Here is a 55,966-nt window from a genome sequence, read left to right as displayed (position 1 = left end):
TGGCCGTCTCGCTGTACAAGATCGCCAACGACATCCGCCTCATGGGCTCCGGCCCGCTCGTCGGCCTCGCCGAGATCCACCTGCAGGATCTGCAGCCGGGCTCCTCGATCATGCCGGGCAAGGTCAACCCCGTCCTGTGTGAGACCGCCACCCAGGTCTCCGCCCAGGTCATCGGCAACGACGCCGCCGTGGCTTTCGGTGGCACCCAGGGCCAGTTCGAGCTCAACGTCTTCATCCCGATGATGGCACGCAACGTGCTCGAGTCCTCCCGCCTGCTGGCCAACACCTCGCGTGTCTTCGCCGAAAAGTGCGTGGACAGTATCGAGGCCAACCGCGAGCGCATGAAGAAGTTCGCGGAGTCCTCCACCTCCATCGTCACTCCGCTGAACTCGGCGATCGGCTACGAGAACGCCGCAAAGGCCGCGAAGCACGCCCTCAACGAGAAGATGACCGTCCGCGAGGCCGTCATCGACCTGGGCTTCGTCGACGGTGAGAAGCTCACCGAGGAGGAGCTGGACAAGCGTCTCGACGTGCTCGCCATGGCGAACACCGACCGCAACTAGGCTCCCCGCACCAAGCCGCTGCCTCCGGGCGGCGGTTTTTTGTGTGCCGCTTATCGACGCCCGCCCGTCACCCTTCCTGCCGGTCAAGCAGGAACCTGCTCGGTTCGATGAGAAAACCCTCCTCCGTGACCGAGGAGACGGCCTCGATGCGGCCCTCGTACCAGTGATACACCCGCGGGGACAGTGCCTCCGGTGCCCCGGAATGTTCGATGAACCCCAGTGAGCCGGCCGCCAGCATGTGCAGGGTGTCCGACAGCCGCTCCCCCTGCGTGACCTCGCCGAGCAGGAGGAAATTGGGCAGCGGAACGGAGAAAAGCACCCCGTGTTCCCGGGGCAGCTGCGGGAGGTGGCGCAGGAGAAAGTCCTCCATGAGCAGCGGGGCGGCGCTGAGATAGGGCCCGTCCGAGCGTTGCACCCAGCAGCCCGCGGCGGACCCGTCGACGCCTTGGTAGCCGGACTCGATCCGCAGGCCGCGCAGTTCGGCGGCGAGGTTGCCCCGCGCGGCACGTTCGATCGTGGCCAGGTCGTCGATCCGGGTCACGGACTCCACGGCCACGGGCAGGATGGCCTCCCCGGAGTCGAAGACGAGGCTCGCCGCCAGGCCATCCACCACCTCGTAGAGCACGGAGCTGTCCACCTCGCCGCCCTCGTGGCCGACGAGGACCAGGCGGACGGCCTCGTACAGCTTCCTGGTGTCCGGGTTCACCGCGGACTGGATGGCCACGGCCGCCTTGATGTAGTTCTGGGTCCACGCGGCGACCGCGTGCGGGGAGTCGTCCCGGGCGACGGCCGCGACGAGTTTAGAGACATCGAGCGACAGCTCTTCGCCCGTCTCCCGGCGCACCAGGTCGACGGAGTCGCCGGTGATGGTCGAGTCGAAACCTCGGGCATCGAATCCCTCGCTGATCTCCCGGCTCAGCTGCTCGGCGCGGTTGTCGTCCAGCTGCGGAAACAGCGGGCTGGGCCGGGGGCGCTTTCTGCTGAACAGTCCCACGCTTCTCCCTCTCCTCGGACCGGCGGTTGCCGTGGTCTCCGACAATAGCGTCACGCGGCGTTCAACTCTTGCAACACAGTGAACTTTTGCACTCGGTGCAGAATTGTTCTAGAGTATCGCTCCGTGACACAACCCCACGGACTGCGCGAACGAAAGCGACGGCAGACAAGAAGCCGGATCGTCGATTCGGCGACCTCGCTCGTCGAAAAGCACGGTTTCGACAACGTGACCATCGAGGAGATCTGCGCTGACGCCGAGATCAGCAAACGAACGTTCTTCAACTACATGGAGTCCAAGGACGAAGCCGTCCTGGGCACTCTGCCTGTGGCGTTTGATGAGGATCGGTTGGCACACTTCGTCGATACGCCCTCGGACAATCTGGTTCATTCCGCTCTGGGTGAGCTGGCGACGCTGATGTCCGAGCTCCACGAGGGCGACAACGACGAGTTTCGGGCCCGCATCAACCAGCGTCGGAGGAACATCATCGCCAAGGAACCCTCCCTGGCGCTGATCTCCTTCACCCGTTACCGCGAACTGGCCGCCCACCTGCACGACGCCATTTCCCGGCACCTCGAGAAACACCCCGGGGACCGGCGCCTGCAGGGGCTTAGCGACGGCGAGGAAGCCACGGCGCTGGTCTCACTCATCCGCGAATCGCTCTTCTTCTCCAACGCACGATCCACCGACTCCTGCCCGTCCACCGACGACCTGCTCGAATTGTGGACCGACTCCGCACTGCAACTGACCACCCTGAGTAAAGGACTTCACTGGTGAGCAATCCCACAACCGATCCGGCGACCGGCACCGCCTCGACCGCCGTCGACGTACCCAAGAACCCCACCGTCGAGAGCAAGCCGACCAACGTCACGCTCGTCTTCGTCGCCCTCATGACCACCATGCTCATGAGCTCGCTCGGACAGATGATCTTCGGCGCCGCGCTGCCCACCATCGTGGGCGAGCTCGGCGGCGTCGAGCACATGAGCTGGGTCATCACCGCCTTCCTAGTCACCATGACCATCGCCATGCCCATCTCGGGCAAGATCGGCGACCTCGTGGGCCGTAAGTGGCTGTACGTCGCGTCCATCGCCATCTTCGTCATCGGCTCCGCCGTCGGCGGTTTCGCCGACTCGATCACCGTGCTCATCCTCGGCCGCGCCATCCAGGGCCTCGGCGCCGGCTCCATGATGATCAACTCACAGGCCATCATGGCCGAGGTCACCACCGCCCGCGAGCGTGGCAAGTACATGGGCTACATGGGCGCCGTCTTCGGCGTCAGCTCCGTCCTCGGCCCCGTGCTCGGCGGCTGGTTCACCGACGGCCCCGGTTGGCGTTGGGGTCTATGGATGAACATCCCGCTAGGCCTGCTCGCCATCACCGTGGCCACCCTCGTGCTCAACCTCCGCACCGGCCAGGCGCAGTGGCGCCACTTCGACTGGATCGGCACGCTGCTGCTCGCCGTGTCCACGGCCAGCCTCATCCTGCTCACCACCTGGGGTGGCACGCAGTACGAGTGGGGATCGACGATGATCATCTCGCTCGCCGTGCTCACCGTCGTCACCGCCGTCGCCTTCGTGTTGGCCGAGCTGCACTCCACGGACCCGCTCATCCGCATGGGCCTGTTCCGAAACCGCAACATGGTGCTCACCACCATCGCCGGCACCATCCTCGGCGTGGCCATGATGGGCGCGCTCGCCTACCTGCCCACCTACCTGCAGATGGTGCACACCATGACCCCGACCTCGGCCGGGCTCATGATGATCCCGATGATGATCGGCATGCTGGGCACTTCCACCATCATCGGCAACGTCATCGCCCGCACCGGAATCTACAAGCCCTACCCCATCATCGGCATGTTCACGACGGCCGTGGCACTGTACCTCTTCTCGACGCTGGAGGCCACCACCTCACTCACCGTCATCGGCATCTACTTCTTCATCTTCGGCTTCGGCCTGGGCATGGTCATGCAGGTACTCGTCCTCATCGTGCAGAACTCCTTCCCCATCACCATGGTGGGTACCGCCACCGCCTCGAACAACTTCTTCCGCCAGGTCGGTTCCGCACTCGGCGCCTCGATCGTCGGCTCGGTGTTCGTGCACAACCTCCAGGACAAGATGGCGCTCAACCTGCCCGCCGCCTTCGCCCAGATGGGCGAGCAGGGCAAGGCGTTCGCGCAGAAGTTCGCCGAGCCCGACGGCTCCAACCGCCTCACCCCGCAGGCCGTGGCAGAGCTGCCCGGGCCGATCCGCGACGCGGTCCTCGTGTCCTACAACGACGGACTGGTGCCGATCTTCCTCTACATGGTTCCCCTCGCCGTCATCGCCGGCCTGGTCCTCTTCGGCGTGCGCCGCGAGAAGCTCAAGGAGACCATCGACTAGTCGCCAGCCGCCTCGAGCTTGCGGTCCAGCCGATCCTCCGGGGTGGGCAGCAGCAGCTCGTAGACGGCGGTGTCGCGCCACTGCCCGGCCAACTCGCCGTAGGTCATCTTGGCCAGGTGGCGGTAGACACCCACCTTTTCGAACCCGCGGGACTCGTGCAGTTTCACCGAGCCCATGTTCTCCGGGAAGATCCACGAGTGGATTGCCCATTTGTGCAGGTCCATGCACGTTTCAACGAGTCTGTCCAGCAGTGCCCCGGAAACGCCCCGTCCGCGGGCGTCGGGGTGAGTGTAGATTGAATCCTCCACCACCCCGTGAAAGACGGAGCGCGAGGACGCCTTGGCGGCGGAGACCCAGCCGAGGATCTTCTCCGGCTCGTCCTTCTCCACCGCGACGAAGACCGTCTCCATGATCTTGCTGGAGGTGAACTGCGCCCAGGTGGGCGCAGCCTTCTCATAGGTGGCGTGCCCGCTGTTGAGGCCCATCTCGTAGATGGCCCGCACCTGCGGGTAGTCCTCGGGTGTGATCGGTCGCAGCTCAAAAGTCGTGGGAGACATGCCGCCGATTGTCCGAGATCTACCGCGCCGATGCAACCGCGCCCCGTTCCTAGTGGCTGTCCTCCAACAGATCGGTCACCAGCTCGGCGATCGCCGAGCGCTCGGAGCGCTGCAGCGTGACGTGGGCGAAGAGGCTGTTGTTCTTGAGCTTCTCGATCACGGCCTGAACGCCGTCGTGGCGCCCGACGCGGAGGTTGTCGCGCTGTGCGACGTCGTGGGTGAGCACGACCCGCGAGCCGCGACCCAGGCGGGAGAGCACCGTCAGCAGGACGTTGCGCTCCAGGGACTGCGCCTCGTCGACGATGACGAAGGTGTCGTGCAGGCTGCGCCCGCGGATGTGGGTCAGCGGCAGCACCTCGATGAGACCGCGCGCGTGGATCTCCTCCATGACGTTCTCGGAGACCAGCCCGTCGAGGGTGTCGTAGACGGCCTGCGCCCAGGGGTTCATCTTGTCCGTCTCACTGCCCGGGAGGTATCCCAGGTTCTGGCCACCCACGGCGTAGAGCGGGCGGAACACCACGATGCGCCGGTGCTCCCCGCGCTCCAAGACGGCCTCGAGCCCGGCGCACAGCGCCAGGGCCGACTTGCCCGTACCGGCACGGCCACCGAGGGAGACGATACCGATGTCGCTGTCGAGCAGCAGATCCAGCGCGATGCGCTGCTCCGCCGAACGCCCACCCAGGCCGAAGGCCTGCTGGTCACCCCGGACGAGCGCGACTTCCCCGTCGCGTCCGACCCGGGCCAGTGCAGATTCGTTGGCGGAACCCGTGAGGGTGAGGCCGCAGTGCAGCGGCAGATCAGCCACCTGGTCACCCAGGTTCACGGTGCCCTCCCGGTAGAGCTGGGAGATGGTGGCGCTGTCCACGGAGAGGGACTGCATCCCCGTGTAGCCGGTGAGGACCACGTCCTGGGCGCGGTACTCGTCCGCCTCCAGCCCGACCGAGCCGGCCTTGACCCGCAGGGGGACGTCCTTGGTGACCAGGACGGTGTGCAGGCCGTCGCGGCGCAGGTTGAGCGCGCAGGCGAGGATGCGGTGGTCACCCTCGGTTCCACGGAAAGCGGCGGGAAGGACACTCTGATCCTGGTGGTTGAGCTCCACCCGGAGCGTTCCCCCTTCGAGGCTCGCCGGCACCGGCTGGTCCAGGCGGCCGTAGGTGGCCCGCAGATCCTCGAGCAGGCGGAGGGCCTGGCGGGCGAACCAGCCCAGCTCGGGGTGGTGTCGTTTGCCTTCCAGCTCGGAGATGACCACGAGCGGAAGGACCACGTCGTGCTCGGCGAACTTGGTCAGCGCCCACGGGTCGGAGAGCAGGACCGAGGTGTCCAGAACATAGGTGGTGGTGCGCGTGGTGGAGATCGGGCGAGTGGTGTCGGCGGTCTGGGTCAGGTGGTGGGCCATGGCGCGCGGTGTCCTCTTCTGCCAGCAGCAACTGGAGTCATGTCCGGGGTGGGCTGATTCCCGTCCCCGGTACCGCTCACGATAAGAGCCCGACATGGAAATTACATCGATGTGAGATGAATTTCCGGTGACCTCGCCTCCGGCGGCCCCGCACAGCAAAGATCGCCCACGGAGCACGGGGCCCCGGGGCGATCCTTCAGGTGAGCGAGGAGGCGTTAGGCCTGCTCAACCTCGGCGGCGAAGTCGCCGGCCTCACCCTTGAGCCACGAGATGGTGCCGTTCTGGAACTCCTGGGTCCAGCCACCGTCGACCTCGGACTCGGTATCGGTGGGCAGGCCGATCGGGTTGGCCAGGGCACCGTCGGCGACCCAGGTGTTGCCGATCTCGCCGATGAGCTTAACCGCGCCAGTCTCCTCGGAGTAGGTGATGTGGTTGCCGTTGTCGAAGGCGGCGAGGAACGAGCCGTTCTCACCCTCCTCGATGGTGGCGGGGGTGCCGAAGTCACCGTCGCCTGCGGCGTCATCCAGTGCCTCGGCGAAAGCGGCCGGGACGAGGACGGACTTGCCGTCGGCGGTCTTAAACTCCGTGGTCTCGGAGTCGGAGCCCTCGGTGGACTCGGAAGACTCAGCGGACTCCGAAGCGGAGGCGGTGGCGGACTCGTTAGCCTCGCCAGCGGCGGAGGTGGCGGAACCGGCGGCGTCGCCGGCCTGGCTAGCGGCGTCCTCAGCCTCGGAGCAGGCGGTAACGCCGAGCGCGAGGGTGGTGGCGGCGACACCGGCGAGGATACGGCGGGAGATGGTGTTCGACATAATGTCAACCTTTCTTAATGGATAATCAGTTCGTCGCCCATTATGACGGCACCCCGGTGGGCGCACCAAAAGATTTGGCGCTCTGTCACCAAATCTTTATTTTCCCTTTCGGGTCCTCCGGCCGCGTCTCGGGGCCGGCGGTTTCTTCGGAGCCGCGCCCCGGCGCTCCTGTTTGGCCAGGGTCTTCTCCCGGGCGCTGCGTTTCGGAGCGGCCTGTCGGGAGGAGTTCGCACCGCGGCCCTTGGCCACGCCAACGAAGTCCTGCACCGCGTCGCTGTCGGAGTCACGGAGAAACGCCAACGCGATGCGGGTCGGCGGCACCGTGGGGTCGTCGTACCCCAGGTGCACGACCTGTTTCTTGCTCAGCACCTTCAGCGCAGGGCGTGGGGCGACGGCGACTCCGACGTTGGCGGCCACCACCTGCAGCGCCGCGCGCAGCTCGGCGAGATCGACGGAGCCGTCGTCCGCGGTGCGGTAGTTGACGATCTCCCCCTCGACGTCCCGCGGGACCAGGGTCTCCCCCGCCTCCTCGAACAGGCTGTCCTTCGGGACGGCGATGCCGAGGGATTCGTCGTAGAGCTCGATGACGTGGAGAGAGTCGTCGATACGCGAATCCGGGAGCCGGATCAGTGCCAGGTCGAGTTCCCCGGCGAGCACTGGGTCCAGGGGGTCGTCGAGTCCGCGGGCGTCGACGCCGCCGTGGGTCGTGTTCTCCCGGAAGCGGCGCAGCCACTTGTCCGGTTCCACACCGGTGACGAAACCCAAGCTCAGCATGCGGGCAATGCTACCGTTGCGGGCGTGACTGATAACAACACCCTTGAACCGTCCGGCCGCGCGATGAAGCCGGAGACCGCCGCCAAGAAGCTCGGTCTCTACCTGCCGGCCACCCCGCAGGAATTCCAGGACAACGCCGTCACCCACGGCGAGCTCCGCGACCTGCAGAACAACCCGCCCGAGTGGCTGGAGAAGCTCCGCCTCGAGGGGCCGCACCCGCGCCCCGTCGTCGCGCAGAAGCTGGGCATCACCATCGCGGCGCTGAAGCGCTCCGAGCTGGAACAGCCCATGACCACGGCCCAGATCAAGGATCTGCTGGCCGATCAGCCCGAGTGGCTGCGCACCGCGCGCACCCAGCTGGCGGAGCAACGCAAGGCTGAAGAGTCTGCGGAGACCTCAGCCGAGGAGTCCTAGAAGCTCAGGCTCTCGCCGTCGTCCGCGACCATCTCCACGGAGCCGTCGACCCGGGCGGTGACGTTGAGCCAGTGCTCACCGGAGCTCACCCGGTAGGAGATCTCCTCGTTGGCCACGCTGGTCACCTCGACCCGGCCGGAGACCAGCCACGCGTGCCGGCGGCGGAATCCGATGAGCCGCTGGTAGCGGTCGTGCAGCCAGGTCCCCTCCCCCGCCAGCTCAGCTGGCGACGCAGGCAGCTCGGGCCGCACCGCGTCGTCCGCACCGAAGCCCTCGCCGCGTAGGCCTCGAAACGCCTGCTCGTCGCCGTAGTAGATGCTGGGCACGCCGGGAAGCGTGAGCAGCAGCGTGGCCGCGAGCCCCGCGCCGGCGTCCCCCACAACGCTGGCGATCCGGTCGGTGTCGTGGTTACCCACGAAGGTCTGCATCGGGCCGGCCTCGAGGAAGGTATTGTGCCTGTTCAGAGCGTGCTCCAGCTCGAAGAAGTTGCCGTCCTTAATGGAGCTCCACAGCGCCTTCCACAGCTCGTACTGCGTGACGGTGTCGAGGTGGCCCGCGGTGAGCTCGTGGCCGTAGTCGCCGTGGATGACCTCGCCGAGGAAAACGGCATCCGGGAACCTGGTGCGCACGCGGTCGGTGACCTCGGCCCAGAACTCGTCGGGCACGGCGTAGGCGACGTCGAGGCGCCAGCCGGAGATGCCCTTGTCCAGCCAGTGCTCCATCACGGCGACGACCTCGTCGGCGACCTGCGGGTTGGCGTGGTCCAGCTCGAGCAGGTCGTCGTGGCCCTCCCAGCCCCGCCCGGTGGTCAGTCCCTGCGAGACCCAGGGGTGGCCGGCGGCGACGTGGTTGAAGACGCCGTCGAGAAGCACCCTAAGGCCGCGGGCGCGGCAGGCCTCCATGAAGGTGTCGAACTCCGCGTCGCCGCCGAGGCGGTCGTCGATGCGGTAGTGGTCGAGGGTGTCGTAACCGTGGCTGACGGAGTCGAAAACCGGGGCGAGCAGGATGGTGTCGCAGCCGAGTTCCACGGCGTAGTCGAGCCAGGGGGTGAGGCTCGACAGGCCCCGGCCCGCTGCGTGGGTGTCGCGGATGTCCGCTCCGGTCGCACCGAGGGGGTAGAGGTGCCACATGATGGCGTGCTCGAGCATGTCCGTGCTCCTAATTAAGTCCGGGTCAGTAATTCGTTACTGACTTTAACTCAGTAACGGCTATCCTGGCAATCATGTCACGCAGACGCCTGAGCACCCACGAGCGCCGCGCCGCCATCCTCGCCGCCGCCGAGACGCATTTCACCGGCCAGTCCTACCCGGACGTGTCCGTCGCCGCCATCGCCGCCGACTCCGGCAGCTCGCAGGCGCTCGTCTTCCACTACTTCGCCACCAAATCCGGCCTGTTCACGGCGCTTATCGACGCCCACCTCACGCACCTGCGAGAAACACACCTCGCCGCCCTCGCAGCATTGACCCCCGGCCAACCGGTACGCCAACGTGTCGAGGCGATCCTGCTCGCTCACCTCAACGCCGTGGCCGCCACTCCCCTGCTCATCGCCGGACCCGGCGAACCGGAGCCGGCCCGCGACGCCCGCCTGCGCGCGGACAATGAGCTGGCCGAGCTCCTCGCCGCGGAGACCGGTATCCACGACTTTGCCCGCCACCGCTGGGCGGTGACGGGCATTGTTGGTTTCCTGGGGCGCGCCGCCGCCGAGTGGGCGACGGCGGGCTGCCCCGCGGAGGAGCGCCACCCCCTCGTCGAGGCGACGCTCGGCGCGCTCGAGGGCGCGCTGGGCGACTGGCAGGTCTAGATCAGCTTCTGATCCTCGAGGCCCTCGTACAGCGGGAAGTCCACGGCCAGCTTGTCCACGCGGGCACGCAGCGCCGCGACATCCCCACCGGAGCCCTGCGCGAGGGCGGTGCCGATGATGTCGGCGGTCTCCGTGAACGCGGCGGCGTCGAAGCCACGGGTGGCCAGCGCGGCGGTGCCGATGCGCAGGCCCGAGGAGACTGCCGGCGGGCGGGGGTCGAAGGGCACGGCGTTGCGGTTGACGGTGATGCCCACCTCGTGGAGGAGGTCCTCGGCCTGCTGGCCGTCGAGCTGCGAGTTACGCAGGTCAGCGAGGACCAGGTGCACGTCGGTTCCGCCGGTGAGCACGTCCACGCCCGCGGCCTTGGTGTCCTGCGCGGTGAGGCGCTCGGCCACGATGCGGGCGCCCTCGAGCACCCGCTCCTGACGCTCGCGGAACTCCTCGGAGCCGGCGATCTTCAGCGCCACGGCCTTGGCGGCGATGACATGCATGAGCGGGCCACCCTGCTGACCCGGGAAGACGGCGGAGTTGAGTTTCTTGGCGTACTCGTCGCGGGCGAGGATCATGCCGGAACGCGGGCCGCCCAGGGTCTTGTGGATGGTGGTGGAGACGACGTCGGAATGCGGGACCGGAGAGGGGTGCAGGTCCGCGGCGACCAGGCCGGCGAAGTGGGCCATGTCGGTCCACAGGTAGGCGCCGACCTCGTCGGCGATGGCGCGGAACGCCGCGAAGTCCAGCGTGCGCGGGTATGCGGACCAGCCGGCGATGATGACCTGCGGGCGCTCGCGGAGCGCGATTTCGCGGACCTTATCCATGTCGATACGCATGGTCTCCGGGTCGACCTCGTAGGCCACGACGTCGTAGAGGCGGCCGGAGAAGTTGATCTTCATGCCGTGGGTGAGGTGGCCACCGTGGGCCAGGGACAGACCCATGATCTTGTCGCCCGGCTTGATGAGCGCATGCAGCACCGCCGCGTTCGCCTGCGCGCCGGAGTGCGGCTGGACGTTGGCGTACTCGGCACCGAACAGCGACTTCGCGCGGTCGCGGGCGAGGTCCTCGATGACGTCGACGTGCTCGCAGCCGCCGTAGTAACGACGCCCCGGGTAACCCTCCGCGTACTTGTTGGTGAGCACGGAGCCCTGCGCCTGGAGCACCGCGCGGGGAACGAAGTTCTCCGAGGCAATCATCTCCAGGGTGTCGCGCTGGCGGGACAGCTCGGCGGACATCGCCGCGGCGACATCCGGATCAAATTCCGCGAGGGGCTGGTTGAAGGAGGAAGTCATCGATCCCTTTCATCATCTTTCTCGGCTCGAACAAAGCACTTATGTGGAGGATTCTACCCACAGGAGGGTCCCCCTCGGGGCGACTGTCCCCCGCGTGGAACAATATGGTCCATGGCCCGCTCCAGCGACTCCACGCCTTACATCAGTTTCTCCCGCGACGAGTGGCGCCACCTGCGTAACTCCATGCCCCAGGTGCTCACCGAGGACGAGGTGATCACGCTGCGCGGCATCGGGGAGAACATCGACCTCGACGAGGTCGCGGACGTCTACCTGCCGCTCTCGCGCCTCATCCACCTCCAGGTCCAGGCCCGCCAGCAGCTCACCAAGGCAACGGAAACCTTCCTCGGGGGCAACCCGGGACACGTGCCGTTTGTCATCGGCGTGGCCGGGTCCGTGGCGGTGGGAAAGTCCACCACCGCACGTCTGCTCCAGGTCCTCCTCCAGCGCTGGGACACCCACCCCCGGGTAGACCTGGTGACCACCGACGGTTTCCTCTACTCCAGCGCGGAGCTGAAGAAACGCCAGCTCATGCCCCGCAAGGGTTTCCCCGAGTCCTACGACCGCCGCTCGCTGCTGCGTTTTGTCACCGACGTGAAGTCGGGCCGACCCTCGGTGGAGGCGCCGGTGTACTCGCACTTCTCCTACGACATCGTGCCGGGCGAGTACCAGAAGGTCGAGCACCCGGACATCCTCATCATCGAGGGTCTCAACGTCCTGCAGACGGGTCCGACGCTGGTGGTGTCGGATCTCTTCGACTTCTCCATCTACGTCGACGCGGCGACCCCGGTGATTGAGAACTGGTACATCGAAAGGTTCCTCAAGCTGCGTAAGACCGCTTTTCGACGCCCCGGCGCCCACTTCGCCCGCTTCGCCGAGATCGACGACCAGGAGGCGACGCGTATCGCCAGGGAGATCTGGCAGTCCATCAACCTGCCCAACCTGGTGGAGAACATCGCACCCACGAAGGTGCGGGCGTCACTGGTGCTGCGCAAGGGCGCCGATCACCTCGTTGAGCGTGTGCAGATGCGCAAGATCTGAGCGAGCTACTTCCCGAACCGCCGGGTGCGCTGCGAGTAGTCGCGGATCGCACGCAGGAGGTCGATCTTGCGGAAGGCCGGCCAGTACGTCTCCGTGAACCAGATCTCCGAGTACGCCGCCTGCCACAGCAGGAACCCGGACAGCCGCTGCTCGCCGGAGGTGCGGATCACCAGGTCAGGGTCGGGCTGGCCGCGGGTGTAGAGGTGGTGCGAGAGCGAGTCGACCGTGATCTTCTCGGCCAGCTCCTCCGGCGCGGTCCCCGCGGCGATCTCCCCGCGCACGACGGCCCGGGCCGCGTCGACGATCTCCTGCCGGCCGCCGTAGCCGACGGCGATGTTCACCTCGACGCCGCCGTTGCCCGACGTCTTCTCCGCTGCCTCGCTCATCTTCCGGGCGATGTCCGGCGGCAGCAGCTCCAGGCTTCCCACCAGCCGGATCCGGCAGTCGCTGTCCCCCTCGGACAGCTCGGAGACGACGCCGGAGATGATGTCGAAGAGCAGGCCGATCTCATCGGAGGAACGTGAGAGGTTCTCCGTGGACAGCAGGTAGACGGTGACGACCTCGACCTCGGTGTCCTCGCACCAGGACACCAGCTCGGCGACCTTTTGCGCCCCGATGCGGTGGCCGTGGCTGATGTTGGTGAAGCCCGCCTCCTTGGCCCACCGCCGGTTGCCGTCGACGATGACGGCGATGTGCTTCGGCTGCGTGGCCCCGACGATCTCCCGCTTGAGGCGCGCCTCATAGAGCGGGTACAGCAGTCGCGGAAATACTTTCACACCGCTCACCTTACCTGGCGCTTATCGACGCCCATTTCCAGCGCTCCGCCAAGGTCAGATCAGGCGGTCTTTGCGCTGGTCGTAGACCCCGGCCTCTTTCATTGCCTCGTCCACGGCCTCCTTGTCGAAGGGGTCGATGCCGAACTGCTCGGCGAAGACACGTCGGCGGCGGAAGCGGGAGTTGCGCCGGTGGAAGGACCAGCCGAGCATGATCACGGCCACGCCCAGGGCCACGAGGATGAGCAGGCCGATGGGCGAGGCCTTGCCGAACTCCGGGCCGACGGGCCCCTGCGGGGCGCCCTGCGCGAGCACGGTGAAGGCGACATCGGTGAAGGTCATCTGTTACTTCTCTTCCAGTGTGTCGAGTCCGGCAAACAGGTCGGTTTCCGGCATGGAGGTGGAGACCCGGGTCTTGGCCAGCTCGAACTCCTCGGTGGGCCACAGGCGCTGCTGCGTCTCCACGGAGCTGGCCAGGAACGCGCCGGCGGGGTCGATCTGCGTGGCGTGTGCGCGCAACGCGGCTTCGCGCTGGGCGAAGTAGTCGGCGGCGTCGATCTGCGTGGTCACCCGGGCCATGATGTCCGCCGGGTTCTTACGCCAGCGCTCGAGCATCGGGGCATAGGGGCTGGTCAGCCCCGCGGCGACGAGGTCCTCGTGCAGCAGCTCCATGCGCTGGAAGACAAAGCCGTGCGAGTAGTAGAGCTTCAGCGGCTCCCAGGGCTCCCCGAGCTCCGGCGCGTAGTCGGCGTCGCCGGCGCGCTCCCAGGCGAGCATGGACACCTCGTGCACCTTGAGGTGATCCGGGTGCGGGTAGCCGCCGTTCTCGTCGTAGGTGATGATCACGTGCGGGCGCTGCTGGCGGATGAGCTTGACCAGGTTGCGGGTGATCTCCTCGGTGTCGGCGAGCGCGAAGCAGCCCTCGGGAAGCGGCGGCAGCGGGTCACCCTCCGGCAGGCCGGAATCAACGTAACCCAGCCAGACGTGGTCCACGCCCAGGGCCTCGATCGCCCGGGCCATCTCCTCCTGGCGCACGGCGTTCATGTTCTCCAGGATGCCGGGGCGGTCCATCGCCGGGTTGAGGATCGAACCCCGCTCGCCGCCGGTGCAGGTGACCACGAGGACCTCGTGGCCCTCGGCGGCGTACTTCGCCATCGTCGCCGCTCCCTTGGACGACTCATCGTCCGGGTGGGCGTGGATGGCCATCAGACGGTAACCGGTTTCCGGCACTGGAAATCCTCTTTCCTCACACGATTTGTTCTCTCCGGGCCAATCCTAACGGCGAGGCGGAGGAATCCGGCATTCCCTGCCTCAGACACTAGGGTGGGAGGAGCACCCCGGATCTTCACGTCTTATCGACCAGAGGTATACCCCACCATCATGCCCTCCCCCAGCACCTCCCGCCCCGCCTCCCGCTACGGCTCCCCCGACGACGGGCAGGCGGGCAACGGGATCACCGCCAAGGTCATCGCCGTGATCATGGTCCTGGCGCTGATCGTGGGCGTGGTCTTCCTGGTCCGGTACGTGCAGAACCGCTCCACCGTTCCGGTGGAGATCTCCATGGTCAGCTATGAGCGGCAGTCCGACGACGTCATGCGAGTGTGGGTGGACATCACCCGCGCCGAGGTGGAGGAGCCCTCCTACTGCATCGTCACCGCGTTGAATTACGAGATGGCTGAAGTCGGCCGTCGAGAAGTGATTCTTCCCCCCGGAGGGGACTCCATCAGCCGCATCGCCGTGGACGTCCCCACCCGGGAGTACTCGGTATCGGGCGGAGTGTACGGCTGCTCGGAGAAAATTCCGCCGTACATGGACGTGGACAACCCCGTCTACACGTTCTGATAAAATCCGTTCCGACTATGAATTACAGGTCCGCCCGCGACGCGCGGGCGGCTAACGCACGTTATTTGAGAGGGTATTACCCACATGGCTGACATCAAGAAGCAGTACATCACCCCGGAAATGAAGGCCAAGCTCGAGAACGAGCTGCAGGAGCTCATCGACCACCGCCCCGCCGTCGCCGCCGAGATCAACGAGCGACGCGAGGAGGGCGACCTCAAGGAGAACGCCGGCTACGACGCCGCGCGCGAGCAGCAGGACCAGGAGGAGGCGCGCATCAAGCAGATCTCCGAGGTGCTGGCCAACTCCACGACCGAGCGCACCGGTGTCGTCGAGGGTGTCGCCAACGTCGGCTCCGTCGTCCACGTGTACTACAACGGCGACAAGTCCCAGAAGGAGACCTTCCTCATCGGCACCCGCGCCGCCGCGACGGACAACGCCGACCTGGAGACCTACTCCGAGCAGTCCCCGCTCGGTGCCGCGGTGCTCGGCGCGTCCGAGGGCGAGACCCGCTCCTACGACGCTCCCAGCGGAAAGAGCATTTCCGTCACGATCGTCTCCGCCGCCCCGTACGATTCCCAGAAAGCCGCCACCCCGCGGGCATAACGCACCCCCAGGAGTAAAACCGATGACTTCCCGTATCCCCAGCGCCCTCGCTCTCGTCGCCGCGGCCGGCCTCACGCTCTCCGCCTGCCACCCGCCCCACCAGAACGACTCGGCGGAGAAGGTCGACACCGCCACCTCGCAGAACCCGGATTCGCTCGGCGTCCACTCCTCCGAGGACGAGGCCAACTCCTCGCACGAGACCTCCAGCGCGACCACGACCACCACCACCGCGCGCGCTGCCGCCGAGGACGAGGTCATGTTCATCAACTGCTTCGGCGAGCCCTCCACGGAGCCCACCGCCGTCTCGACGGACTGCACCAACCCTGCTGCCCAGATCACCGGGGTAACCTGGGACGAGTGGACCGAGGAGTCCGCCACCGGCCACGGCACCGCCCCCAACGGTTCGACCTCCGAGATCGAGCTCTCCGAGCCGACCGACACCGGCACCAACACGGTCTTCACCGTCGTCACCGTTGAAGACGTCGTGGTCGCCAACTAGGCAGCTCTCTCCCGCTCCCGCCCCATGTCGGGGCGGGAGTTTTTTGCGCCCACCAGCCGGGGGATCACCCGCACGAACGCCACCATGAGCAGCAGCTCGGTGAGCGTCTGGGTGACCACCACGAGCGGGGCCAGCTCGTATCCGGCCGGGAGGGTCAGCGCGAGGGGCAGCACGACGAGTGAGTTGCGGGTCGCCCCGCTGAACGTCACCGCGCGACGACCGGGGACGTCGATCCCCGCCGCGCGTGAGACCACCGCGCCGACGGCGGCCATGACCACGGCGAACACCGCAGCCACCGGGACGACGGCAGCCACCCTCCCCCACTGGGCGCCGACTCCCCCGATCTGGGAGGCGACCACGGTGGCGAGCGTGAGCATCATCAGCGGGACCATGAGCGCGTCCGCCGCGGCCATGATCCGGTGGGCGCGAAGCAGCTGCGTGAGCACCGCGGCGCCCAGCGGCAGAAGGATCAGCCACACCAGCGCGTCCACGAAGGGCCCCGGCGCAACGATGTCCCCCGCCCCAGCGAAGAGGTGGAGGTAGAGCGGCAGGGCGATCATCTGGCCCAGCAGCAGCAACGGGGCCGCCGCCAGCAGGCGGGTCGCCGCTCCCCCGGCCAGGCGGGTGAACACGATGACGTAGTCCACACACGGGGCCAGCAGGACCAGCAGCAGGCCGACGAGCAGCACCCCGTCCGCCTCGACGGGGCGGGTCACCAGCCACGCCACCGCGGGGGCAAGGAGGAAGTTCACCCCGGCGAGCGTGGCCAGGAACTTCAGGTCGGCGAGTGACCTCGCCGCCTCGACGAGCGGGACGGCGAGGAACGTGACGTAGAGCAGCGCCGTCAGCACCGGGGTAATGGCGGCTTCGGCGGGAGCGCCGACGGCGGGGACGGTGAGGCCCAGGGCACCGCCGACGACCAACGCCACCAGGTAGAGGACTACCTGGTGGCGTTCGAGGAGAGCGGGCACTGCTTAGTTGCGGAAGTAGCTCAGCAGACGCAGGATCTCGGTGTAGAGCCAGACGAGGGTGACGGCGAGGCCGAGGGCGACGGTCCAGGCCATCTTCGAGGGTGCGTTGGCGCGGATCATCTTGTCCGCCATGTCGAAGTCCTGCAGGAAGCTCAGGGCTGCGAGGCCGATGCAGACGATGGAGAAGACGATGGCGAGCGGGCCGCCGTCGCGAAGCGGGTTCATGCCGAAGACCAGGGCCATGACGAGGTTACCCAGCGCGAGGACCACGACGCCGATGATGGCGGCGGTGAGGAAGCGCGTGAACTTCGGGGTGACGCGGATGGCACCGGTCTTGTAGACGAAGAGCATGCCCAGGAAGACGCCGATGGTGCCGAGGACAGCCTGACCGATCATGGAGCCGGCGTCGGCGCCGCCGACGAGGGCGCCGGAGAAGATCAGCGAGATGCCGCCGACGAACAGGCCCTCGAACACGGCGTAGATCAGGGTGATCACCGGGCCGCGGGAGCGGGCGCTGAAGGCGTGCACGAGGACGGTGAGGAAGCCGGCGATACCGCCGACGAGGGTGAGCAGCATGGCGAGGCCGGGGTTGACCTGCGCGAGCGCAAAGTTGGCGATGGCGAACACGACGATGACGGCCAGCGTGATGCCGGTCTTGGTGACCACGTCGTCGACGGTCATCGGGCGGTCGGTGCGCTGCTGCGGCGCCTCCGGCTGGGCCGGGGCACCGTAAGGGTTGTTGAGATTCTGCTGCTCGTAGGTGTTGGCGCCCTGGGAGGCGGCCGGCAGGTTATTCAGTACCGGGTTGTTGGTTCTCATGTTTCGTCAGGCCTTTCTTCACGGTCTTCTGAGATGTTCCGGATTCTTCTACACCTTTCTAACGGAACGGGCGGCCCGTTTGTTCCCCCACGCCAGAATCAGCTCGATGAGAACGGCCAGCGCGATGACAAGAATGGCCGCCGAGAGGGTGAGCACGTAGTTGTTGGACTTCAGTCCGGTGAAGAGAATCCGCCCCAGACCGACGTCCGCGGTGTAGGCCGCCAGCGTCGTGGTGGAGACCACCTGCAGCACCGCCGAGCGCAGCCCGCCGATGATGACCGGGGCCGCGAGCGGCAGCTCCACCTTGGTGACGATCTGCCGCTCCGTCATGCCCACGGCACGCGCGGCGTCGACCGTCGCCGGGTCCACCGCCTCGATTCCGGCGTAGGTGCCGGCCAGCAACGAGGGGATGGCGAGCAGGACAAGCGCGATGACCGGGGCCACGAGCCCGATGCCGATGAGCAGGCCGAACAGCGTGATGATGCCGATCGACGGGATGGCGCGCATCGCCCCCACGGAGCCGGCGACCACGCCGGCCCCGCGCCGCGAATGGCCGACGATCACGCCGACGGGGAACGCGAGGAGGAAGGCGATGGCCACGGCCATCGCGCTCACCCCGAGGTGCTCGACGAGGCGGTCCCCGATGCCGCCGCCACCGGTCCAGTTCTCCGGGTCGGTGAGCCACCGGCCCACTTCTGTCAGGGTGTTCATCGCCTGGCCTCCCACGGGGTGAGCATGCGCCCGACGGCGACGATGATGAGGTCGACGACCACGGCGAGCACCACGGTCATGACGATGCCGGCCAGCACCTCGATGACGATGGCGCGGGTGAACCCGTCCGTGATGAGTGATCCCAGCGAGGAGATGCCCACCAGGGCGCCGATGGTGGCCAGCGAGATGGTGGACACGGCGACGACCCGCACGCCGGAGACGATGACGGGGATGGCCAGCGGCAGGTCCACCTTGGTGAACATCTGTCGACGGTTGAATCCGACCGCCCGGGCACTGAGCCGGGTGTCGGCGTCGACGGCCGCGAACGCGTCACTGGCGGAGCGCACCAGGAGCGCGATCCCGTACGCGGTCAGGGCGATGACGATGGTCGCGTTGGAGCGCAGCCCCGTGCCGAAGATCGCGGGGATGACCACGATCAGCGGCAGCGACGGCACGGCGTAGAGCAGCGTCAGCACCGACAGGACAGGCTGTCCACCGCGGGGCTGGCGCACGGCGAGGTACGCCACCGGCACGGCGATGAGCACGGCGGCCAGGACCGCGGGGATGACCAGCCACAGGTGCGCCCAGGTCAGCTCGGCGACGAGGCCGAGGTTGTTGCGCAGCCACGTCATGAGGAGAGTTTTCCGACGACCCTCCCGGAGTCGTCGTAGACCACGGAGCCGTCGAGGCGGAGATTGCCGCGGGAGCCGATGAACCCGGCAACGAAGTCGTCGGCGGGCTTATCGACGAGCTGTGCAGGCGTTCCCCGCTGGGCGATACGCGCGCCCGGTCGCAGGACGATGACCTCGTCGCCAAGCATGAGCGCCTCGTCGACGTCGTGGGTGACAAAGAGGATGGTCTTGTTCAGCTCCCGCTGGATGCGCAGCAGCTCGTCCTGCAGCAGGCGACGCTGGATGGGGTCGACGGCGCCGAAAGGCTCGTCCATGAGCAGGATGTTGGGATCGGGCGCGAGCGCGCGGGCCACACCGACACGCTGGCGCTGGCCGCCGGAGAGTTCCGCCGGGTAGCGCGAGGCCATGGCGGCGTCGAGGCCGACGATCTCCAAAAGCTCTGCCGCCCGGGCCCGGGCGGTGGCCTTGTCGGCGCCCTGCAGCCGGTCGACGGTCGCGATGTTGTCGGCGACCGTCCAGTGCGGCATCAGGCCGCCGGACTGCATGACGTAACCGATGCTCCGCCGAAGTTCCACCGGATCCTTGTCGGCCACGTTGAGATCGTCGATAAGCACCCGTCCGCTGGTGGGATCGACCATGCGGTTGACCATGCGCATGAGGGTGGTCTTGCCGCAGCCGGAGGAACCCAGCAGGACCGCGGTGGTGCGCGAGGGGATCTCGAAGGAGACCGCGGAGACGGCCTCGGTGTCGCCGAAGCGTTTGGTGACGTTGTCGAAGGTGATGGACATCAGAGGTTCCTTAGGCGTTGTCCGCCAGCCAGCGGGACGCGATGGTGGCGGCGTTCTGCTGCTCGTTCACCGAGGCGGAGTTCATGGACAGCATGTCCTCCTGGGAGAGCTTGGCCGAGATGTCGTTGATGATCTCGGCGGCCTCCGGGTCGAGCTCGGCGGACGCGAGCGGCACGACGTGGGAGGCGACGAAGATGTGCTCGGGATCGTCGAGCACCTTGAGGTCCTCGCCCGCCAGCGCCGGGGAGCCGGTGTAGATGTTGGCCACGTCGATGTCCCCGCCACGCAGGGCGTTGACCGTCAGCGGCCCGCCGGAATCCTCGATCGGGGTGAAGGCGACACTCACGCCGTAGACACGCTCGAGGGCGTCGGGGCCGAAGGGGCGCTCGGTGATCTCGGAGTTGGCGCCGAGGACCAGGCCCTCGCGGTCGGCGAGATCGGCGATGGAGTTGGCGGGGTCGTCCCCGCGCACGACGTAGGCGTCCTGGTCATTGGCCTCCGCCCGGTCCAGGACCTGGAGGTTCTCGGGGGTCTTCTCGACGAGCGCGTCGTAGACGTCGTCGGCGCTGCGGGCGTCGGTCTCGGGGTCGAAGTACTGCAGCAGCGCGCCGCTGTACTCGGGCATGAGGTCGATCGTGCCGGATTCGACGTCCGGGAGGTAGACCTCGCGCTGGCCAATGCGAAACTCACGCTCCACCTCGAAACCGGCTTCCTCGAGGGCCTGGGCGTAGATCTCGGCGACGATCTCGTTGGAGTAGTAGTCCTGGGATCCGATGGAGATGGTGGAGGAATCCGAGGAATCGTTCTGGACGCTGTCCGCGGCGCACGCGGTGGCGAACAGGGCGGGAATGAGGGCGACGGCAGCTAGGCGGCGTTTCATCGGCCCGAGTTTAGTGCACGACAAATTCATGCGCTGGATTTTATGTGCCCCCACAGGGACTCGAACCCTGACTGAATCGATTTTAAGTCGACTGCCTCTGCCATTGGGCTATGGGGGCTCTGGCACCGCTGACCGGCTACAGACCTGCGACGATACCGTCGAGAATGTCCTTTTCGGAAATGACGAAGGTGTCCGCGTCGCTGCTGCGCTCGATCATGTCGATGATGCCCTCGATGACGACGCTGCCACCCCCGATGACGTCGGCGCGCCCGGGATGCATGACCGGGTTGAGCGCGCGGGTCGCGGCGGATTCCGAGATCAGCTGACGGGTCACCAGGCGCAGGGCATCGAAACGCAGTTCCGAGCCGTGGATCTCCGCGGGGTCGTAGGTCTCCAGCCCCTGAGCCAGCGCCGAGACCGTGGTGAAGGTTCCGGCGACGCCGACAAACGTCCTCGCCCGGCCGATGGGGACGACCTTCTCCACCTCGTCGAGGCGAGCGGCAACATAATCGGCGGCGATCTCTACCTCGGTGGCGGTCGGCGGGTCGGTGCGCAGGATGCGTTCGGTCAGCCGCACGCAGCCCATCTGCGTGGAGTGCGCCCCCGCGATCTCACCGTCGGCGGTGCCGACGATGAACTCCGTCGACCCGCCGCCGAGGTCGATGACACAGAACGGCCCGCGCTCCGGGTCGAGGTCGGCGACGGCGCCGGTGAACGACAGCGCGGCCTCCTCCTGGCCGGAGATGACCTCGGCGCGCACCCCGAGCAGCTCCTCGGTCATGGCGAAGAACTCCTCGCGGTTGGCGGCGTCGCGGGTGGCCGAGGTGGCCACCATGCGCACCTTCTCCACACCCTCGAAACGCATGACCTTGACGTAGCGTTCCAGCGCTCGCCTCGTCCGGGTCAGGGCCTTCTCGCTGAGCCGTCCCGTCTCGTCGACGCCCTCCCCCAGCCGCACGATCTCGTTGAGCCGCGCCACGTCCCTGCCCTCGTCAGAGATGAGCAGCCGGATCGAGTTGGTGCCGCAGTCGATCGCCGCCACCCGCGCCATCTAGCTCTCCTCCAGGATCTGGTCCAGCTCCAGGCCCAGATCGCTTGTCGACGGCCAGTCAGCCGTAATCGCCGTCCCCCGCAGGTTCCCGTGCTCGGCCGCCAGTGCCACGGCCTCGTCGCCGAGGCGGAAGTGGCCCGCCCCCTCCGCCAGCGCATAGGCGATGAGCACGTGCAGGCACTTCACCCGGTCGGGCATGCCGCCGCCGGAGAAGTCGGTGCCCAGGTCCTCGATCTTGTTGCGCTCGGCGAGGTAGTGCTCGTGGGCGCGGCGGTAGTCAGCAGCGATCTCCTGGTCGGTGCCCAGGCGGTTCTGCATCCACTTCATCACCTGTCCGACCTCCAGCCGCGAGGCTTCGGCGGTGAGCCGGGGGTCGGTGAGGTAGTGGAGCGTGGGGAACGGGGTGCCGTCGTCAAGCCTCGGTGCCGTCTTGATCACGGCGGGCTGGCCGTCGGGGGTGCGGTAGGAGATTTCCAGCACTCCCCGGGGGGTGCGGCCGAGCTGGGAGCGGACGATATCGAGGTCTTCGGGTGCAACAGGCATGGCGGTCACTGTACCGGCAGGTGCATGTCACCGGCGGGCGACGGGCTCGTGGCCACGGAATCCCAGAGGACCTCGTACCACTCCGGCTGGACGGCCTCGTCGGTCGAGCTCGTGGTGACGCTGCTCTCCGGCGTGAGGCGGGGATCGACGATGCGCCAGGCGGTCTCCCCCGGCTCGATGACGCCGAGGCGACGGCGGGCTTCCTGACGGACGAACGCCTCGTCGTCGTACTGCCCGATCTCCTCGAGCAGCGCGTCCTTCTCCGCCTGCTTGGCCGCGATGGACTCGTTGAGGCGGGCGATCTCCGTGCGGCCGTCGAAGAAGTTCTTCATCGGCGCGTACACGGCGCCCAGGATGATGAGCAGCACAAACGCGATGACCGCGAGCGAAGAGATATCCAGGCGCTGCGTATCGACGGCCGGGAGACGGAGTTGTCTCTTCGGTCGGGGACTTCGGTTGGCCACCGGTACACGCGTCTTGCTCATAAGGCCTCTGAGTCTAACCCCACGCGTAACAAATCACCCCGCAGACATCAGCCTGCGGGGTGAATTGTTCGGCGGAGTTACTTGCCGAAACGCGGGAAGGCGGAGCGGCCGGCGTAGACCGCGCCGTCGCCCAGCTCCTGCTCGATGCGCAGCAGCTGGTTGTACTTGGCCACACGCTCGGAACGGGCCGGGGCGCCCGTCTTGATCTGGCCGCAGCCCAGGGCCACGGCGAGGTCGGCGATGGTGGTGTCCTCGGTCTCGCCCGAGCGGTGGGACATCATGGTGCGGTAGCCGTTGCGGTGCGCGAGGTCGACCGCGTCGAAGGTCTCGGTCAGGGTGCCAATCTGGTTGACCTTCACCAGCAGCGCGTTGGCGGCCTTCTTGTCGATGCCCTCCTGCAGGCGGGCCGGGTTGGTGACGAAGAAGTCGTCGCCGACGATCTGCACATTGTCGCCGATCTGCTCGGTGAGGGTGACGTAACCGTCCCAGTCGTCCTCGTCGAGGGGATCCTCGATGGAGACGATGGGGTACTGCTCGACGAGGTCAGCGTAGACCTTGATCATGTCCGCGGCGGAGTGCTGGCCGCCCTCGAAGTTGTAGGTGCCGTTCTCGAAGAACTCCGACGAGGCGACGTCGAGGGCCAGGGCGATCTCCTCGCCCGGGGTGAAGCCCGCAACCGAGATGGCCTCGAGGATGAGGTCGAGGGCCTCCTTGGTGGAGCCGACCGACGGGGCGAAGCCGCCCTCGTCGCCGAGGCCCGTGGACAGGCCCTTGTCCTTGAGCACCTTCTTCAGGGAGTGGTAGACCTCGGTGCCGGCGCGCAGGCCCTCGCCGAAGGTGTCGAAGCCGATGGGGGCGATCATGAACTCCTGCACGTCGACACCCGAGTCGGCGTGGGCGCCGCCGTTGAGGATGTTCATCATCGGCACCGGCAGGACGTGGGCGTTGGGGCCGCCGACGTAGCGGTAGAGAGGCAGGCCCGCAGAGTCGGCTGCGGCCTTGGCGGCGGCGATGGAGACACCGAGGATCGCGTTGGCGCCCAGGCGGGACTTGTTCTCCGTGCCGTCGAGGGCGATCATCGCCTGGTCGATGAGGCGCTGGTCGTCGGCCTCGAAGCCGGCAAGCTCGTCGGCGATCTCCTCGTTGACGAACTCGACGGCGTTGCGGACGCCCTTGCCGAGGTAGCGGTCGCCACCGTCGCGAAGCTCATGGGCCTCGTGGACACCGGTGGAGGCGCCGGATGGCACGCCGGCGGTGCCGTGCGAACCGTCGTCGAGGAAGACCTCCGCTTCGACGGTCGGGTTACCGCGGGAATCAAGGATTTCTCGGGCGAAAACGTGAATGATGTCAGCCACTGTGGCGGGCCTCCTGGGAGAAGTTGTCGGGGTACGCCCGCCATTGTTCCAGAAAACGAGGCCCGGGTCAGGCGGATTGACCGATCGCGTAGGAGGCGGCCGCGTCGCGGACCTTGATGAGGTAATCGTTGGAGCGGTTGTAGGACAACACCGCCTCCGTCCACCCCTCCGGCGTGGAGAGATCCCGGTTGTCGGCGCACAGGTGCTTCGCCGCGCCGAGGGCCGCATCGTCGATCTGGTGCGGGTCCGCGTAACCGTCGCCGCTGGCGTCGAGGCCGAAACGGTGCCACGAATCGGGAATGAATTGCATCGGCCCCACCGCCCGGTCGAACTCGGTGTCTTGGTCGAATTCACCGTCGTCGGTGTCGGCGATCTCCGCGGTCGCCCCGGACCCGTCGAGGGCGATGCCGATGATCGGCGGCGTGACCACGCCATCCTCGCCTATCGACGCCCGATCGAACGGGTTGCCCGTGTACGTCCCGTGGCGCGTCTCCACCCAGCCGATGCCGGCCAGCGTGTTCCACTTCAGGTGACACTCCGGCCACGCGTCGGCGGCGATCAGCTCGGCGTTTCCGTAGGCCTGGACCGCGGCCTGGGGTATCGACGTCTGCTCCGCCAGCGGCTCGGCCCAGAACGCCAGCTTGTCGGAGGTCCGGCCCTGCGCGTGCACGTCGACCGCCGGAACCTCGGCTCCCGCGGCCGGCGGCACGTTGTCCGGGACGGGCTGACGCGGCGTAATGCTCGTGGTTCCCGTGAGCAGCGACAGGACCCAGCCGACGACGGCGACGATGAGGACAATGGCCAGCAGGGCCCCCACGCCACACCCGATCGATCGCCTCACGCCGTCATTCACGGGTTCACATCCTACACGGCGCGATTCTGAGCACTTGCGCAGCTTTCGTCACTCGCGTTTACTTCAGTAACGCTAGTTTCCCGTCGATAAGGAATGAACCCTCCATGAAGCTCAAGCGCACCCTCGCCACCCTCGCCGCCGCCGGCATCGCCCTCACCACCCTCGCCCCCACCGCCGGCGCCGCCCCCGTCGGCAACACGGTCGCCCTGCTGGTCCTCGCCAACGGCCAGATCGCGACCGCCGACTGTGGCCTCGTCGGCGGCGTCCTGCGTGGCACCGGCCTCGTCAACGAGACCACCACGCGCTCCGAACTGGTCACCTCGCTGCACAGGACGCTCGCCGGCGACATCCAGACCAAGCTCATCACCGCCCAGACCATCGGCGTCATCGGCGACCGCGCCCTCGAGTGCGGCGTGGTCAAGGCCGACCCCAACGTCCCCGCTGGCAGCTCACAGCTCATGGACGTAGTCGCACTGCTGTCCTCCGAGGTGCGCTAGAGCCTCTCGGCGCGCTTGCCGGCCGCCCAGGCTTTATTCTGCCTGTCGAGGTGAACCGGGCCCGTCGACCCGTCGAAGAAGTATGGCGCACGCGAACGCATCTTGTCGACAAAACTCTGCGCCACCTCGTCGAGGTCAAACGCCCCTCGCCTCGACGCAATCTCGGCATGAAACAGAACTTGGAGCAGCAGGTCTCCGAGTTCTTTTTTCATGTCGTCATCCGACGCGCCGCCGCGAACGGCGTCGGCGAACTCCGCGACCTCCTCGTCGAGGTAGACCAGCAGCGACTCGTGGGTCTGACCGGCCTCCCACTCTCCCCTAGACCGGGCGACCGCCATGATCCGGCGGGCCACGTCGATGGGGTCGTCGAGGCTCGCGGCCCTGATCACCCGTCGGCCATCGGCTGCGGGCGGCGCGGCGAAGGTGACCAGGGTCCCGACACCGGCGGGATCCTCGCCGTCGACATGATCGTCGAAGTTCCACCTCACCGACACCGGCACGTCGTCGGCGAAGGAGATCGGCGCGAGGATGTGCCCGCGGGCCTCCATGGGGATCATGGTGGGCCAGCGGGGGTCGAGAAGCAGGATGGTCATGGCCGTCATCTTAAGGCCACGGTGAATCAGTACTGCTGACGGACGACTTCCCTCGCGGACAGTCGTCGGACCGGGTGGTTGTTGGTCACGGGGCCGCTGCCGTCGGGTGGCCGGAAGACGATGCGGCCGCTCTCGTCCCTGTCGAGACGGCCGTGCCGGGGTGGAGCCCCGGGGTTGTCGTCGTTACGCGCGTTGTGCACCCGGCAGGCGACGGTCATCCGGTCGAGGCTGGTCTCACCGCCGGCGACCCAGGCGTCGAGGTGGTGCATCTGGCACTCGTCGGCGGAGGTGGTGCAGTCGCGAACGGGGCACAGGAGCGTGTCGGCGGAGGCCAGGAGGCGTTGTTTGAGGTTGGCCAGGCGCTCGGCGCGGTAGAGGTTGACGGGTCCGGTGAAGGGGTCCCAGATCCCGACGAGGTGATGCTCGGCCATCCGGGCCCTGATGAGTTCGGCGCCGGTCATCGTGGTGCCGTCGGTGAGTCCGAAGAGGGTGTCGTCGGCCTGGTGGCGCAGGAGTTTCGCCCAGTCGGGCAGGCCGATGACCACGAGAGGGGTGATCACCGACGGCGTCCCGGAAGCGTCACCGAGCAGGTGAGCGACGAAGGCGTCGGCCATGGCCTGTTCGTAGGTGAGTTTCTTGTCGGATCGCCGGAGTTTCGCGGCGGTCTCCCGCAGCCGGGTGAGGATGTCGGCCATGGTCCGCTCCGGCAGGCCGACGCTGATGTGGCGGAGCCCGCAGGCATCGGTGTTCTTGCCACCCTTGAGGGATCGTCGGCCGAAGGACTTTGCCTCGGCGTCGGGTACGGCGCGGTTGAGTTCGCGAACGCGGGCGGCGGCGGCCTTGTCGATCTCGTCGACGGTGCCGGTGAGAGCGCAGAGCTCGACGCGCAGCGCCCACTCGTCGCCGTCGAGAAGTTTGCGCACGTGTTTCTCCACCGCGGCGATCGCCTCGACGGAGAGACCACCGGAACGAGCGGCCTCGACGGCACGGCGCTGCTGGCGGCGGTGACGGGTACGCCCGTAGTAGGTCTCGGACAGGGCGACCCACTCCCCGGCCGTCGAGCCGGAGTAGCCGAAGGACACCAGGCGCGCGCGGTTGAGCCGGCCGTCGGCGAGCGCGGCGAGCAGGTTAATGCCCTGCCGGTTCAGCGCGGTGAGCGCGTCGATGATGTCCACGTCGGGGACGCTACCGTCGATAAGCGAGACCCGCCCCGGGCCCTGTGGATAACTCCCGACGAGGCGACAATCGATCCACAGGGTGACATGAGACACACTTTAGGTGACCCTAATTTAGCACACGCTAAGTTGCTATCTGGACCATTACTGGAGAAAACGAGGAACGATGTTAGTCGCCAACATGCTCATTGGCTTGAGGGAAGGCCTCGAGGCATCGATGGTGGTCATGATCCTGGTCGCCTTCCTGGTGAAGTCGGGGCGGAAAGACCAGCTCAAGTGGGTGTGGCTCGGCATCGGCGCGGCGTCTGCGGTGACGTTGACCGCGTTCCTGGTCATCCAGCTCGGCACCAAGACACTCACCAGCACCGGCCAGGAGCTGGTCGGCGGCATCTCATCGCTGGTGGCGGTGGCGATCATCTCCTACATGCTGCTGTGGATGCGTGGCGCAGCCAAAGACATGAAGGGGGAACTGCAGGGGCGCCTAGGTTCCGCCGTCGAGGTCGGTCCGTGGGCCGTGGTGCTCATGTCGTTCGCCGCGGTCGCCCGCGAGGGCATCGAGACGGCGCTGCTGGTCTTCGACAGTTTCGCCTACGGCAACGTCGGAGTGCCGGCCGCCGGACTACTCATCGGCTTCGTCGTCTCCGTGATCATCGCCGTGCTCATGTACCACGGTGCGATCCGCATCAACCTGGGCGTGTTCTTCAAGATCACCGGCGTGCTGCTCATCATCGTGGCCGCGGGCATCCTGCGTTACGGCATCACCGACCTGCAGGAGGCGGGCGTGCTGCCGGGTCTGAAAAATCACGCCTTCGATCTCTCCGGCCTCATCGCGCCGGGCTCTGCCGCGGCCACCGTCATCGAGGGTGTCCTCAACCTCGTCCCCCGGCCGACGACGCTGTCGATGATCGCCTGGGCGCTCTACCTCTTCGTCGCTCTCTTCATCTTCCTCCGCCCCGTCCCCGTGGCACCCCAACCGAAACCCGAACCTGCTAGGAGCCTCGCAGCATGTACACCCGTCTTCCGTTGACCCTCGGCCTCGTCGCCCTCACCGCCCTCCCGCTGACCGCCTGCGCGGACAAGGTCGACGAGTCCCAGGCGACCGGCTTCACCGTCGCCGCGGAAGATCAGACCTGCGAGGTCTCCGCCGACACCGCCGAGACCGGCACGTCCACCTTCGAGGTGACCAACAACGGCGAGAAAACCACCGAGTTCTACGTCTTCACCGAGGCCGGCCGGGTCATCGGCGAAGTGGAGAACATCGGCCCCGGCGCGACCCGCAAGCTCGTCGTGCAGATCAACGACCCGGGCGAGTACGTGCTCACCTGCAAGCCGGGCATGGCCGGTGAGGGCATCTCGCAGACCCTGACCGTCACGGGCGACGCCCTCAACGTCACCGAGGGTGACGCGGTGCTCACCGAGGCCGTCGACGGCTACGTCGCCTACGTGCGTTCCCAGACCACCTCCCTCGACGAGCTCACCGGGGAGTTCGTCGCCGCCATCGACGCGGGTGACCTCGACGAGGCGAAGCGCCTCTACCCGCTGATGCGCACGCCCTACGAGCGCATCGAGCCCGTCGCCGAGGCGTTCCCCAACGATCTGGATCCGCGCATCGACCTGCGCGAGGCCGACCTCGAGCCGGGCCAGGAGTGGACGGGCTTCCACGCGATAGAAAAGCAGCTGTGGGAGGACGGCGCCATCACCGACGAGACGAAGACACTCGCCGCCCAGCTCAACGACGACGTCGCCGAGCTCGTCGACGGCGTCAACGCCCAGGACTTCCGCGACGAGCTGACCCCGGTGCAGATCGCCTCGGGCGCGCAGGGCCTGCTGGATGAGATCTCCACCTCGAAGATCACCGGCGAGGAGGACATCTTCTCCCACACCGACCTCTACGACTTCCAGGCCAACCTCGAGGGATCCCGCGCGGCCGTGGCGTCCCTGGAGAAGGCCATCACCGACCGTGACCCGGAGCTGCTCGGCGAGATCAACCAGCGCTTCGACGATGTCCAGGCGCTGCTGGACACCCACCGCGAGGGCGACGGTTTCGTCTCCTACGACACCGTCGACGAGGCCCAGCGCCGCGAGCTCTCCGAGGCGCTGGACACCCTCACCGCCTCTGTGGTGACCGTGCAGGAGGTCATCACCCAGTGATTTCCCGGCGCGGCCTTCTCACCGGCGCAGGTTTCGGCGCCGCCGGGCTCGCTGTCGGCGTGGGCACCACGGCCCTGGTGGCCTCGTCCGACGACGGCGACACCGTCCCCTTCGATGGCGAGCACCAGGCGGGCATCACCACCCGCCAGCAGGACGCCCTGCACTTCGCCGCCTTCGACGTGGTCACCGACGACCGCGCCGAGCTCGCGGACCTGCTCAAACAGTGGACCACCATGGCGCGGCACATGACCTCGGGCGAACCCTCCGAGCAGCCGACGTCCGAGCACTCCGTCCCCGAGGACACAGGTGAGGTCAGCGACCTCAGCGCCGCGAACCTCACGGTCACGGTGGGTTTCGGTCCCTCGCTTTTCGACGACCGTTTCGGCCTCTCCGCCCAGCGCCCGACCGAGCTGCAGGACCTGCCCCATTTCCCCGGCGACCAGCTCATCCCGGAGCTCTGCGGCGGCGACCTGTGCATCCAGGCCTGCTCGGACAACCCCCAGGTGGCCATCCACGCGGTGCGCAACCTGGCCCGTGTCGGCGCGGGTGTGGTCAGCGTGCGGTGGGCGCAGATGGGCTTCGGCCACGCCTCCGCGACGACCCGCGGGCAGCAGACCCCGCGCAACCTCTTCGGCTTCAAGGACGGCACCAACAACCTGCGCTCCGAGGACAACCAGCTGGTCGACGACCATGTCTGGGTCTCCGGCACAGGCACCTGGCTCGACGGCGGGGCGTTCCTCATCCCCCGGCGCATCCGCATGCTCATCGAGAACTGGGACCGCCAGGTACTCACCGAGCAGGAGTCGACCTTCGGGCGCCAGAAGGCCTCCGGCGCTCCCCTGGGGCGCACGGACGAGTTCGACCCGCTTCCCCTCGACGAGTACGTGGGCACCTCGGGCCCGCTGATCCCCGCCTCGGCCCACGCGCGGCTGGCCAGCCCGGAGGAGAACAACGGCGCCCGGATGCTGCGCCGCGCCTACAACTTCACCACGGGGACCGACGGCCTCGGGCATCTCGACGCCGGCCTGTTCTTCATCGCCGTGGTCAATTCCCCGGAGACGAGTTTCATCCCCATCCAGAACAAGCTGGCGCGCAAGGACAAGATGAACGAATACGTGCGTTACGAGTCGTCGTCGATCTTTGCTCTCCCGCCCGGGGTCCGCGGTGCGGACGACTGGTGGGGTCGGACGCTGTTCGAGGCCTGACCTGGGATTTTATAAGGCCCACAAAACCGTTGCACACGGGGTCTGCACTGTGTTTGACTGTGTTCCGCGCCACTAACGCGCCACCCCGCAGGCTGGCTCACACCGCCGTCTGCGGCGACCACCGACACCAGAAAGACTCTGCATGTCCCACGATGCGTTCCTCTTCGATGCCGTGCGCACCCCGCGCGGCCTCGGCAAGCCCACCGGCTCCCTCCACGAAGTCAAACCGGTCGACCTGGTTGCCGGGCTCTTCGACGCCCTCGGCCAGCGCCACGAATCCCTCGACCCCGCCGACTACGAGGACGTCATCCTCGGCATCGTCAGCCCCGTGGGCGACCAGGGAGCCGTGCTGCCGCGTGCCGCCGCGCTGAAGGCCGGCCTGCCCGAATCCGTGGCCGGTGTGCAGGTCAACCGCTTCTGCGGCTCCGGCCTCGAGGCCGTCAACGAGGCAGCCGCACGCATCCGTTCCGGCTGGGAGCACATGCTCGTCGCCGGCGGCGTCGAGTCGATGTCGCGTGTGCGCATGGGCTCGGACGGTGGCCCGTGGGCCATGGACCCCGCCACCGCCATCGCCGCCAACTTCATCCCGCAGGGTGTCTCCGCGGACCTCATCGCCACCCGCCAGGGTTACTCCCGCGAGGACCTCGACTCCTTCGCCGTGGCCAGCCACCAGCGCGCCGCAAACGCCTGGGAGCAGGGCTACTTCGCCAACTCGGTCATCCCGGTCACCGACGCCAACGGCCTGCCCGTGCTGGAGCGCGACGAAACCATCCGCCCGACGTCCTCCCTGGAGTCGCTGGCCAAGCTCCGGCCCGCGTTCAAGGAGATCGGTGAGACCGCCGGCTTCGACGCGGTCGCCCTGGAGCGTTACCCGGAGCTCGCGGGTGTCAACCACTTCCATCACGCCGGCAACTCCTCCGGCATCGTCGACGGCGCGGCCCTGACCATCATCGGCAGCGCCGAGGCGGGCGAGAAGGCCGGGCTCAGGCCCCGCGCGCGCATCGTCTCCGCTGCGGCGGTCGGTTCCGAGCCCACCATCATGCTCACCGGCCCCACCCCGGCCTGCCAGAAGGCGCTGCGCGTCGCCGGCATGTCCGCCTCCGACATTGACCTCGTCGAGATCAACGAGGCCTTCGCCACCGTCCCCCTCATGCTCATGGAGGAGATGGGCTGGAGCCACGAGCAGACCAACGTCAACGGCGGCGCCATCGCCATGGGACACCCGCTCGGTGCCACGGGCGCCATGATCCTGGGCACCCTCGTGGACGAGCTCGAGCGCCGGGATCTGCAGACCGGCATCGCCACCCTCTGCATCGGTGCCGGCATGGGCATCGCCACCATCGTCGAACGTGTCTGACCCCACCACCACCTACTGAGGGAGAAAATCTGATGAGCACCAACATGATCGCGTGGGAGAAGGACGCCGACGGCATCGTCACCCTGACCATGGACGACCCCGACGCCCGCGTCAACACCATGAACGAGCGTTACCGCGACGCCATGGAAGAAACCCTGGACCGGCTGGAGGCGGAGAAGGACGGCCTCACCGGCGTGGTCCTCACCAGCGCGAAGGGCACGTTCTTCGCCGGCGGCGACCTGGACTCCATCGGCAGCACCACCGAGGATGACGCCGCGGAGATCTTCGCGGAGACCGAGCACATCAAGGCGCAGCTGCGCCGCCTGGAGACCCTGGGCGTTCCCGTGGTCGCCGCCATCAACGGCGCGGCACTCGGCGGCGGATTCGAGATCGCCCTCGCCTGCCACCACCGCATCGCACTGGCCGGCAAGAAGACCAAGATCGGCCTGCCCGAGGTGTCCCTGGGCCTGCTGCCCGGAGGCGGCGGCGTCACCCGCACCGTGCGCCTGTTCGGCATCGAGAAGGCACTCATGGAGTGGCTTCTCGAGGGCCCGCAGTACAGCGCCGAGGAGGCCCTGGAGAAGGGCGGCGTCGACGAGGTCGTGGCGTCTGCGGAGGAACTCGTCCCGGCCGCCAAGACGTGGCTCAAGGAGAACCCCGAGGCCCACACCAAACCCTGGGACGGAAAGGGGTACAAGATCCCCGGCGGCAACCCGACCCACCCGGGCTTCGCGCAGCGCCTGCCCGCCTTCCCCGCGATGCTCCGCGCAAAGCTGGGCGGCGCCGACGTTCCCGCCCCCAAAGCGATCCTCTCGGCAGCCGTCGAGGGCGCCCAAGTCGACTTCGACACCGCGAGCCGCATCGAGAGTCGCTACTTCGCCGGACTCGCGACCGGCCGCACCTCCACCGCCATGATCCAGGCCTTCCACACGGACATGCAGACCCTGCGCTCCGGCTCCATCGCCGGCGAGAAGGGCCGGGAGAAGAACACCGTGAACTCCGTCGCCGTCCTCGGTGCGGGCATGATGGGCGCGGGCATCGCCCACGCCCTGGCCATCGCCGGCATCGAGGTCATGCTCAAGGACGTCAGCCTGGCCAACGCGGAGAAGGGCTTCGGCCACGTGAAGGGCCTCGTGGACAAGCGGGTCCAGCAGGGCAAGATGTCGGCCGAGAAGGCCGAGGAGATCCTCGCTCGGGTCACGCCGACGGAGAGCTACGACGACATCGCGCACGTCGACGCGGTCATCGAGGCCGTGTTCGAGGACTTCGACCTGAAGAACTCGGTGTTCACGGACGTCGAGAAGGTCGTCGGACCGGACACCCTGCTGTGCTCCAACACCTCCACGCTGCCCATCACCCAGCTGCAGCAGCCGCGCGAGCGCTCTGCCGACATGGTGGGGCTGCACTTCTTCTCCCCCGTGCACCGGATGAAGCTCGTGGAGATCATCAAGGGTGAGCAGACGTCGCAACGCACCTTCGAGCGTGCCTACGACCTGGTGCAGCAGATCCGAAAGCTGCCCATCGCGGTCAATGACGGCCGTGGTTTCTACACCTCGCGGGTGTACGGCACGCTCATCCTCGAGGCCGTCGCCATGGTCGAGGAGGGGGTCAACCCGCAGCGCATCGAGCGCGAGGCCCGCCACGCCGGCTTCCCCGCCTCTCCGCTGGCCATGCTCGACGAGGTCTCCCTCACCCTGGTGCAGCACATCCGAGCCGCCGAGGAGAAGGAGGCGAAGGAGCTGGGCACCGAGCGTCCCGCCCGCCCGGGCGAGAGTGTCATCGACCGCATGATCGAGGACTTCGACCGCAAGGGCCGTGCCGCTGGCGCGGGCTTCTACGAGTACCCGGAGGAGGGGCGCAAGTTCCTCTGGCCGGGCCTGTTCGAGCACTTCTCCCAGGACACGGAGATCTCCGGGCAGGAGATCCAGGATCGTCTGGTCTACCGCATGGCCATCGAGACCGCGCGGTGCTTCGAGGACGGCATCCTCACGGACACCGCCTCGGCGAACCTCGGCGCGATCTTCGGCATCGGTTTCCCGCCGCAGACCGGTGGTCCGGCGACCTTCATGGTCAACCGCCCCGAGGGCCTCGCCGGCTTTGTCTCGCGTTGCGACGAGCTGGCCGACGCCCACGGTGAGCGCTTCCGCCCCAGCGAGTGGCTGCGCGAGCGGGCCGCGAAGGGCAACGATCTGGTATAGTCGCACTGCCTGGCCCTGCCGGTCAGGTCCGTGAAACCAGAGGAACGCGAAATCCTCCCGCGCGGAGTGGAAATTGGATTAAGCCAATCCACCCGCCCTGGGGGGATTTCGCCGTTTCCCGCCCGTTAGATCCCCATTGAACGACTCACCGTGCCCAAGGTGGGCCGACGCCCTTCCCCCTCCGCTAACCTCAAATACCGGAGGCGAATGGGCAGGTAGACACATGTATTTTGCAACTCCACCTCGAATGCGCAATGAGAATCCCCCCTGTTGATGCATTCCGGCACCCTTACCCGGGCCGAATTTGACGCCCCTTCCAGCGGCAGATGCATGTAATCTCCGCCTTATGCAAATCGCCTGGCAGGAATTGTCTTTTAGGTATGCAAAGCACTCACCACCGGTGCTTAATTCTGTCTCATTTACTCTCGATCAGCCCGGCCTGTTCGTAGTCCGCGGCCCGTCCGGGAGCGGCAAATCGACGGTCCTGGAACTGCTGGCCGGCCTGCGCTCTCCCGTGGATGGGCGAATCCTCATCGAGGGCGCGCGAGCCGACCGATGGTCGGTGAACAAGGCTTCGAAGTGGCGAGCCCGCAGCGTCGGTTACGCTCCCCAGGCTCCGACCCTTTTGGACAGCCTGACATGCGAGGAGAATCTGGCGCTGGCCACTGATATCGCAGGGCACGGCCTGGATGCACAGCAGCGGGTGGGTCTTCTGGACCGGCTCGGAATGGCAGACTTCCGGACGGCCCTGCCTACTGAATTGTCAGGCGGTCAGCGTCAGCGGGTTGCCATCGCGCAGTCTCTTTCGTCTCAACCCGACCTGCTTTTGATGGACGAGCCCGTCAGCGCACTCGACGAAGGCAACATTGGCATCGTCGAATCTCTTCTGGCAGACGCTGCATCGTCCGGCGCAATGGTCGTCTACTGCTCTCACAGAGAAATATTCGACGGCACTGCTCAGACTCTTCTTGATCTGGAGAAGTGACATGGAGTTGAACGCTGGCACCGCGTATCGACGAGAGTTGAAAACCACCGCGCGGCCGTACATAGCTGGTTTGATCGTGGCCGCCACCATCATCGGAACCCTCTTGGGAACCATTCTTTATGTCGGCTTCTCCCCCGGAGGAAGTGACGATCTCGCCCAAGGAATGGTCAACACCAGCCTGATTGCGATCTTCCCCACCCTGGCCGGCGTGCGTTTGGCCCATCAGAACTTTATCGCCGATCACCGAAGCACTATCGTGGCGCTGAAGAATTTGGGCGTCAGCAACGCTTTCTTCCGCCGCCACTTCCTTGCTCAGGCGTTAGCCCTTGCCGCACTGGCCAGCATCGCGGCGGTGGTCATCGGCCGAATCATTCTCCGCCCGTTCCTTGGCGTGTTGTTATGGGGAATGGGAAAGACGCTTCCGGATCAATACGGCTCACCCCTCCGGGTCCTTTTTGTATCGTTTATCGCCCTGGGTGCCATCTACCTGATCGGCGTGGGGACAATCCGACTCGAATCAGCGCTGAACAAGCATTCTGACGCACCAACCGTGAAAGGTTCTCGAACGAAGGTATTGACGGCTGTTGGGCTGCTGCTCGCATTGGTCAACATCGGGTGCGGGTTGTGGTCACTGGCTGGGCACGGTTCGAATACGACGGTCGCAATCATGATCCTGACCAGCCCAGTCCTGGCCGCGGTCTCGGCCGGCCCGCTGAGCAGGCTCCTCGCGCGACTAATCTCCACCGTATTGAGCCGGATCAGCGGATGGAGCGCCCCGGCGTTGGGGATACGCTCAATTTCGGCCACCGGGACAATTTCCCGAGCAGGCTTGGCCGCCGTGCTGGTCTCCATCCCCCTTGCAGGATTCACCTGGGTGTCATCGTCCTTGGCCGCGGGATCATTCTATGCAGAGCAGCTGGTCAGCAATGTCCCGGTCATTGTCAGTGAGGATTCTCAACTCCTGACCCCCGATCAGGCTGAAGATGTATGCAGTGAGATCGGTGATTCGTGCCGCGGCGTGATTTATTGGCAGCCCTCAGACATTGCTGAATCTGGCGCGGAATCTGTGCCACGAAATAGGGCGAACGATTACACCTTGGCGGGCTCCACACCCCAGATAGTTGAGGAGTTCGTGCCAGGAGATCCTACCCCGGCGGGTAGCAACCCCTTCCACCTCGAATACATGCAGATTGCCGCCGCTGTATCGAAGGGCGCTCCGGTTGATCCTGACTGGGCCCTCGTGGTCGCCGACTCGACTCCAGGGTTGAAAGACTCGTACACGGTGGTGTCGTCGCGACAGTGGGCGGAAACCTCGGGGCGTGACACCCAGCTGTTCTACGGGCCTGGAGGTGACGGCACGTCAGGCTTCATCCCCCTGGCCGCCTACACATTGTTGGCAACGTGCGTCGTTCTCATTGTCGCCACCATCGGAAAACGTTCCAGCCTTCGGCGGTTCTTCTCCCCTTTGGCACTCCTGGGGAAATCGCCATTAGGAATTCAGGCCACATCCTTCTGGACAGTGCTGTTCCCCTACCTGACTGCAACCGTGGCCGCCGTATTGGCGAGCGCGTGGTACGGCGCGGTGGCTCACACCGTCACCACCGGCAAGGCGGGGGTGTGGATGCCATTCATGCCCTCAGGCCTCTGGGTGCTGTTCGGCCTTGTATTCCTCGCTACCAGCGCCACGTCGTTTCTTCCCGATCCGGAAAGGAAACGCCAGGTAGGCAATGAACAAGAAGAGCAGGCCCCGCAAACTCTTCCCGGCTAACACCACCCAGCAGTGCCCGGGCTGCCACACCAACCAGCAGGGCGAATAGTCAGATCACTCGCTGACCGAGACCATCTTCGTGGCCTCGGTCGACGCCCCGGAGACTGCAATCTTCGGGGCGTCAAACATCTGCGAGAGGAAGTCCGCCACCCACTGCAGCAGGTCGGCGTCGCGCAGGTTCTGCTGCCCGGCGCCGCGCCCGGCCTTGGGGAAGGGCACCTGCACGGCCTGGGCCGCGGCGCGGTAGGTCGCGCCCGGGAAGAGGCGCTTGAGGCGCACCTGCTTGGAGTCCGGCAGCTCTGCGGGGTGGATCTTGATGCGGGTGCCCTGCACCAGCACGTCGGAGATGCCCACCGCCCGGGCGAGGTGGCGCAGCCGGGCCACGCTGAGCAGGCTGAGCACTTCCCTGGGGACGGGGCCGTAGCGGTCGACCATCTCGTCGACCACGGCACCGAGGTCGTCCTCGTTCTTGGACTCGGCGATCTTGCGGTAGATCTCCAGGCGCAGTCGTTCGGAGTTGATGTACTCCTCGGGGATGTGGGCGTCGACGGGAAGATCGATGCGGATCTCCTTGGGGCCCTGGTCGGTGGCATCGAGGACCTCTCCGCGCGCCATCGCCTTGAAGGTTTCCACGGCCTCGCCGACGAGGCGAACGTAGAGGTCGAACCCCACCCCGGCGATGTGGCCGGACTGCTGGGCGCCGAGCACGTTGCCCGCGCCGCGCATCTCCAGGTCCTTCATGGCCACGGCCATGCCCGCGCCGAGGTCGTTGTTCTGCGCGATGGTGGCCAGCCGGTCGTAGGAGGTCTCCGTCAGCGTCGTGCCCTTGGGGTAGAGGAAGTAGGCGTAACCGCGTTCGCGGGAACGGCCGACGCGCCCGCGCAGCTGGTGCAGCTGCGACAGGCCCATGTGGTGGGCGTTCTCCACGATGAGGGTGTTGGCGTTGGCGATGTCCAGGCCCGTCTCGACGATGGTGGTGCACACGAGCACGTCATAGTCACGGTTCCAGAACCCCTGGACGGTGCCCTCGAGCTGCTCCTCCCCCATCTGCCCGTGCGCGACCACGACACGCGCCTCGGGGACGAGATCACGCAGTTCCCGGGCCTTCGAGTCGATGTCCGCGACTTTGTTGTGGATGAAGAACACCTGACCGTCGCGAAGCAACTCCCGCCTGATGGCCGCGGCGACCTGCTTGTCCTCGTACGCGCCGACGTAGGTGAGGATGGGGTGGCGGTCCTCGGGCGGGGTGAGCATGGTGGTCATCTCGCGGATGCCCGACATGCTCATCTCCAGGGTGCGCGGGATCGGGGTGGCACTCATGGTGAGGATGTCCACGTTCGAGCGCAGCGCCTTGATGTGCTCCTTGTGTTCGACGCCGAAGCGCTGCTCCTCATCCACGACGATGAGGCCGAGGTTCTTCCACTGCACACCGGTCTGCAGGAGGCGGTGGGTGCCGACCACGATGTCGACGGAGCCGTCGGCAAGCCCGGCGAGGATCTTCTTCGCCTCGGCCGTCGAGGTGAACCGCGAAAGCTCGGCGATCTCCAGGCCGAAACCGTCCATGCGCTGGGAGAACGTGTTGTAGTGCTGCTGCGCCAGCAGGGTGGTGGGCACGAGCACGGCGACCTGCATCCCGTCCTGCACCGCTTTGAACGCGGCGCGCACGGCGACCTCGGTCTTGCCGTAGCCAACGTCGCCGACGATGACCCGGTCCATGGGCACGGTGGACTCCATGTCCTCCTTGATGGCCTCGATCGCGGCCATCTGATCCTCCGTCTCGATGAACGGGAACCGGTCCTCCATCTCCCGCTGCCAGGGGGTGTCGGGCGCGAACTGGTGACCGACCGCGGAGTGGCGTTTGGCGTAGAGCTCGACAAGCTCGGCGGCGATCTCGCGCACCGCGGAGCGAGCCTTCTTCTTGGTGTTCTTCCAGTCGGATCCGCCCATCTTGGACAGGGTCGGGGACTCACCGCCGGTGTACTTGCTCAGCAGGTCCAGCGACTCCATGGGCACCCAGAGCTGGTCGGCGGGCTGCCCGCGTTTGCTGGCGGCGTACTCCAGCACGATGTACTCGCGCCGGCTGGTCTCGTCGCCGGCGTGGATCTCGCGCTCGGCCATCTTGAGGAACTTGCCGATGCCGTGTGTCTCATGCACGACAAAATCCCCGGTCTGCAGCGCGAGCGGGTCGACCTTGTTGCGCCGCTTGGCGGGCTTGCGCTTGGCCCCGGCGACGTCGCCGACGCGGTTGCCCGTGAGATCCGTCTCGGTGATGACCACCAGCGGGATCCGAGGGAACATCAGCCCCGCGTGGGACAGGGCCTCGTAGAGGGTGATTTCGCCTGTCGACGGCTGCCAGCCCGGCGTGGCGACCTTCACCGGGATACCGTTCTCCCGGAAACGTTCGGTCATGCGTTTGATCGCGGCCTCGGTGGGGGCGACAAACGCCGCGCGTCCGCCGTCGTTGACGTGCACCTTCAGGGTGGCCATCATGGCCTCGATCTCCTTGAGATCGCCACGCGGAGTCGGCCCGGACTGGTAGTCCAGCGGCAGCGTCGCCGTCTCCTCGGACTCGAACATGCCCGGCGCGGCCACGGTCCACCACGGACCCGGCGCGCCCGCCTCGAGCGACTCGTAGGAACGGTAGGACGACGCGGAAACGTCGAGCCCCTCGACGACAACCGGCCCAGTCGCACCCATCGCCGCGGCCTCCCAGCCGGCCTCGAGGAACTCCGTGTCCGTCGCCTCCAGGTCGGCGATACGCCGGCGCACCTTCTCCGGGTCGATGATGACAGTGTGGGTCCCGTGCGCCATGAGCGTATCGACGGTCACCATGCGCGTGTCCGTGAGCACGGGAATCAGTGCCTCCATGCCCTCCGCCGAGGTCCGCTCCCCCACCTTGGTGAGCAGCTCCACCAGCGCCGGGTTCCCGGGGTGTTTGACCAGCAGTTCGCGGGCACGGGCGGCCACGCGGTCGTCGACAAGCAATTCCCTGGCCGGGTACACCTCGACGGCGCCGGTCTCGACCTCGGGGATGGCGCGCTGGTCGGCGACGGAGAACTGGCGCATCTCGGTGATCTCATCGCCCCAGAACTCCACGCGGACCGGCAGGTCGTGGGTGGTGGGGAAGACGTCGAGGATGCCGCCGCGCACTGCGAACTCGCCACGCTTGGCCACCATGTCGACGTGGCTGTAGGCGCGGAAGACCAGCTCCTCGGTGAGCTCGGAGAAATCGAACTCCGCGCCCTCCTTGAGGATGACGGGCTTGCGACCCGCTGCCTGCTCCAGCACCGGCTGGCTCAGGCCACGCGCCGCGGTGACCACGACCCGGTAATCCTGCAGGTGATTGAGGATTTTCGCGCGCCGGCCCACGATGTCCGCACCCGGGGACAGGCGCTCGTGGGGCAGGGTCTCCCAGGAGGGGAAGAGGCCGACGCTGTCACCCAGCATCGCGCTGAGCTCGGCGGCGAGATCCTCCGCCTCCCGCCCGGTGGCGGTGACCACGAGGACCGGCGCCTGCGTGGCCAGGGTGGCCAGCGCCCAGGGGCGGGCCTGCGTGATCGCGGTGAGGTGGAGCCGCTTGTCGCCGACAGCCTTGGTCAGCCCCTTCAGCGCCGGGTCACTGGAGATCGTGTGCAGCAGTCCGGCGAGCATCGGGGTGGTCACTTACTTGTCCTCCAGGGGGTCTTCAGTCTTAGTTTCTTCGGCATACTGACGCAGCTTCGGGGTCTCCTGCAGGCCGGACAGGCCGTTCCAGCACAGGTTGACGATGTGCGCCGCCACCGTCTGCTTGTCCGGCTCGCGCACGTCCAACCACCACTGCGCAGTGGCGGTGACCATGCCGACAAGCGCCTGAGCATAGATGTCCACCACCCCGGAATCTAATCCCCGATGCTCGAACGCACTGCCCAACGCACGCGACACCGTGGACACCGCACTGTTGAACAACGTGCCGTAGTTACGGCCCTGCTCCCCCTGCGCCGAATCCCGCACGAGGATGACAAACCCGTCGGTCTCCTCCTCCACGTACGTGAGCAATGCGACGCAGGCGCTCTCGATCTGATCGCGCCACCTGCCCGTGCCGATCGCCCCCGTGATCAGCGCCTCCAGCCGCAGGAGCTCCCGGTCGACGATGACCGCGTAGAGCCCCTCCTTGCCCCCGAAGTGCTCGTAGACGACCGGCTTGGAGACCCCCGCCCGGGCAGCGACCTCCTCGACGCTGGTCCCGTCGAAGCCCTTCTCCGAGAACGTCGCCCTGCCGATGCTGATCAACTGCTCACGACGCTCTTTCCCGGACATCCTCTGTCGACCCATGCCCAATAGCCTAACCGGGCTCAGGATCATTTATGATCGTGAGGCACCGCTCGTGTGCAGTTCCCCATGGTGTAATCGGCAACACTACGGTTTTTGGTACCGTCATTCTAGGTTCGAGTCCTGGTGGGGAAGCATTTTTTGGGGGTTTCCTACGGAGTGATTGCGTTTGCGCCGCGCACGCCCACCTTTGCCCCGCGTGCGGCGGCTCGACGGGATTCTCCAGCAATGTGCGCCGAAAGCAACGTCATTTTCGAATTGATCACTGCGCGGATCCAGTTAAGTCGGATCCCGAAGAGTGGAATCTGAGATTCTATTCTCACAGGTCAGACAATCCGACTGGGATTTCCCCTTACTGATCAAGCAAATTATGTAATGAAAATTCTTCGCCGGATATATAAATTGTGCTGACTCGGTTGAGGCCAAGCCTTTCCAAAGTTCCGCACAGTCCCGCTAGCGTCCACCACAATGCCTCTAGCTCAGTTTTCCTCGCCGCCCGGCGAGGTTCCCCGGAAAGAAGAAACCTATGAACTGCCCCAAGTGCAAGAGCGAGAACATCCGCATCGACTTCGTTCAGAGCGGGGGCAAGTCGTCGCACAAGGGGAATGGACTCGGAGGGCACACAAACAACATGCTCCGAACCTCTACCGCGTTGGTGACTTTTGGCACGTCCAACCTTGTCTGGAAGAAGTCCAAGGGAGGTTCCAACCACAAGTTCAAGAACGAGCGGATGGGCCTGTGCCAGTCCTGCGGCACCGGCTGGAAGGTGAAGTAGCCTCCCCGATGAAGAGGCTCGCTCACCTCTCCAGCGCGGTCGTTCTCGTCCTCACCCTGGTTGCCTGCGATGACGATAGAAAAGACCCGCCAGTAGAGCCCCAGCCGACGAGCGTCTCCTCGTCAGCGTCGCTGCCTGGCAGCGCGTTATCAACGCCCGTCGAGGCGAGCAGTGAACAGTCACCCTCGCTCACCGAACTGCCCGCTACCGCGGTACCTGCGCCCGAGCCTGTTGCCCCCACAACGGCTTCTCCACAAGTTTCCCAATGCCTCAGCGGCGACCGCCCTGGCCAAGCGTTGATGACGGACGGCACATACGGCTACTCCGATACCTGTTACCAGGAGGGGATCACGTAGAAGGGTGTCGTCGAGTGTCCGAATGGTGGTTTTGCCACCGATGCGGCCCTTTGCGATGACGGAGAGTTCAGTCCAGAGGACTACGGACCGGCAATCTAACTTCCTGGACAGAAACTCGGTTCGCGGCCGGGGCACCATGACCTAGGTAACTGAAACCAGCGGCGCCTGCTCCCCATCTGTCGGCTAGACCTAACTGAAAGACATCCCCAAATGAATCGGTTCAACCGCCTCGTCGGCGTCGCACTCCTTGCGTTCGGCCTCTCTTCCTGCAGTGCAAACAGCGACGACCCCACGCCGACCCCCACGTCTCTGCCAGCGACAACCACCATGTCCGCGGTGACCACCTCCTCAAGCAGTCCAACCTCCGAGGAACCCACGGAAGTGGAAACACCCGTGGAACAGGAACCCGTACAGTCCGCCGAACCCGAGACGGCGACCGTCGCCCAAACTCCCGCGGGTCCTGGAAATGGCTACAGGTGTCGGGGGACGGATTCCTACACATGGGACCCCTCCACGTGCACGCTCGGAGCCGTGGACTCTGCCCAGGAGCTTGCTGAATTCCAGGAACAACAGCGCCTCGCACAGATCCCCTATGCCGACGGCGGCACCTGCGCTGCAGCGGTGTGTGGCTACGGCACCAATGATCAGGGCCAACCCAATCCCACGTCCGGGGAGATCCAAACTCTCGACGGTTGTCAGGCCGGCTACATCACTGACGCGGAGCTTTGTGAGTCTGTGAGCTGGGTCGAAAACCACCAGTACTAGACCCGCGATTGCGCAACATTTCTCGTGCGGGCTCCGAAATGTGAGGCTGCAAGGAGCCCTTCCCATTCCTGGGCCGCCGCATGCGAGAAAGGGGCAAACGCATAACATCATGGCTATCTCAATTGCCCTGACTCAAATAGATCCTCGCGCCGGGGAATGAGTCCTTCCAGAAAGCAGAACGTCATGACGAACCCATTTAGCAGCGGGGAACCAACCGGGGTAAATCCGTGGGAGACCTCCGCGACACCGGCCGAGGTCGAAGAAACACGCCCCTTATGGAAAAAAGTCCTTGCCTGGCTGTCGGTTGCCTGGGGTGTCCTCTGTCTCCTCACTGCACTATTCGAGGGCCCATTTCTCGGCATGTTTCTTTTCGGCCTGATATTCATCGCGCTTGGTGCTCTATACCTTTTCGCGCCGAAGCGAAACCGCCGGTGGAAATTTGTCGTCCCCGCTGCGCTCGTGGCGATCGTCGTCAGTGCGCTGCTCATGCCGGCCACGCCTGAGGTTGACCCAGGTCCTGCCTCGGCGATCACGACGGTAACCAGCACATCAGCGTCCCCGTCTAAGTCGACGACATCCACCACAACTCCACCCAGTTCAACCGCATCCACGACCACCACAGCCACCGAAACTGAGGCCGGGGAAAACAACGAACCCACCCCACCCGTCGGTGACGAGCCCGAATCCTCTCCGTCTCCTGCCCAGCAGCACGGATTTCTGGAAACTTCGCGCGAGCCCGCCCCCGCGCCCGAGCCCGAACCTGCGCCGGCCCCGGCACCCGAACCCGAACTCGCACCGGCACCCGCGCCAGCTCCAGCGCCGAACCCCTCGACCGGTGGCGGCCTGACCTGTGCGGAGATCGGGCACAAAACCTACCCGGGAGACGGTTTCTATGTCCCGGACCATGATTCCGACGGCAACGGAGTCGGCTGCCAGAGCTACCCCAACCCGTAGGGAACCTCCCCACCGCTCCCCCGGTCTAAGAAAGCAACCACCTTTCACCAGACCTCGGGGAGCTTTTCCATGCCACCGCTCATCCACAACATTCAGAAATTGATCCTGGAACGTCTTCACGCTTTCCCCGATGCCCGCTTTGTCACCGACACTCAGCTGGTCCTCGACCCGGGGACAGGCACGCTGATGAACATCGAGACGCTCCTGGGCATGCTCGAGGAGGTCGCCGAGCCCTACCACCACGAGGTCATCGACCAGTTTGTCGGTGCTCTGACGCGAAGCATCACGGAGCTGCCCGCAGAAGTGGACACCCTGGATCGCCGGGAGGTCCTCGGCAGCGTCACCCGGCTGATCTACCCGGAGGACGTGCTCCCCGGCGTTCAGAATCCGCAGCCACTTGCACCCGGGCTGGTGACCGCCTGGGCGCTGGCCCGCGAGGACACCCTCGCTGTCATGCCTCCGGAGAAATTGATCGCCCACGCCGCCGAGGAGGACATGGACCGCGCCGCACGCGCGAGGGTCCGCGCCTACGCGCGCGGGCTCACGGTCGTGCGTGAACTCGGCGGGGTGCTGCTCCACGGCGGTAGACAGACCACGTCCGTCGCGCTGTACATCGACGACTGCGCACGTGCGGTGAAGCTACCCCGCTGCGCACACGGCTATTTCGTCTCGGTCCCCGACCGCACACACTGCATCATCGTCCCGGCGACAAAGATCGCGAGCCTGCTGCCGATGATGGAGGTCACCGTGGGCACGTTCCTCAACTCCGCTCAGCAGTTCAGCCCGTTCGTCTACCACTGGATAAACGGCACATGGCACGCGCTGGTCACCGACGCGGGCGTCACACCCACCCCCGAGCTGCTCGCGCTGCACGGGCCGGTCGACCTCTGGGACCAGGATGAGGACTACTGGGACGGGGACGCCGCCTGACTCAGTGATGCCCCATGTGTCCGAGCTCCGCTCCTTCGCCAGGTTCGACGATGACGAACTGGCCCATCATCCCCTGATCCTCGTGCAGCAGCATGTGGCAGTGGTACATGTACGGGATCGTCGGGTCGGGGAAGTGCCCGAACTCCACGGCCAGGCGCACGGTGGCCCCGGGCGGGATGGCGACGGTGTCTTTCCAGCCGTACGTTCCCACCTGCGCCACATCGGTGCCGGTGAGCTCGAGGACGCGGAAGCGTGCGTCATGGATGTGGAAGTTGTGGGGCCAGTCGGGGTTCTCGTTGGTCACCGCCCACACCTCGGGGCCGTCGTGGTCGATCTCCACGTCGACACGCTCCATGTCCATGGTCAACCCGTTGATCTGGAAGGTGTTGAGCAGGAACTCCCGCTCCGGCGCGCGGTCGACGGAGGGCACGGCAGCAGCTGCGGGATCCAACTTCGCCGGCAGCTCGCCCGGTGCGTCGCCACCCTCCGGCCCGGTGATGGCCAGCAGGTCGAAGCTGTGCTGGAACCCGAAGTCCGGGGCCTTGTCGTTGCCCTCGGGGATGCCGAAGTTCCCGCTCAGTGGCTCGGATCGCAGGGTGACCTCCTCGCCGGGCTCGAGGTCGACGATGATCTCCACGCGTTCGGCGGGACCGAGCAGGGCGTACTCCACCTCCACGGGTTCGCTGAGCAGCCCGGAGTCGGTGGCGACGATCGAGAACGGCCGACCGTCGGAGAAGGCCACATTGTAGAAACGCATGCCCGCGCCGTTGAGCACCCGCAGGCGCAGCCGACGGGCCTGCGCGTCGAGTTTCACGTTGGCCTGGCCGTTGATGAGCGGGGTGGTTCCCATGAGGCCGAGGTCGGGGTCGATGACTTCGTCGAGGTGACCGTCCTCGGTGAACTTCTGGTCGGTGATGACCACGGGGATGTCGTCCACGCCGTAGGCGTGCGGCAGCGCCAGGGAATCGGTGACGGGGTCGTCGATAAGCAGCGCTCCGGCGAGGCCGCGGTAGCAGTGCAGCGCGGTCTTCATGTGCGGGTGCGGGTGGTACCAGAGCGTCGCGGCGGGTTGATCGACGGTGAATTCCGCGGTCCAGGTGTCGCCTGGTTCGATCGGCGAGTGCGGGCCGCCGTCGGCCTTGGCGGGGAGTTTCATGCCGTGCCAGTGCACCGCGGTCATCTCGTCGAGGTCGTTGGTGACCTGCATCCGCACCTGCTCGCCGCGGCGCATGAGCAGGGTCGGCCCCATGTGTGGGCCGTTGAAACCCCAGGTGGGGGTGCTCACACCGGCCAACAGCTCGGCAGCACCCGCCTGTGCGGACAGGTCAAACACCCGCACGCCGTCGACCAGCGAGCCCTCGAGCACGGGAGGAATCGGCAGCGCGCGGGGCTCCGAGTCCTGTCCCGCGGGTTCGGGCTGCTCCGGACGGGTGCACGATGCCAGCGCCGCGGATCCGAGCAGGACCACCGCTCCCCTGATGAATGCCCGTCTGCCGAAAGTGCCCATTTCACACGCCTCTTTTCTCCATGAATTCCCGTTCTATTCTAGGGCGTAGGCTTCTGCTTCATGAACCCGCCCCAGCCCCACGAGACCCGCAACGGCCGGTTGTTCGTGCTCGCCAACGGACTGCAGGGGGTGGGCGACGAGTTTGTCTCCGCCAAGACGGTGCTGCCGTGGATCCTCAGCTCGGCCGGTGTCCCCGCGTTCTTCTCCGCCCTGCTCGTGCCCGTTCGCGAATCGGGCTCCATGCTTCCGCAGGCCGCGCTGGCCTCCTGGGTGGTCACGCGCCGCTCGCGCAAGCGTGTGTGGATCATCGGCGCGCTGGGCCAGGCCGCGGCGGCCGCAGCCATCGCCGTGAGTGCTCTGCTGCTCCGCGGGGTTGCCCTCGGCGCGGCGGTCATCGTGGCGCTCACCGTCCTCGCTCTCTTCCGCGCGCTGGCGTCGATCGCCTCCAAGGACGTGCAGGGAAGGACGATCTCCAAGGGACACCGCGGCCGCATCCAGGGCCGGGCCACCGCGCTCACCGGCGGGGTCGCGCTCGCCGCGGGACTGGGCCTCTCCATGGTCTCCGATCTGCCGCAATGGGCGCGGGCCGCCCTGCTCTTCACCGGCGCGGGCGCCTGGGCCGTGGGAGCGGCGAGTTTCACGGGCATCGTGGAGCCGGAGTCCGCGACCACGGAGCAGGACTCGAGCTGGTGGAGCGAGACGTGGTCGCTGTTCACCGACGACGCCCCCTTCCGCCGTTTTGTCCTGGTGCGCTCGCTCATGCTGGTCTCCGCGCTGTCGACCTCCTTCATCGTCCTGCTCAGCCAGGAGCTCGGCCACGACCTCACCGGGCTGGGTCTGTTCGTGGTGGCCTCGGCGGCCGCGTCGCTCGTGGGCGGTCAGATCTCCGGAATCTGGTCGGACCGCTCCTCCAAACAGGTCATGTCCGTCGGCGCCGCGGTGGCGTCCCTGGTGATCGTCGCCGTGGTCGCCCTCGCCCCGTCGGTACCGTGGACCCTCCCCCTGGGGTTCTTCCTCATCCAGCTGGCCCACACGGCGATCCGCGTGGCGCGCAAGACCTACGTGGTGGACATGGCCGAGGACGACCAGCGCACCCGGTACACGGGCGCGGCAAACACCTTCATGGGGATGATCCTGCTGGTGACCGGCGTGATCTCCGGCGCCATCGCCAGCTTCGGCGCCTCGGCAGCGCTGATCTTCCTCGCCGCGGTCGGATTCGCGGGGGTTCTCGGGGCGTCCCGGCTGCCGGAAGTCTCGGCCCGGCAGTAGCCGCGCGTTATGCTGGGGCGGACTTAACCGAAGATCTCCTAGGAGAACCGTGTCCCTACGCACCCCCTGCGCCGTAATCGTCCTGGCCGCCGGCGCCGGCACCCGCATGAAGTCCACCACGCAGAAGACCCTGCATTCGATCGGCGGGCGCACACTGCTCTCCCACTCGCTGCACGCCGCGAACGGCATCGACCCGGAGCACATCGTCGCGGTCGTGGGTCACCAGCGCGACCAGGTGGCACCGGCCGTCGAGAAGATCGCCGAGGAGCTGGACCGCGAGGTGCTGCAGGCCGTGCAGGAGCAGCAGAACGGCACCGGCGACGCCGTGGCCGCGGGCCTGACCCCGATCAGGGACTACGACGGGACGGTCATCGTCACCAACGCCGACGTCCCGCTGCTGCGCCCCGAGACGATTCAGGCACTTTTCGACGCCCATACCGACGCCTCCGCCGCCGTCACCGTTCTGTCTCTGGAGCTGGACGATCCCACCGGATACGGCCGCATCGTGCGTGACACCGACGGCAACGTCACCTCCATCGTCGAGCAGAAGGACGCCAGCGACGCCGAGAAGCAGATCACCGAGGTCAACTCGGGTGTCTTCGCCTTCGACGGCCGCATCCTCCGCGAGGCGCTGACCCGCCTGGACACCAACAACGCGCAGGGCGAGCTCTACATCACCGACGTGCTGGGCATCGCCCGCACCGACGGCCACACCGTGCACGCGCATGTCGCCGCCGACGCGGGTGAGCTCGCCGGAGTGAACAACCGCATCCAGCTCGCCGAGGCCGGCCGGGAACTCAACCGCCGCACCGTGGAGGCGGCCATGCTGGGCGGTGCCACGGTCATCGACCCGGAGACCACCTGGATCGGCGTCAACGTGCGCATCGGCCAGGACGTCACCATCCACCCAGGCACCCAGCTCTGGGGGGCGACGACCATCGGCGACGGGGCTGTCATCGGCCCGGACTCCACGCTGACGGACATGACCGTCGGGCGCGGCGCCTCGGTCATCCGCACCCACGGCGAGCGCTCCACCATCGGTGCCGACGCCACCGTCGGACCATTCACCTACATCCGCCCGGGCACGATCCTCGGCGGCGGCGGCAAGCTCGGCGCCTTCGTCGAGGCGAAGAACGCCACCATCGGCCAGGGATCCAAGGTCCCTCACCTGACCTACATCGGCGACGCCACCGTGGGCGAGGGATCGAACATCGGCGCGTCGAGTGTCTTCGTCAACTACGACGGCGTGAACAAACACCACACCACCATCGGTGACCACGTCCGTACCGGCTCGGACACCATGTTCGTCGCTCCGGTGGCCGTGGGCGACGGGGCGTACACGGGGGCCGGTACAGTTGTCACCGACGACGTGCCGGCGGGCGCGCTGGCCATCAAGGAAGGCCGACAGCGCGTCATCGAAGGTTGGGTCGAGAAAAAGCGCCCCGGTACTCCCGCAGCGGAGGCCGCCAGGCGCGCCCGTGAAAAGGAAGGCAAGTAGAACATGACCGGTCAATGGTCCGAGAGCCACAAGAACATGATGCTCTTCTCCGGGCGGGCGAACCCCGAACTCGGTGAAGCCGTCGCTTCCGAGCTGGGCATCGAACTCGTGCCCATGAGCGCACGTGACTTCGCCAACGGCGAGATCTTCGTCCGCTTCGAGGAGTCCGTCCGTGGCGCCGACTGCTTCGTCCTGCAGTCCCACACCCAGCCGCTGAACAAGTGGGTCATGGAGCAGCTCATCATGATCGACGCGCTCAAGCGTGGCTCCGCCAAGCGCATCACCGCGATCCTGCCCTTCTACCCCTACGCCCGCCAGGACAAGAAGCACCGTGGCCGCGAGCCCATCTCCGCCCGCCTCATCGCGGACCTGCTCACCACCGCGGGCGCGGACCGCATCGTCTCGGTCGACCTGCACACCGATCAGATCCAGGGTTTCTTCGACGGCCCCGTCGACCACATGCACGCCATGCCCATCCTCACGGACTACATCAAGTCCAAGTACTCCCTGGACAACATCGTCGTCGTCTCCCCCGACGCCGGACGAGTGAAGACCGCCGAGAAGTGGGCCAACGCCCTGGGCGACGCACCCATGGCGTTCGTGCACAAGACCCGCAGCGTGGACGAGGCGAACAAGGTCACCGCCAACCGCGTCGTCGGTGACGTCGAGGGCCTCAACTGCGTGCTGCTCGACGACATGATCGACACCGGCGGAACCATCGCCGGTGCCGTCCGGGTGCTCAAGGAGGCGGGCGCCAAGGACGTCATCATCGCCTGCACCCACGGCGTGTTCTCCGGCCCCGCCCGGGAACGCCTCTCCGAGTGCGGTGCCGAGGAAGTCATCACCACGGACACGCTGCCGCAGTCCACGGAGAACTGGCCCAACCTCACCGTGCTCTCCATCGCGCCGCTGCTCGCCCGCACGATCAACGAGATCTTCGAGAACGGCTCCGTCACCACCCTCTTCGAGGGCGAAGCCTAAGAAACCAAAAAAGAACCCCACCAGCAGGTGGGGTTCTTTTTTGTTATCCGCGCAGGTCGCGGCGCAGGATCTTGCCCGTGGCCGACTTGGGGATGGAACCCACGAACTCCACGGCACGCACCTTCTTGTACGGCGCCACCCGGTCCTCCACGTAGTCCATGACCTCCTCCGCGCTCAACGAGGCACCCTCGCGGAGCACGACAAACGCCTTGGGGATCTCCTCCCCGTCGTGCTCGCGGATCACGCCGACACACGCGGCGTCCGCGATGTCCGGGTGCGAGAGCAGGACACTCTCCAGCTCGGCCGGCGGTACCTGGTAACCCTTGTACTTGATCAGCTCCTTCAGCCGGTCGACGATGTAGACGTTGGTGTCCGCGTCGTACTCGGCCATGTCACCGGTGCGCAGCCAGCCGTCGACAAGCGTCTCCTGCGTGGCCTCCGGGTTGTTGAGGTAGCCGACCATGACCTGCGGGCCCTTGAGCCAGAGCTCGCCCGCGGCAGAGCGCCCGGATTTGGGGACGCCGATCTCGCGCAACTCGTCGTCGGAGACGTCGACAAGCTTCATCGACGTGTTGGCCACCAGCCGGCCCACGGAGTCCAGCGGCAGCCCGTCGCTGATGCGCACGTGGGTCACCGGCGAGCTCTCGGTCATGCCGAAACCCTGGGCGACCTCACACCCGATGCGCTTCTCGACGGCGCCCGCCAGCTCCCGCTGAAGCGACGCCGCCCCGGAGAGAACGTGTTTGAGCGAGGACAGGTCGAACTGGTCCACGATGGGATGCTTCGCCAGCGCCACCGCGATGGGCGGCGCGATGAACGCGAAGTCGATCTTCTCCTCCTGGAGAACAAAGAGGAACTCGGGGAGCTCGAACTTGGCGAAGGTGAACTGCGTGCAGCGGCGGTAGAGACAGTGGTTGAGCAGCGCGGTCATGCCGTAGATGTGGAAGAAGGGCAGGACCGTGGCGAACGTGGTGGTCTTGTCCACCACCTCGTCGGTGGCGTCGACCATCTGCACGATGTTGGCCACGAGGTTCCTGTGCGAGAGCATGACCCCCTTGGGCAGGCCGGTGGTTCCCGAGGAGAACGGGATGACGGCGATATCCGAGGGATCGATCTCCACCTCGGGTGCCTCGTGGCCCTCAGCCATGAGCGCGGCGATACCGTTGACGCCGGTGAGGCCCACGACGGCATCTCCTGAGAGCCCGGCCTTGCCCGCACCGACCGCGCCCGCCCATCCGATGGAGGAGGTGGTCAGCAGCATCCTGGCACCGGAGGCCGTGAGCAGCTTGGCGATGTCCTCGTCGGTGGCCATCGTGCCGATGGTCGTGCAGATCGCACCCAGGCGCAGGATGCCGAAGAAGGCGACGGCGAAGGTCGTCGAGTTCGGGCAGTGCAGCGCGACCACGTCGCCCTTGCCCACCCCCCGCGCGGCCAGCGCCCCGGCGAACTTCTCCACGTCATCGCGGAGTTCACCGAAGGTGATTTTCGACCCGGAGTCGACGATGGCCACGCGGCCCTCGTCCTCCTCCGAGATGTTGCCGAAGATCAGCTCGGGGACTGATACCTCGGGGATCTGGATGTCCTGGCGGGGGCTGGCGATGGGCACAGGCGGGCTTCTTTCTTCTAGGAGTCCTTCAGCGGGCGGCGGTACTTCTCCATGTGCTGGGCGCGAGCGACGTTCTTGGGGTGCAGCAGCAGACGCACACCGGCGTCCACTTCCTGCGCCTCCAACTCGTCGGATGAGATCTCGCTCACACCAGTATAGAGATCCGCGAGCTCGGCACCGATGCGACGGTCCGCCTCGGCCACGTCATCTCCCAGCCACGCCTTGTTCAGCGGCTCGGCGCCGGGAGAATACAGCGGCACCGTGGTCGGGGTCTGCGCGGTGTAGTTGCCCACCATCGCGCGGGCCTCCTCCAGCGCCCGGGCGAGAACCAGGTCGCTGTTCATGACGATGACATCGTCGTCCTGCAGCAGGAAGCGCTCGGAGGCACGGTAGGCGTTCTCCACGGGCTTGCCGTCCATGATGATGTCGAAGGCCACCTGGTGCGGGTTCTCCACGCCGGCCGCGACGGCGCGGGCGAGGATCGTGGTCGCGCCGCCCCAGGCGGGGTACAGGCCGACCAGACGCTCCGGGAAACCGATGCTGGTCTCCGCGTGGGCGACTACCCGGTCGGAGTGCACGAGCATCTCCGCGCCGCCACCGAGGGCGACGCCGCGCGCGGCGGAGACCACGGGGATCGATGCCTCGGACAGGCCGCGGAAGCCCTTGTTGCCGCTGAGGACGACCTCACGCAGACCCTCCTCGTCACCGGCGGAGGAACGGCCGGCGAGCAGCGGGAGGAACGCGCCGGCGGAGAACGCCTTGGGGTTGTCGTTGGCGATCACCAAGGCGGTCAGGCCGAGGGACTCGTAGTCGGCGGCGACCTTCTCCACGGCGGCGAGGGCGTGCTCGTCGAAGGCACCCATGGGGGTCTTCAAAGAGAAGACACCCACCCCGTCGGAGAGCTTGTACAGCACGGCTCCCTCGTTCTCGAAGGCCACCACGGTGTCCTCGTCCTTGGCCAGGTCGGCGACCCGCACGATGTCCTCGCGCTGGGCGATCTCCACGACCTCACCCTCGGAGCTGAGCACCTTGCCCTCGGCCGGGTAGAAGCCGCCCTCGCGCTCGGCGGCCTCGAGCAGCGCGGGAACCTCGCGCCCGTCCGCGCGCCAGCGCTCGAGCAGGGTGTCCATGCCGATCTCGTCGGCGAGGGCGAAGGGGCCCTTCTTCCAGGAGTAACCCAGGACAAATCCGCCGTCGATGTCGGCGACCGTGTCGGCGATCTCCGGAGCGGTGACCGCGCAGTACTCCAGGGTCTCGGCGAAGACGTCCCAGACGTAGCGGCCGCCCTCGGAGTCCACGGCGATGGCCTCGGAGATGTTCTTGGCCTGGGCCACGGGGTCGGTGACCTCGCGGCGCGGGCGGTACTCGAGGGTCTCGGGGTCGAGGGCTTCCTCGCGTCCGCGGTAGAAGCCGGACGGGCCGGTGCGGCCGGTGAAGCCGTTCTCCAGGAGCCAGGCGAAGACTCGCTCGCGCGGCAGGTCGTACTTCTGGAACGCGTCATCCTTGCTCAGCGTGCCCAGGAAGCTGTCCCAGATGGAGGGGACGATCTGAATGCCGATGTAGTCGAACAGGCCGAAGACACCGGTGCGCGGCACGCCGACGGGCTTGCCGAAGGCGGCGTCCGCCAGCTCGATGTCCAACCCGCGGTCGAGTGCGGTCTGGGCGCCGACGGACATCCAGTAGTTGCCGGTGCGGTTGGCCACGAAGCCGGGGGTGTCGCGGCAGTCGATGACACTCTTGCCCAGCTGCACCTCGACGATGGACTTGAGGTCGGCGAGGCGCTCGTCCGACATGGCCTCGGAGCGCACGATCTCCACGAGCGGCATAACGCGCGGCGGGTTGAAGAAATGGGTGATGGCGAAGTCGGCGGCCTGCTCGCGGGTCATGCCCTCGGTGAGCGTGGCCAACGGGATGGTGGAGGTGTTCGAGGAGAGGAAGGATCCCTCGGCGCGGACCTCGTTGATCTTGGCGTAGGTGTCCTGCTTGATCTTCGGGTTCTCCAGGATGGCCTCGACGATCCATTCGGCGTCGGAGAGCAGGCTGAGGTCGTCCTCGATCGTGCCCGTGCGTACCCGCTTGGCGAAGTCGGGGTGCAGGAAACCGCGGGACTTGAGCTGGCGCTCGAGGCCCTTCTCGGCGAGCTCGGTGGAGACGTCGAGAAGCACGACCTCGCAGCCGGAGTTGGCCAGGTGGGCGGCAATGCCGGCGCCCATGGAGCCGGCGCCGATGACGGCGGCCTTGGTGATGGTCTTGCTCATAGGTTGAACCTTTCTGAAGCTGTTAGGCGAAAGCGCCCTTGCCGGTGACCGCGCGGCCGATGATGAGGCTCTGGACGGAGTCGGTGCCCTCGAAGGTGTGCAGCGCCTCCATGTCGGCGAAGTGACGGACGACGTTGTTCTCGAGCAGGATGCCGGAGCCGCCGAGCATGTCGCGGGCGTTGGCGACGACGCGCTTGGCGGCGCGGGTGTTGTGCACCTTGGTCAGCGCGGCCTGGTGGCCGGCGAGCTCGCCGGCGGCGTCGAGGTCGGCGATCCGGCGGCAGTGCAGCGCCATGTTGGTGACGTCGATGAGCATGTCGGTGAGGCGCTGCTGGATGAGCTGGTGGTGCGCGAGCGGCTTGCCGAACTGGATGCGCTCCTTGGAGTACGCCAGGGCGGACTCGTAGGCGGAGATGGCGTGGCCCAGTGCGGACCAGGAGACGCCGCCGCGGGAGGCCTCGAGGATCTTGGAGGTGTCCTTGAAGGTGTTGGCACCGGGGAGTTTGTTCTCGGCGGGGATGCGGCAGTCGGTCAGGGTGATGTGCGCCTGGTGGATGGCACGCAGGGAGACCTTGCCGGTGATGTTGGTGGAGGCGTAGCCCTCGGTGTCCTGGGGCACGATGAAGCCGCCGACCTGGCCGTCGTCCATGCGCGCCCAGATGACGGTCATGTCACCCTTGTAGCCGTTGCCGATCCAGCGCTTCTCGCCGTTGAGGACCCAGGAGTCGCCGTCGCGGGTCGCGGTGGTCTCCAGCGAGACGGCGTCGGAGCCGTGGGTGGGCTCGGTCAGCGCGAAGGCGCCGAGCTTCTTGGCCGCGGCGAGGTCGGGCAGCCACTGCTGCTTCTGCTCGTCGGATCCGAAGAAGGAGATGGCGCGCATGCACAGCGCCGACTGGACTCCGAGGACGACGCCCATGGAGCCGTCGATGCGCGAGATCTCCATGCTCACCAGGCCGGCGGCCAGCGGGGACATGGCCTCCTGGCCGGGGACCTCGACGCCGTCGTTGAGCAGGCCGAGCTCCGCGAGACGTGCGACCAGCTCAAGCGGGTAGTTGCCTTTCTCCCAGTCGTCGTTGATGCGCGGGAGGGCGTCGTTCTCAAAGGAACGGGCGTTCTCCCAGTGCTTGAGGTCGTCGCCGGTGACGTCGGCGAACACCTGGTAGTAGTCGGTGGTGGGTTCAAGAATGCTCACGAGGTAACACGTCCTTCTGGTGGGTGTCTGTGACACGGGTCTCAAGTACTGAGATTCATCGTATCCAACCACACTAACCTGCGGGGAAACTTGATACCCCGGGTACCCGGTAACCTTTCGGACACCGCGCGTCACCTGCGAGAAGAGCAGAAAAAAGACACCCCTATAGGGGTGCCCAGGTCACTCGAAGACGGCCGGATCCATCCACATGACTTCCCAGCCGTGGCCGTCCACGTCGTCGAAGGCCGCGCCGTACATCGGCCCCTGCTCCTCGGCCGGGCGGGTGACGGTGCCGCCGCCATCGCCGACCCGGCGCAGCAGCTCGTCCACGTCCTCCTTCGAACGCGCGCTCAGGCAGTTGAGCACCTCGCGCGCTCCCCCGGCGGCGTAGGTCTCGCGCTGGTGGAACTCCTGGAACCGTGCGGTCTCCAGCAGCATGACCACCAGATGGTCGCTGACCACGAACGATGCGGTGCGCTCGTCGGAGAACATGGGGTTGAGCTCCCATCCCAGCGCCGAGTAGAAGGACATGGCGGCCTGAATGTCGGCGACGGGAAGGTTGATGAAGATCTGGTCGTGCGTCAGCTTATCGACGGTGTTTTCACTCATGAGCGCTCATACTAGCGTGGTGCGCATGCTCGACATCCCCGCAATAGAGAAGGCACTGGCCGGTGCGGCCGACCCGGCGAAGGCCGCCGGCATGTCCGCCTACATGCGCGGGCAGTTCCCCTTTCTCGGCGTGCCGGCCGGGCCGCGCCGGGCCGTGACAAAGGGCCTGCTGCCCCGGGAGGTCGACTGGGACGGCATCTTCCAGCTCCTGGACCACCAC

At 66.7% G+C, this 55,966-nt stretch carries 55 protein-coding genes and 1 tRNA gene (2 of these 56 running past the window's edge); 25 read left to right on the top strand and 31 right to left on the bottom strand.

Translation table 11 applies throughout. The features are described 5' to 3' along the window. Positions 1-563 carry the 3' portion of a class II fumarate hydratase gene (locus tag CDOO_RS04740; RefSeq protein ID WP_018021815.1) on the top strand. The gene continues 838 nt to the left of window position 1, outside the view, so the window shows 563 of its 1,401 coding nt (coding positions 839-1,401); its start codon lies beyond the left edge, outside the window; the stop codon is at positions 561-563. Between the two features lie 67 nt (positions 564-630). Here CDOO_RS04740 and CDOO_RS04735 read toward each other — a convergent pair whose 3' ends face one another. Beyond that, positions 631-1,557, bottom strand: a complete 927-nt coding sequence (locus CDOO_RS04735; RefSeq protein WP_018021816.1) for a hypothetical protein — start codon at positions 1,555-1,557, stop codon at positions 631-633. A 123-nt stretch (positions 1,558-1,680) separates the two neighbouring features. On the opposite strand from CDOO_RS04735, the gene CDOO_RS04730 reads away from it, so the two are divergent. Together CDOO_RS04730 and CDOO_RS04725 are read left to right on the top strand one after the other, a co-directional pair. Beyond that, positions 1,681-2,331, top strand: coding sequence for a TetR/AcrR family transcriptional regulator (locus tag CDOO_RS04730; protein WP_038573309.1), 651 nt, complete (start codon positions 1,681-1,683; stop codon positions 2,329-2,331). Further along, positions 2,328-3,932, top strand: a complete 1,605-nt coding sequence (locus tag CDOO_RS04725; protein WP_018021818.1) for an MDR family MFS transporter — start codon at positions 2,328-2,330, stop codon at positions 3,930-3,932. Before CDOO_RS04730 ends, CDOO_RS04725 begins: the two co-directional genes overlap by 4 nt. Here CDOO_RS04725 and CDOO_RS04720 read toward each other — a convergent pair. The 4 genes from CDOO_RS04720 to CDOO_RS04705 all read right to left on the bottom strand — a co-directional run bounded on the left by CDOO_RS04720 (position 3,929) and on the right by CDOO_RS04705 (position 7,468). Continuing rightward, positions 3,929-4,489, bottom strand: a complete 561-nt coding sequence (locus CDOO_RS04720; RefSeq protein WP_018021819.1) for a GNAT family N-acetyltransferase — start codon at positions 4,487-4,489, stop codon at positions 3,929-3,931. The two genes, CDOO_RS04725 and CDOO_RS04720, sit on opposite strands and share 4 nt — an antisense overlap. 49 nt (positions 4,490-4,538) lie before the next feature. Next, positions 4,539-5,885 carry an RNA 5'-3' helicase PhoH2 gene (gene phoH2 / locus CDOO_RS04715; RefSeq protein WP_018021820.1) on the bottom strand — a complete coding sequence of 449 codons (1,347 nt, stop codon included), beginning with the start codon at positions 5,883-5,885 and terminating at the stop codon, positions 4,539-4,541. A 215-nt stretch (positions 5,886-6,100) separates the two neighbouring features. Then, entirely contained in the window at positions 6,101-6,694 is a 594-nt protein-coding gene (locus CDOO_RS04710; RefSeq protein WP_018021821.1) for an LGFP repeat-containing protein, read from the bottom strand. Between the two features lie 96 nt (positions 6,695-6,790). Next, positions 6,791-7,468 (bottom strand): LysR substrate-binding domain-containing protein, encoded by a 678-nt coding sequence (locus CDOO_RS04705; protein ID WP_018021822.1) that lies wholly within the window; start codon positions 7,466-7,468, stop codon positions 6,791-6,793. A gap of 63 nt (positions 7,469-7,531) precedes the next feature. Here CDOO_RS04705 and CDOO_RS04700 point away from each other — a divergent pair, with 63 nt between their 5' ends. After that, positions 7,532-7,882: a DUF5997 family protein gene (locus CDOO_RS04700; protein ID WP_018021823.1), complete on the top strand. Its 351-nt coding sequence runs from the start codon at positions 7,532-7,534 to the stop codon at positions 7,880-7,882. Here the strand turns inward: CDOO_RS04700 and CDOO_RS04695 are convergent. Then, complete coding sequence (locus CDOO_RS04695) at positions 7,879-9,030, bottom strand: alpha-amylase family glycosyl hydrolase (protein ID WP_018021824.1); 1,152 nt, start codon at positions 9,028-9,030, stop codon at positions 7,879-7,881. The genes CDOO_RS04700 and CDOO_RS04695 overlap by 4 nt on opposite strands. 74 nt (positions 9,031-9,104) lie before the next feature. Here CDOO_RS04695 and CDOO_RS04690 point away from each other — a divergent pair, with 74 nt between their 5' ends. Further along, the gene (locus CDOO_RS04690; RefSeq protein ID WP_018021825.1) at positions 9,105-9,683 is read left to right on the top strand and encodes a TetR/AcrR family transcriptional regulator; all 579 of its coding nucleotides are present in this window, start codon (positions 9,105-9,107) and stop codon (positions 9,681-9,683) included. Here the strand turns inward: CDOO_RS04690 and glyA are convergent. After that, a complete protein-coding gene (glyA, locus tag CDOO_RS04685) occupies positions 9,680-10,966 on the bottom strand; it encodes a serine hydroxymethyltransferase (protein WP_018021826.1) in 1,287 nt (428 codons plus the stop codon). The genes CDOO_RS04690 and glyA overlap by 4 nt on opposite strands. A gap of 111 nt (positions 10,967-11,077) precedes the next feature. On the opposite strand from glyA, the gene coaA reads away from it, so the two are divergent. After that, a complete protein-coding gene (gene coaA / locus CDOO_RS04680) occupies positions 11,078-12,004 on the top strand; it encodes a type I pantothenate kinase (protein WP_018021827.1) in 927 nt (308 codons plus the stop codon). Between the two features lie 5 nt (positions 12,005-12,009). On the opposite strand, the gene CDOO_RS04675 is transcribed toward coaA, so the two are convergent. The 3 genes from CDOO_RS04675 to mca are packed head-to-tail and all read right to left on the bottom strand — an operon-like array spanning position 12,010 to position 13,983. Next, entirely contained in the window at positions 12,010-12,780 is a 771-nt protein-coding gene (locus CDOO_RS04675; protein ID WP_018021828.1) for an isoprenyl transferase, read from the bottom strand. Positions 12,781-12,834: 54 nt separating this feature from the next. Beyond that, positions 12,835-13,119, bottom strand: a complete 285-nt coding sequence (locus CDOO_RS04670) for a hypothetical protein (RefSeq protein ID WP_018021829.1) — start codon at positions 13,117-13,119, stop codon at positions 12,835-12,837. A gap of 3 nt (positions 13,120-13,122) precedes the next feature. After that, positions 13,123-13,983: a mycothiol conjugate amidase Mca gene (gene mca / locus CDOO_RS04665; protein WP_038573670.1), complete on the bottom strand. Its 861-nt coding sequence runs from the start codon at positions 13,981-13,983 to the stop codon at positions 13,123-13,125. A 174-nt stretch (positions 13,984-14,157) separates the two neighbouring features. Between mca and CDOO_RS04660 the strand changes: the two genes are divergently transcribed. The 3 genes from CDOO_RS04660 to CDOO_RS04650 all read left to right on the top strand — a co-directional run bounded on the left by CDOO_RS04660 (position 14,158) and on the right by CDOO_RS04650 (position 15,721). Further along, positions 14,158-14,619: a DUF4307 domain-containing protein gene (locus tag CDOO_RS04660; protein WP_018021831.1), complete on the top strand. Its 462-nt coding sequence runs from the start codon at positions 14,158-14,160 to the stop codon at positions 14,617-14,619. Between the two features lie 84 nt (positions 14,620-14,703). Further along, positions 14,704-15,222 (top strand): transcription elongation factor GreA, encoded by a 519-nt coding sequence (greA, locus tag CDOO_RS04655; RefSeq protein WP_018021832.1) that lies wholly within the window; start codon positions 14,704-14,706, stop codon positions 15,220-15,222. Between the two features lie 22 nt (positions 15,223-15,244). Beyond that, the gene (locus tag CDOO_RS04650) at positions 15,245-15,721 is read left to right on the top strand and encodes a hypothetical protein (RefSeq protein ID WP_018021833.1); all 477 of its coding nucleotides are present in this window, start codon (positions 15,245-15,247) and stop codon (positions 15,719-15,721) included. Here the strand turns inward: CDOO_RS04650 and CDOO_RS04645 are convergent. From CDOO_RS04645 to CDOO_RS04590, 12 genes are all read right to left on the bottom strand, one after another. Beyond that, positions 15,718-16,692 carry an arsenic resistance protein gene (locus CDOO_RS04645; RefSeq protein WP_018021834.1) on the bottom strand — a complete coding sequence of 325 codons (975 nt, stop codon included), beginning with the start codon at positions 16,690-16,692 and terminating at the stop codon, positions 15,718-15,720. The genes CDOO_RS04650 and CDOO_RS04645 overlap by 4 nt on opposite strands. A 3-nt stretch (positions 16,693-16,695) precedes the next feature. After that, entirely contained in the window at positions 16,696-17,511 is an 816-nt protein-coding gene (locus CDOO_RS04640) for a Bax inhibitor-1/YccA family protein (RefSeq protein WP_018021835.1), read from the bottom strand. A 48-nt stretch (positions 17,512-17,559) separates the two neighbouring features. Beyond that, positions 17,560-18,222 carry an ABC transporter permease gene (locus CDOO_RS04635; protein WP_018021836.1) on the bottom strand — a complete coding sequence of 221 codons (663 nt, stop codon included), beginning with the start codon at positions 18,220-18,222 and terminating at the stop codon, positions 17,560-17,562. Continuing rightward, positions 18,219-18,854, bottom strand: coding sequence for an ABC transporter permease (locus tag CDOO_RS04630; protein ID WP_018021837.1), 636 nt, complete (start codon positions 18,852-18,854; stop codon positions 18,219-18,221). Before CDOO_RS04630 ends, CDOO_RS04635 begins: the two co-directional genes overlap by 4 nt. Continuing rightward, entirely contained in the window at positions 18,851-19,642 is a 792-nt protein-coding gene (locus CDOO_RS04625) for an ABC transporter ATP-binding protein (protein ID WP_018021838.1), read from the bottom strand. Before CDOO_RS04625 ends, CDOO_RS04630 begins: the two co-directional genes overlap by 4 nt. 10 nt (positions 19,643-19,652) lie before the next feature. Then, entirely contained in the window at positions 19,653-20,522 is an 870-nt protein-coding gene (locus tag CDOO_RS04620; protein WP_018021839.1) for an ABC transporter substrate-binding protein, read from the bottom strand. Between the two features lie 45 nt (positions 20,523-20,567). Then, a tRNA-Leu gene (locus CDOO_RS04615) sits at positions 20,568-20,640 on the bottom strand. A gap of 18 nt (positions 20,641-20,658) precedes the next feature. Then, complete coding sequence (locus tag CDOO_RS04610) at positions 20,659-21,573, bottom strand: Ppx/GppA phosphatase family protein (protein ID WP_018021840.1); 915 nt, start codon at positions 21,571-21,573, stop codon at positions 20,659-20,661. Continuing rightward, entirely contained in the window at positions 21,574-22,116 is a 543-nt protein-coding gene (locus tag CDOO_RS04605) for a DUF501 domain-containing protein (protein ID WP_026159338.1), read from the bottom strand. It abuts the gene before it with no gap. Between the two features lie 5 nt (positions 22,117-22,121). Further along, positions 22,122-22,601: a septum formation initiator family protein gene (locus CDOO_RS04600; protein ID WP_026159339.1), complete on the bottom strand. Its 480-nt coding sequence runs from the start codon at positions 22,599-22,601 to the stop codon at positions 22,122-22,124. Between the two features lie 77 nt (positions 22,602-22,678). Further along, entirely contained in the window at positions 22,679-23,956 is a 1,278-nt protein-coding gene (gene eno, locus CDOO_RS04595) for a phosphopyruvate hydratase (protein ID WP_018021843.1), read from the bottom strand. Positions 23,957-24,023: 67 nt separating this feature from the next. Then, positions 24,024-24,797, bottom strand: a complete 774-nt coding sequence (locus CDOO_RS04590; RefSeq protein WP_026159340.1) for a lytic transglycosylase domain-containing protein — start codon at positions 24,795-24,797, stop codon at positions 24,024-24,026. Positions 24,798-24,913: 116 nt separating this feature from the next. Between CDOO_RS04590 and CDOO_RS04585 the strand changes: the two genes are divergently transcribed. Next, positions 24,914-25,306 carry a hypothetical protein gene (locus CDOO_RS04585; RefSeq protein ID WP_018021845.1) on the top strand — a complete coding sequence of 131 codons (393 nt, stop codon included), beginning with the start codon at positions 24,914-24,916 and terminating at the stop codon, positions 25,304-25,306. Here the strand turns inward: CDOO_RS04585 and CDOO_RS04580 are convergent. Then, on the bottom strand, positions 25,303-25,899 hold the full coding sequence (locus CDOO_RS04580; protein WP_026159341.1) for a MazG nucleotide pyrophosphohydrolase domain-containing protein: 597 nt from the start codon (positions 25,897-25,899) through the stop codon (positions 25,303-25,305). The two genes, CDOO_RS04585 and CDOO_RS04580, sit on opposite strands and share 4 nt — an antisense overlap. A 26-nt stretch (positions 25,900-25,925) precedes the next feature. After that, on the bottom strand, positions 25,926-27,170 hold the full coding sequence (locus CDOO_RS04575; RefSeq protein WP_155861327.1) for an HNH endonuclease signature motif containing protein: 1,245 nt from the start codon (positions 27,168-27,170) through the stop codon (positions 25,926-25,928). Positions 27,171-27,255: 85 nt separating this feature from the next. Between CDOO_RS04575 and efeU the strand changes: the two genes are divergently transcribed. From efeU to CDOO_RS04540, 7 genes are all read left to right on the top strand, one after another. Further along, the gene (efeU, locus tag CDOO_RS04570; RefSeq protein ID WP_245616245.1) at positions 27,256-28,101 is read left to right on the top strand and encodes an iron uptake transporter permease EfeU; all 846 of its coding nucleotides are present in this window, start codon (positions 27,256-27,258) and stop codon (positions 28,099-28,101) included. Beyond that, positions 28,080-29,225: an iron uptake system protein EfeO gene (efeO, locus tag CDOO_RS04565; RefSeq protein WP_018021849.1), complete on the top strand. Its 1,146-nt coding sequence runs from the start codon at positions 28,080-28,082 to the stop codon at positions 29,223-29,225. Before efeU ends, efeO begins: the two co-directional genes overlap by 22 nt. Then, positions 29,222-30,430 carry an iron uptake transporter deferrochelatase/peroxidase subunit gene (efeB, locus tag CDOO_RS04560; RefSeq protein WP_018021850.1) on the top strand — a complete coding sequence of 403 codons (1,209 nt, stop codon included), beginning with the start codon at positions 29,222-29,224 and terminating at the stop codon, positions 30,428-30,430. The genes efeO and efeB overlap by 4 nt, the downstream gene beginning before the upstream one ends. 142 nt (positions 30,431-30,572) lie before the next feature. After that, the gene (locus CDOO_RS04555) at positions 30,573-31,787 is read left to right on the top strand and encodes an acetyl-CoA C-acetyltransferase (RefSeq protein WP_018021851.1); all 1,215 of its coding nucleotides are present in this window, start codon (positions 30,573-30,575) and stop codon (positions 31,785-31,787) included. Between the two features lie 32 nt (positions 31,788-31,819). Then, positions 31,820-33,985, top strand: a complete 2,166-nt coding sequence (locus CDOO_RS04550) for a 3-hydroxyacyl-CoA dehydrogenase NAD-binding domain-containing protein (RefSeq protein WP_018021852.1) — start codon at positions 31,820-31,822, stop codon at positions 33,983-33,985. A 346-nt stretch (positions 33,986-34,331) separates the two neighbouring features. Further along, complete coding sequence (locus tag CDOO_RS04545) at positions 34,332-34,970, top strand: ABC transporter ATP-binding protein (RefSeq protein WP_081610349.1); 639 nt, start codon at positions 34,332-34,334, stop codon at positions 34,968-34,970. Between the two features lies 1 nt (position 34,971). Next, on the top strand, positions 34,972-36,738 hold the full coding sequence (locus CDOO_RS04540) for an FtsX-like permease family protein (protein ID WP_018021854.1): 1,767 nt from the start codon (positions 34,972-34,974) through the stop codon (positions 36,736-36,738). 54 nt (positions 36,739-36,792) lie between these two features. Here CDOO_RS04540 and mfd read toward each other — a convergent pair whose 3' ends face one another. Together mfd and CDOO_RS04530 are read right to left on the bottom strand one after the other, a co-directional pair. After that, positions 36,793-40,389, bottom strand: a complete 3,597-nt coding sequence (gene mfd / locus CDOO_RS04535; RefSeq protein WP_026159343.1) for a transcription-repair coupling factor — start codon at positions 40,387-40,389, stop codon at positions 36,793-36,795. A 12-nt stretch (positions 40,390-40,401) separates the two neighbouring features. Then, positions 40,402-41,049 carry a TetR/AcrR family transcriptional regulator gene (locus CDOO_RS04530; RefSeq protein ID WP_051064045.1) on the bottom strand — a complete coding sequence of 216 codons (648 nt, stop codon included), beginning with the start codon at positions 41,047-41,049 and terminating at the stop codon, positions 40,402-40,404. A gap of 628 nt (positions 41,050-41,677) precedes the next feature. On the opposite strand from CDOO_RS04530, the gene CDOO_RS13890 reads away from it, so the two are divergent. The 4 genes from CDOO_RS13890 (at position 41,678) to CDOO_RS04515 (ending at position 44,826) form a co-directional block, all read left to right on the top strand. Continuing rightward, the gene (locus CDOO_RS13890) at positions 41,678-41,821 is read left to right on the top strand and encodes a hypothetical protein (RefSeq protein WP_155861329.1); all 144 of its coding nucleotides are present in this window, start codon (positions 41,678-41,680) and stop codon (positions 41,819-41,821) included. A gap of 566 nt (positions 41,822-42,387) precedes the next feature. After that, complete coding sequence (locus CDOO_RS04520; protein ID WP_018021858.1) at positions 42,388-42,942, top strand: hypothetical protein; 555 nt, start codon at positions 42,388-42,390, stop codon at positions 42,940-42,942. A gap of 183 nt (positions 42,943-43,125) precedes the next feature. Then, on the top strand, positions 43,126-43,896 hold the full coding sequence (locus CDOO_RS14275; protein ID WP_155861330.1) for a YihY/virulence factor BrkB family protein: 771 nt from the start codon (positions 43,126-43,128) through the stop codon (positions 43,894-43,896). Between the two features lie 69 nt (positions 43,897-43,965). Continuing rightward, positions 43,966-44,826 (top strand): hypothetical protein, encoded by an 861-nt coding sequence (locus CDOO_RS04515; RefSeq protein ID WP_018021859.1) that lies wholly within the window; start codon positions 43,966-43,968, stop codon positions 44,824-44,826. A gap of 1 nt (position 44,827) precedes the next feature. Here CDOO_RS04515 and CDOO_RS04510 read toward each other — a convergent pair whose 3' ends face one another. Then, the gene (locus CDOO_RS04510) at positions 44,828-46,333 is read right to left on the bottom strand and encodes a multicopper oxidase family protein (protein WP_018021860.1); all 1,506 of its coding nucleotides are present in this window, start codon (positions 46,331-46,333) and stop codon (positions 44,828-44,830) included. Between the two features lie 60 nt (positions 46,334-46,393). Here CDOO_RS04510 and CDOO_RS04505 point away from each other — a divergent pair, with 60 nt between their 5' ends. The 3 genes from CDOO_RS04505 to CDOO_RS04495 all read left to right on the top strand — a co-directional run bounded on the left by CDOO_RS04505 (position 46,394) and on the right by CDOO_RS04495 (position 50,081). After that, positions 46,394-47,602, top strand: coding sequence for an MFS transporter (locus CDOO_RS04505; RefSeq protein WP_018021861.1), 1,209 nt, complete (start codon positions 46,394-46,396; stop codon positions 47,600-47,602). A 106-nt stretch (positions 47,603-47,708) separates the two neighbouring features. Then, positions 47,709-49,100, top strand: a complete 1,392-nt coding sequence (gene glmU / locus CDOO_RS04500) for a bifunctional UDP-N-acetylglucosamine diphosphorylase/glucosamine-1-phosphate N-acetyltransferase GlmU (RefSeq protein ID WP_051064047.1) — start codon at positions 47,709-47,711, stop codon at positions 49,098-49,100. 3 nt (positions 49,101-49,103) lie between these two features. Next, positions 49,104-50,081 carry a ribose-phosphate diphosphokinase gene (locus tag CDOO_RS04495; RefSeq protein WP_018021863.1) on the top strand — a complete coding sequence of 326 codons (978 nt, stop codon included), beginning with the start codon at positions 49,104-49,106 and terminating at the stop codon, positions 50,079-50,081. 43 nt (positions 50,082-50,124) lie between these two features. Here CDOO_RS04495 and CDOO_RS04490 read toward each other — a convergent pair whose 3' ends face one another. The 4 genes from CDOO_RS04490 to CDOO_RS04475 form a co-directional block, all read right to left on the bottom strand. Then, positions 50,125-51,687 (bottom strand): AMP-binding protein, encoded by a 1,563-nt coding sequence (locus tag CDOO_RS04490; protein WP_018021864.1) that lies wholly within the window; start codon positions 51,685-51,687, stop codon positions 50,125-50,127. A gap of 17 nt (positions 51,688-51,704) precedes the next feature. Beyond that, positions 51,705-53,945, bottom strand: a complete 2,241-nt coding sequence (locus CDOO_RS04485) for a 3-hydroxyacyl-CoA dehydrogenase/enoyl-CoA hydratase family protein (protein ID WP_018021865.1) — start codon at positions 53,943-53,945, stop codon at positions 51,705-51,707. A gap of 22 nt (positions 53,946-53,967) precedes the next feature. Then, entirely contained in the window at positions 53,968-55,137 is a 1,170-nt protein-coding gene (locus tag CDOO_RS04480; protein WP_018021866.1) for an acyl-CoA dehydrogenase family protein, read from the bottom strand. A 180-nt stretch (positions 55,138-55,317) separates the two neighbouring features. Next, positions 55,318-55,746 (bottom strand): VOC family protein, encoded by a 429-nt coding sequence (locus CDOO_RS04475; protein WP_018021867.1) that lies wholly within the window; start codon positions 55,744-55,746, stop codon positions 55,318-55,320. On the opposite strand from CDOO_RS04475, the gene CDOO_RS04470 reads away from it, so the two are divergent. Beyond that, positions 55,745-55,966, top strand: partial view of a DNA alkylation repair protein gene (locus CDOO_RS04470; RefSeq protein ID WP_018021868.1) — the 5' end (the start) only. 438 nt of this gene lie beyond the right edge of the window; the window shows 222 of its 660 coding nt (coding positions 1-222); the start codon lies at positions 55,745-55,747; its stop codon lies off the right edge, out of view. The genes CDOO_RS04475 and CDOO_RS04470 overlap by 2 nt on opposite strands.

It is taken from the genome of Corynebacterium doosanense CAU 212 = DSM 45436, assembly GCF_000767055.1.
GTDB classification, from domain to species: Bacteria; Actinomycetota; Actinomycetes; order Mycobacteriales; family Mycobacteriaceae; genus Corynebacterium; species Corynebacterium doosanense.
The sequence above is the reverse complement of the archived record's forward strand: the minus strand, read 5'-3'. Positions and strand labels throughout refer to the sequence as shown.

What these genes read in the sequence shown, in the direction of transcription:
- glmU (WP_051064047.1), top strand. Translation starts at nt 47,709, where the DNA reads ATGAAGTCCACCACGCAGAAGACCCTGCATTCGATCGGCGGGCGCACA.
- CDOO_RS04580 (WP_026159341.1), bottom strand. Translation starts at nt 25,899, where the DNA reads ATGACCATCCTGCTTCTCGACCCCCGCTGGCCCACCATGATCCCCATG.
- CDOO_RS04520 (WP_018021858.1), top strand. Translation starts at nt 42,388, where the DNA reads ATGAATCGGTTCAACCGCCTCGTCGGCGTCGCACTCCTTGCGTTCGGC.
- efeU (WP_245616245.1), top strand. Translation starts at nt 27,256, where the DNA reads ATGCTCATTGGCTTGAGGGAAGGCCTCGAGGCATCGATGGTGGTCATG.
- CDOO_RS04605 (WP_026159338.1), bottom strand. Translation starts at nt 22,116, where the DNA reads ATGCCTGTTGCACCCGAAGACCTCGATATCGTCCGCTCCCAGCTCGGC.
- mfd (WP_026159343.1), bottom strand. Translation starts at nt 40,389, where the DNA reads ATGCTCGCCGGACTGCTGCACACGATCTCCAGTGACCCGGCGCTGAAG.
- CDOO_RS04585 (WP_018021845.1), top strand. Translation starts at nt 24,914, where the DNA reads ATGAAGCTCAAGCGCACCCTCGCCACCCTCGCCGCCGCCGGCATCGCC.
- glyA (WP_018021826.1), bottom strand. Translation starts at nt 10,966, where the DNA reads ATGACTTCCTCCTTCAACCAGCCCCTCGCGGAATTTGATCCGGATGTC.
- CDOO_RS04620 (WP_018021839.1), bottom strand. Translation starts at nt 20,522, where the DNA reads ATGAAACGCCGCCTAGCTGCCGTCGCCCTCATTCCCGCCCTGTTCGCC.
- CDOO_RS04510 (WP_018021860.1), bottom strand. Translation starts at nt 46,333, where the DNA reads ATGGGCACTTTCGGCAGACGGGCATTCATCAGGGGAGCGGTGGTCCTG.
- CDOO_RS04495 (WP_018021863.1), top strand. Translation starts at nt 49,104, where the DNA reads ATGACCGGTCAATGGTCCGAGAGCCACAAGAACATGATGCTCTTCTCC.
- CDOO_RS04695 (WP_018021824.1), bottom strand. Translation starts at nt 9,030, where the DNA reads ATGCTCGAGCACGCCATCATGTGGCACCTCTACCCCCTCGGTGCGACC.
- CDOO_RS04630 (WP_018021837.1), bottom strand. Translation starts at nt 18,854, where the DNA reads ATGACGTGGCTGCGCAACAACCTCGGCCTCGTCGCCGAGCTGACCTGG.
- CDOO_RS04625 (WP_018021838.1), bottom strand. Translation starts at nt 19,642, where the DNA reads ATGTCCATCACCTTCGACAACGTCACCAAACGCTTCGGCGACACCGAG.
- CDOO_RS04710 (WP_018021821.1), bottom strand. Translation starts at nt 6,694, where the DNA reads ATGTCGAACACCATCTCCCGCCGTATCCTCGCCGGTGTCGCCGCCACC.
- CDOO_RS04485 (WP_018021865.1), bottom strand. Translation starts at nt 53,945, where the DNA reads ATGAGCAAGACCATCACCAAGGCCGCCGTCATCGGCGCCGGCTCCATG.
- CDOO_RS04640 (WP_018021835.1), bottom strand. Translation starts at nt 17,511, where the DNA reads ATGAGAACCAACAACCCGGTACTGAATAACCTGCCGGCCGCCTCCCAG.
- phoH2 (WP_018021820.1), bottom strand. Translation starts at nt 5,885, where the DNA reads ATGGCCCACCACCTGACCCAGACCGCCGACACCACTCGCCCGATCTCC.
- CDOO_RS04670 (WP_018021829.1), bottom strand. Translation starts at nt 13,119, where the DNA reads ATGACCTTCACCGATGTCGCCTTCACCGTGCTCGCGCAGGGCGCCCCG.
- CDOO_RS04635 (WP_018021836.1), bottom strand. Translation starts at nt 18,222, where the DNA reads ATGAACACCCTGACAGAAGTGGGCCGGTGGCTCACCGACCCGGAGAAC.
- CDOO_RS13890 (WP_155861329.1), top strand. Translation starts at nt 41,678, where the DNA reads ATGCTCCGAACCTCTACCGCGTTGGTGACTTTTGGCACGTCCAACCTT.
- CDOO_RS04700 (WP_018021823.1), top strand. Translation starts at nt 7,532, where the DNA reads ATGAAGCCGGAGACCGCCGCCAAGAAGCTCGGTCTCTACCTGCCGGCC.
- CDOO_RS04660 (WP_018021831.1), top strand. Translation starts at nt 14,158, where the DNA reads ATGCCCTCCCCCAGCACCTCCCGCCCCGCCTCCCGCTACGGCTCCCCC.
- coaA (WP_018021827.1), top strand. Translation starts at nt 11,078, where the DNA reads ATGGCCCGCTCCAGCGACTCCACGCCTTACATCAGTTTCTCCCGCGAC.
- CDOO_RS04690 (WP_018021825.1), top strand. Translation starts at nt 9,105, where the DNA reads ATGTCACGCAGACGCCTGAGCACCCACGAGCGCCGCGCCGCCATCCTC.
- CDOO_RS04475 (WP_018021867.1), bottom strand. Translation starts at nt 55,746, where the DNA reads ATGAGTGAAAACACCGTCGATAAGCTGACGCACGACCAGATCTTCATC.
- CDOO_RS04545 (WP_081610349.1), top strand. Translation starts at nt 34,332, where the DNA reads ATGCAAATCGCCTGGCAGGAATTGTCTTTTAGGTATGCAAAGCACTCA.
- CDOO_RS04705 (WP_018021822.1), bottom strand. Translation starts at nt 7,468, where the DNA reads ATGCTGAGCTTGGGTTTCGTCACCGGTGTGGAACCGGACAAGTGGCTG.
- CDOO_RS04530 (WP_051064045.1), bottom strand. Translation starts at nt 41,049, where the DNA reads ATGGGTCGACAGAGGATGTCCGGGAAAGAGCGTCGTGAGCAGTTGATC.
- CDOO_RS04720 (WP_018021819.1), bottom strand. Translation starts at nt 4,489, where the DNA reads ATGTCTCCCACGACTTTTGAGCTGCGACCGATCACACCCGAGGACTAC.
- CDOO_RS04555 (WP_018021851.1), top strand. Translation starts at nt 30,573, where the DNA reads ATGTCCCACGATGCGTTCCTCTTCGATGCCGTGCGCACCCCGCGCGGC.
- CDOO_RS04650 (WP_018021833.1), top strand. Translation starts at nt 15,245, where the DNA reads ATGACTTCCCGTATCCCCAGCGCCCTCGCTCTCGTCGCCGCGGCCGGC.
- CDOO_RS04550 (WP_018021852.1), top strand. Translation starts at nt 31,820, where the DNA reads ATGAGCACCAACATGATCGCGTGGGAGAAGGACGCCGACGGCATCGTC.
- mca (WP_038573670.1), bottom strand. Translation starts at nt 13,983, where the DNA reads ATGGCCATCCACGCCCACCCGGACGATGAGTCGTCCAAGGGAGCGGCG.
- CDOO_RS04505 (WP_018021861.1), top strand. Translation starts at nt 46,394, where the DNA reads ATGAACCCGCCCCAGCCCCACGAGACCCGCAACGGCCGGTTGTTCGTG.
- CDOO_RS04610 (WP_018021840.1), bottom strand. Translation starts at nt 21,573, where the DNA reads ATGGCGCGGGTGGCGGCGATCGACTGCGGCACCAACTCGATCCGGCTG.
- CDOO_RS14275 (WP_155861330.1), top strand. Translation starts at nt 43,126, where the DNA reads ATGACGAACCCATTTAGCAGCGGGGAACCAACCGGGGTAAATCCGTGG.
- CDOO_RS04540 (WP_018021854.1), top strand. Translation starts at nt 34,972, where the DNA reads ATGGAGTTGAACGCTGGCACCGCGTATCGACGAGAGTTGAAAACCACC.
- CDOO_RS04515 (WP_018021859.1), top strand. Translation starts at nt 43,966, where the DNA reads ATGCCACCGCTCATCCACAACATTCAGAAATTGATCCTGGAACGTCTT.
- greA (WP_018021832.1), top strand. Translation starts at nt 14,704, where the DNA reads ATGGCTGACATCAAGAAGCAGTACATCACCCCGGAAATGAAGGCCAAG.
- CDOO_RS04600 (WP_026159339.1), bottom strand. Translation starts at nt 22,601, where the DNA reads ATGAGCAAGACGCGTGTACCGGTGGCCAACCGAAGTCCCCGACCGAAG.
- efeO (WP_018021849.1), top strand. Translation starts at nt 28,080, where the DNA reads ATGTACACCCGTCTTCCGTTGACCCTCGGCCTCGTCGCCCTCACCGCC.